We start from the raw sequence: 47069 nt of genomic DNA on the forward strand, positions 1-47069 counted from the left end.
ACTTTCCTGCGGCCTTCGCCGCCGCCTTCATCTCCTGTTTGTGGGCGCGGACCTTGGCGAGGGACTCCGGGCCGGTGATGTCGGCGACCGAGCGGAAGGACTTGGCCTCGCCGTACGGGCCCGCCGCCTCGCGCCAGCCCTTGGGGCGGACGCCGAGCTGCTTGCCCAGGAGGGCGAGGAAGATCTGGGCCTTCTGTGCGCCGAAGCCGGGGAGTTCCTTGAGGCGGCGGAGGAGCTCCTCGCCGGTCGCGGCGTCCTTCCAGACGGCGGCGGCGTCCCCGTCGTAGTGCTCGACGAGGTAATGGCAGAGCTGATGGATGCGCTTGCCCATCGAACCGGGATAGCGGTGCACGGCGGGCTTTTCCGAGAGCAGCGCGGCGAACCTCTCCGGGTCGTACGAGGCGATCTCGTTCGCGTCGAGATCGTCCGCCCCCATGCGCTGGGCGATCGTGTACGGCCCCGCGAAGGCCCATTCCATCGGCACCTGCTGGTCCAGCAGCATGCCGACCAGGGCCGCGAGCGGGCTGCGGCCGAGCAGTTCGTCGGCCTCGGGCTGCTGGGAGAGGTGAAGCGTGACGTCCATGGATCGATGATCTCGCGTGCGGGGGCGGGACGCTCGGTCGTGGCCGCCCGGATTCACCGGGTCCGCACCCTCGTGCGCACGATCCCGGCGAGGTCGAGTTAGGTTAGCCTAACCTTGCAGGCCGGGGATGGATGAGTGGGGGATGGACCGTGACCGCCGAGATCTACCGTGACACCTGGGGCATCCCGCATCTGCGCGCCGGCACCGCACGGGAACTCGCCCACGCCCAGGGCCGGGTGACCGCCCGGGACCGGGCCTGGCAGCTGGAGGTCGAACGGCACCGCTCCCAGGGCACCTCGGCCGCGTTCCTCGGCGCGGAGTCCGTCGGCTGGGACCGGTTCGCGCGGCAGGCCCGGCTCGACGACACCGCGCGACGCTGCTTCGAGGCACTGGAGGAGCGGGACCCCGAGACCGCCGCGTGGGTCGTCGCGTACGTCGACGGGGTCAACGCGGGGCTGGCCGAAGGGGCCCTGCGCGCGCCCGAGTTCGCGGCGAGCGGGCTCGTTCCCGGGCGCTGGGAGCCCTGGAGCCCGCTGGGGGTCTGGCTCGGTACCCACATCCTGTTCGCCGGGTTCCCCGCCAAGCTGTGGCGCGAGGAGGTCGTACGGCGCCTCGGCGCGGACGCGGTCGGCCTGTTCGCCATGGACGGACCGGGCACGGCCGGAAGCAACGGATGGCTGGTGAGCGGCGAACGCACCGCCACCGGGCACGCCGTCATCGCCGGTGACCCGCACCGCTTCATCGAGGAGCCCGGCGTCTACCAGCAGATCCGGCTCTCCTGCCCGGAGTTCGACGTCGTCGGCCTCGCCGTCCCCGGCGTCCCGGGCATCGCCCACTTCGGCCACACCGGAACCGTCGCCTGGGCGATCACCAACGCGATGGCCGACTATCAGGACCTCTACCGGGAGCGGCTGCGGCTCGTGGACGCCGGGGGCGGCGGGGGTGCCGGGGACGGCGGGGACGGCGGGGACAGCGGGGACAGCGAGGACGGCAAGACCGTCCAGGCTCTCGGTCCCGACGGTGTGTGGCGGGCCGCGGCACGGCACCGGGAGACGGTGGAGGTGGCCGGGGGCGAACCCGTGCAGGTCGAGGTGATCGAGACGGCGCGCGGGCCCGTGGTGATCGGGGGCGTCGGCGCCGAGGAGTCCGTCAGCCTCCGCTACCCGCCCCGCGTGATACGGGACCTCGGCTTCGGCGCGCTCCTCCCGCTGCTGCGGGCCCGCCGGGTCGCCGACGTGGACCGGGCGTTCGACGCCTGGGCGGAGCCGGTGAACGTCGTACAGGCCGCCGACACCGAGGGCGGAGTGCTGCACCGCGTCGCAGGCCGGGTCCCGGTGCGCGACGCGGCCGCCCGTATCCGGGTCGTGCCCGCCTGGGAGGCCGGGCACGAGTGGACCGGTTGGCACCGGACGCCGTGCGGCCCGGTCGAGGACGGCCTCGCCGTGATGGCGAACCAGCGCGGCCCCGCGGCCCCGCTCGGCGTCGAGTTCGCGCCGCCGCACCGCGCCGCCCGGATCCGCCACCTGCTCGACGCGGGCGCGAAATGGTCGGCGCGGGACATGCCGGCCATCCACATGGACACCCGTCTCGCCTCCGCCGCGGCCCTGTTGGACCGGCTGCCCGCACGGGAACTCTCCGCCGACGCGGCTGTCCTCAGGGACCAACTCCTGCGCTGGAACCGGCACATGGACGCCGACAGCGGTGCTGCGGCGGTGTACGCGGAGGTGCGCGGCGCGGTCGTACGACGGCTCGCCGCCCATCCGGCCCTCGCCGTACTGGCCGAGCCGCCCGCCGTCCCGGAGATCTTCCTGCCCTGGCTCGCCCTCGTCCCGCGAGTCGCCTTCGCCCTCGAAAACCTCCTGACGGCACGGGAGTTGTACGGCATCGACCGTGACGACGTGGTGCGCGCGGCCGTCGAGGAGGTGGCCGCCAGGACAGCCTCCCGCACCTGGGGCGCCACCCATCGCCTCGCCCCCTGGCGGGCGTTCACCGGCATCGCGTACGACGAACCGGCCCTGTCCGGCGACAACGACTGCGTCCTGTCCACCTCGTCGGTACCCGGACTGACCGACCTGAGCGCCCGCGCATCCGCCGCCCGGTACGTCTGGGACCTCGCCGACCGGGACGACAGCCTCTGGGCGGTCCCGTTCGGAGCCGACGGCGTTCCCGGCGCGCCCCACCACCGCGACCAACTCCCCTTGTGGCTCAGGGGAGATCTCGCCCCGGTGACCACCGACTGGAACAAGCTGACCAAGGAGAGCGATGACGACTGAGACGTACGCCGACACCCGCGAGGCCGTGCACGAGCAACGGGTCGACGGCTTCGGCACGGTCCGGGTGCTGCCCGTCGACCCGCACGCCGACCTCGACGTCCTGCACGCCTGGGTCACCGAGGAGCGGGCCGCGTACTGGGGCATGACCGGGTTCACGAAGCAGCAGGTACTGGAGACCTATCTCCACCTCGACTCGCTCGACACCCACCACGCCTTCCTCACGCTCAAGGACGGCGTACCGGCCGCGCTCTTCCAGACGTACGAGCCCGAGGCCGACCGGGTCTCCGAGTGCTACGAGGTCCTGCCCGGCGACATCGGCATCCACCTGCTGATCGGCCCCCCGGCCCCCGGCGGCGGCGAGCGGCCGGGCTGGTCCTCCACGCTGCTGGCGGCGTTCCTGACGTACGCCCTGACCGGACTCGGCCGGCAGCGGGCCGTGGTCGAACCCGACGCCCGCAACGCCAAGGCCATCGCCCGTCTGACCCGGCAGGGATTCGTCCCCGCCGGTGACATCGTGCTCCCCGGGATCGACCTGCCCGAGGTCCGTCTGCCCGAGAAGCGAGCCCTGCTCGCCTTTCTCACGCGGGAGGCCTTCGAGAAGGGTCCGACGGCGCCGAGGTGAGCCGGACGCGGCCCCCGTCCGTACGTAACCGAGACTCTGCACATGCGGATACGGAGACGGCGTGTGAACGGAAACGGGCAGCGAGACCGGCGACGGCTCGGCGCACGGGCCCTGGCCCTGCTGGGCGGCGTCCTGGTGCTGGTGCTCTTCGGGGGCGTGGGCAGCGCGTCCGCCCACGCGGCGCTCACGGGCACCGACCCGCAGGACGGCAGCGTGCTGAAGTCGGCGCCCCGCGAGGTGACCCTGACGTTCAGCGAGTCGATCGGCCTGCTCGACGACTCCTTCCGCGTGCTCACCCCGGAGAACCGGCGCGTCCACACCGGCGACCCGAGCCACGCGGACGGCCGTTCCGACACCGCCACGGTCACCCTGCCGCGCGGCCTCGGCACCGGCACCTTCACCGTGGCCTGGCGGGTCGTCTCGGCGGACAGCCACCCCGTCTCCGGCGCCTTCACCTTCTCGATCGGCAAGCCCTCCACGACGGTCGCGCCCCTGCCGCCCACCGGCGGGAACCCCGCCTCCGCCGCCCTCTACGACATCGCCCGCGACGCCGCGTACAGCGGACTCGCCCTGCTCATCGGCGCGGCCACGTTCGTCCTGGCCTGCGGCTTCCCGGGCTCCGTACGGCGTCTGCTGGTGACCGGCTGGTGGACGCTGCTCGGCTCCACGTTCGCGCTGCTCCTGCTGCGCGGGCCCTATGAGCGCGGCACCGGCGTGGGCGGCGCCTTCGACCCGGCGATCCTGAGCGAGACCCTGACGAGCAGGCCCGGCATCGTGCTGGTGGCGCGGCTCGCGCTGCTCGCCGCGGCGGCCTTCGTGCCCCTCCGGACGCCGCTACGCGACCGGGAGTCCGGGCGGGGCGTCCTCGTACTCGGCGGACTGTTCTCGCTGGCGCTCGCGGTCACCTGGGCCGCCGCGGAGCATGCCTCCGCCGGGATCCAGGTCCCCGTGGCGATGGTCTCCTCCGTGCTGCATCTGCTCTCCATGGCGGTGTGGCTCGGTGGTCTGGCGGCCCTGCTGACGGCCCTCTACCGCCCCGCCGAGCTGATCCCCCCGGCCGTCGTCACCCGCTTCTCCCGGCTCGCCCTCACCTCGGTCGCCGTCCTCGCCATCACCGGCGTCTACCAGTCCTGGCGCGGCCTCGGCTCCTGGGACGCCCTGACCTCGACGTCGTACGGCAGGCTCCTGGTCGTCAAACTCGTCGGGGTGGCGCTGCTGCTGGCGGCGGCGTCGTTCTCGCGCCGCTGGACCGCCCGGCTCGCGACGAGGGAGCCCGCCGCCACCGTCCCCGCCGAGCGGGTCGCGGTGGCGGTGGCGGTGCCGGCCGGAGCGCCGACGCACCCGGCCGCGGCCACCGCCGAGGTACCGGACTCGCACGGAAGCGAGGACGCACCGACGGAGGAACCGACGGGCGCCGCTTCGCCGGAACTGGGACCGCCGGAAGAGGGACCGCCGGGAGCGGGATCGACCGGAGACGGGCCGGCAGGAGCCGGGCCCACGGGTGCGCGGCCGACGGGGGACGGGCCCGTGGCTGGTCAGGGGGACACCGCGTACCACCGCGGCCTGCGCCGCTCGGTGCTCGCCGAGGTCACCGTCGGGATCCTGGTGCTGGTGATCACGACGATGCTGACCGGGACCCAGCCCGGCCGCGCGGCCGCCGAGACGGCCGCCGTCGCCGCCGCGGCCGACCGGCCGTCCGCGACGACGACACTGGTGCCCTTCGACGTCGGCACCCCGGGCGGCCACGGCAAGGTCCAGATCGAGCTGTCGCCCGGCCGGGTGGGCGAGAACTCCGTGCAGGCCGTGATCATCGGCCCCGACGGCGGCCTCGCGACCGTCCCCGAACTGCGCCTCACCTTCACCCTGGAATCACAGAAGGTCGGCCCGATCGATTCGGGGATCACCGACAAGGGCGGCTACTGGACGTCCGACGGTCTCACCCTCCCCCTCCCCGGCACCTGGACGATGAAGGCCACGGTCCGCACCAGCGACATCGACGAGGTCACCGTCTCGAAGACGGTGAAGATCGGTTGAGGCGGCTCCGGAGAGGGAGGCCGGTGACGGCGTCCCGCCGGCAGTTCCCGGCCTGGGGTCCCGGCTGAGACGGAAACCGGGACGTCCAACGTCGAAGGGCCCCGCTGCAAGCAGCGGGGCCCTTCGACGTTAGTGCCCGGTGAGGCACTGGCGGAGGATACGAGATTCGAACTCGTGAGGGGTTGCCCCCAACACGCTTTCCAAGCGTGCGCCCTAGGCCACTAGGCGAATCCTCCGGGGCAAACAATACAAGACGTTGAGGAGTGCTCGCGAACTCGTTCCCCACCCCCGGCATCCTGTACTCTTTGCGGAGCCCCTCACGTGGCGCTATCTGACTGAACTCCCCCAGGGCCGGAAGGCAGCAAGGGTAGGTTGGCTCTGGCGGGTGCGTGGGGGGCGCTTGCGTTTCCGGAACGGTCGACGGACCGACGCCGGACCCCCACCGGACGGCCGCCGGGACGGATGCCGGGCCGGCCGGGGACCGTACGCCGCCGGGCTCGCGCCAGGGATGCGCTCAGGACGGTCCGTGTTGTCAGTGGGCGCCTATAACCTCGTAGACGTGTCGTCTCTCGCGCTGTACCGCCGTTATCGCCCGGAGTCGTTCGCCGAGGTCATTGGGCAGGAGCATGTCACCGACCCGTTGCAGCAGGCGCTGCGGAACAACCGGGTCAATCACGCGTACCTGTTCAGCGGTCCGCGCGGGTGCGGCAAGACCACGAGCGCGCGCATCCTGGCCCGTTGCCTGAACTGCGAGCAGGGGCCCACACCGACCCCGTGCGGGGAGTGCCAGTCCTGTCAGGACCTCGCCCGCAACGGCCGGGGATCCATCGACGTCATCGAGATCGACGCGGCTTCGCACGGTGGTGTGGACGACGCCCGTGACCTGCGGGAAAAGGCCTTCTTCGGGCCCGCGAGCAGCCGGTACAAGATCTACATCATCGACGAGGCCCACATGGTCACGCCGGCCGGTTTCAACGCGCTGCTGAAGGTCGTCGAGGAACCCCCGGAGCACCTCAAGTTCATCTTCGCCACGACCGAGCCCGAGAAGGTCATCGGGACGATCCGGTCGCGGACCCACCACTACCCGTTCCGGCTGGTGCCCCCGGGGACCCTGCGCGAGTACCTGGGCGAGGTCTGCGGGCAGGAGGGGATTCCTGTCGCGGACGGCGTGCTTCCCCTGGTCGTACGGGCGGGCGCGGGCTCCGTGCGTGACTCCATGTCCGTGATGGACCAGCTGCTCGCGGGTGCCGCCGACGCCGGTGTGACGTACGCCATGGCGACCTCGCTGCTCGGGTACACGGACGGCTCGCTGCTGGACGCCGTCGTCGAGGCGTTCGCGGCGGGGGACGGCGCCGCAGCCTTCGAAGTGGTGGACACCGTCATCGAAGGCGGTAACGACCCGCGGCGATTCGTCGCCGACCTGCTGGAGCGGCTGCGGGACCTGGTCATCCTGGCGGCCGTTCCGGACGCGGCGGAGAAGGGGCTCATCGACGCTCCGGTCAACGTGGTGGAGCGCATGCAGGCGCAGGCCGGGGTCTTCGGCGCCGCCGAGCTGAGCCGGGCCGCCGACCTCGTCAACGACGGGCTGACGGAAATGCGCGGAGCCACCTCGCCGCGCCTCCAGCTCGAACTCATCTGCGCGCGCGTCCTGCTGCCCGCCGCCTACGGGGACGAGCGGTCCCTCATGGCCCGGCTCGACCGGATCGAGCGCGGGGTGAACTTCTCCGGCGGCGGAGCGGCCCCCGCCATGGGCTACGTGCCCGGACCCGAGGCGCACGGCCCGGTGCCGGTCCCGCAGGCCGGACCGGCGGTTCCTCCCGGCGGCGGCCCCGCGGTGGCCCGTGCGGCGGCCCGGGGGGCGGGACAGGGCGCAGGGCAGGTAGCCGGGCCGGTGGGAGCCGGTGAGGGGGCCGGAGCCGTCCCGGGAGCGATGCCCGGGACGTCCGCGCCCGTCGCGCCCGTGGCGCCTGCGGCATCCGTCACCTCCCCGGCTCCGGCGAGTGCGCCCTCGTACGCGCCCGTGGCGCCCGAGCAGCCCGCGGCCCCGCCGGCCGGTGCTCCCGCGGGGGCCGCGCCCGGTGCCTGGCCGACCGCGACCGCCGCCGGTAGCGGCAGGCGCCCCGGCGGCTGGCCCACGGCGACGCCCGCGGGCAGCGGGCAGGCTCCCGCGCCGGCGCCCGCCACCGCCCCCGCTCCTCCCGCCGCCGGACACGGAGCGCCCCAGACGCCCGCTCCGGCCATGGCTCCGGCCGCGGGTGGTCCCGACCCCCGCGTGCTGTGGCCGAACATCCTGGAGGCGGTGAAGAACCGCCGCCGGTTCACCTGGATCCTGCTCAGCCAGAACGCGCAGGTCACGGCCTTCGACGGTACGACGCTGCAGATCGGCTTCGTCAACGCCGGGGCGCGGGACAACTTCGCGAGCAGCGGCAGCGAGGACGTGCTGCGGCAGGCGCTCGCGGAGCAGTTCAACGTGCAGTGGAAGGTCGAGGCCATCGTTGACGCCTCGGGCGGCTCGGCACCGCCGGCCGCTCCGGCGGGCGGCGGTTTCGGCGGCGGAGGCGGTTACGGCGGTGGCGCCGGCGGCTACGGCGGTGGCGGCGGTGGCACCGGCGGTTACGGCGGGGCTCCGGCAGGCCAGCGCCCCGCGCCCCAGCAGCCGTCCGCTCAGGCTTCGGGGCCCCCGGCCCCGCAGTCCGGCCCCTCGGCGGGCCGTGCCCAGGGCCAGGGCATGTCCGCGCCCGCGTCGGCCCCGGCGTACGAGCCGCCGCCGGTCGCCCCCGAGGACGACACCCCCGAGGACGACGACCCCGACCTGGACGAGTCCGCCCTCTCGGGCCACGACCTGATCGTCCGCGAGCTCGGGGCAACGGTGGTCGAGGAGTTCTCGAACGAATGAGGGGCCCGCCCCCGACGCGGCCCCCCACCCCACCGCCTCCGGCGGCACTGTCCGTCCGAGCGCGGCTCCCCGCCGCACAGCTGCGACTTCCCGCCGTACGGCCGCCGCCTCCGGCCGTACCGTCGCTGCCTCTGGCCGCACTGTCCGTACGAGCGCCTCTCCCTGCCGCACCGCTGCGACTTCCCGCCGTACGGCCGCCGCCTCCGGCCGCACCGGCCGTACCGCCGCTGCCTCTGGCCGCACTGTCCGTCCGAGTGCCGCTCCCTGCCGCACCGCTGCGACTTCCCGCCGTACGGCCGTCGCCTCCGGCCGCACTGTCCGTACCGTCGCTGCCCGCCATACCGGCGCGGTTTCACGCTGTTCCGGCACGGCCCTCCGCCGTACCGCCGCTGCCTCCGGCCGCACTGGCCGTACCCGGCGGCACTCCAGCCGTACCCGGCGGTGTTTCCCGCTGTACCGGCCGTGCTTCACGCCATACCGGCGCGGCTTCCCGCCATACCGGCGCCATCTTCCGCCCTGCTGGTGCCACCTCCCGCCGTACGGGCTGTACCGGCGCGACTTCTCCTTGTTCCGGCGCTCCGGCGCCCCCGCATCACCTTCGGCCGACAGGCCCCGGCTGCATCCCGGGGGATGAGCGAACCCTGACCCGCTCAGACCTGCCTGCCCGGACCCGCCCGGTCGGATCCAGGCACGCTCGGACCCCGGCTTCGGGAGCCCGCCGGGCGGTCGGTCTCCGGGGTCGGGGCGGCTCGGGCGGATCTCGGGGGTGCCTCGGAAGCGGTTCCGGGGGGCGGCTCTCGGGGCTCGGGGGACCCGGTTCTCGGAGGATCGCACCAGTGTCGTACCCCGTCCGTTTCGGAAGCCCCCACAAGGGCACCCTCGTGCGGCGGCTAGGCTGACCCCGTGAAGGTCCTTGTCATCGGTGGTGGCGCCCGCGAACACGCCCTGTGCCGCTCCCTGTCCCTCGACCCCGACGTCACCGCCCTGTACTGCGCTCCCGGGAACGCCGGGATCGCGGAGGTGGCGGAGCTGCGCGCGGTCGACGCCCTCGACGGCGCCGCCGTGGCCGCGCTGGCCACGGAGCTCGGCGCCGAGCTGGTGATCGTGGGCCCGGAGGCCCCGCTCGTCGCCGGTGTCGCCGACGCCGTGCGCGCGGCGGGCATCCCCTGCTTCGGTCCCTCCGGGGAGGCCGCGCAGCTTGAGGGCTCCAAGGCGTTCGCGAAAGACGTGATGGCGGGTGCCGGCGTCCCCACGGCACGCTCGTACGTCTGCGCGACGCCCGAGGAGGTCGAGGAGGCGCTCGACGCGTTCGGAGCGCCGTACGTCGTGAAGGACGACGGACTGGCGGCCGGCAAGGGCGTCGTCGTGACCGACGACCTCGAGACGGCGCGGGCGCACGCCAACGCCTGCGACCGCGTCGTCATCGAGGAGTTCCTCGACGGTCCCGAGGTCTCCCTCTTCGCGATCACCGACGGCACGACCGTCGTCCCGCTCCAGCCCGCCCAGGACTTCAAGCGCGCGCTGGACGGCGACCAGGGCCCGAACACCGGCGGCATGGGCGCGTACTCGCCGCTGCCCTGGGCGGACCCGAAGCTCGTCGACGAGGTCATGGAGACCGTCCTCCAGCCGACCGTCGACGAACTGCGCCGCCGCGGCACGCCGTTCTCAGGACTTCTGTACGCCGGTCTGGCGATCACCAGCCGTGGCGTGCGGGTCATCGAGTTCAACGCCCGCTTCGGCGACCCCGAGACCCAGGTGGTCCTCGCCCGTCTGAAGACCCCGCTCGCCGGTGTCCTGCTGGCGTCCGCGAACGGCACCCTCGCCGATCTGGAACCGCTGCGCTGGAGCGACGACGCGGCGGTCACCGTGGTCGTGGCCTCGCACAACTACCCGGACACCCCGCGCACCGGCGACCCGATCACCGGGCTCGACGCGGTGGCCGCGGAGGACGCCCCGCACGCCTACGTCCTGCACGCCGGCACCCGGCACGAGGGCGGGGCGGTGGTGAGCGCGGGCGGCCGTGTGCTGTCCGTCACAGCGATCGGATCCGGCCTCGTCGAGGCCCGCGAGCGGGCCTACGCGGCGGTCGCCCGCATCGGTCTGGAGGGTTCGCAGCACCGCACGGACATCGCGGCGAAGGCGGCGGCCGAGGCATAGACCCCAGGTCCCCATAGCATCACCGGGCCCCGGATTCCGTACGGAATCCGGGGCTTTGTGGTGCCGCGTCCGGGTGCCGCGACCTGCGGGTTTCCGTGGAGAACGGAGGGTCCGGCCAAGGACCGTCGTCATCCACCTTTCCCCAGAGCCATTCCATCGAGTGACCGATGGCCTATCCAGCTGACGAGGGCCGGGGCCCCAACTAGGGTGCGGCGAAAGCATTCCGGCACTTGGCCCACCGGCATTGCGATGTCGGTGGCGGGTGCCACAGTGGGGGAGTGACCAACGCCAGGGAATCCGTCGGCTCCGGCAGTGAGAACGCCGGGGCCCGGCGGACAATAGGGGGTGACGTCCGGTCGTGACCGGTATGGGTGTGGAGGTGGGCGCGCAGACCGCGCGCTCCCGGGCTCTCGCCGTGCTGCGCGTCCGCAGCAGGGCGCTGGCCGTCGCCCTGCTGCCCGCGGCCGTGGCCGTCGTGCTGCTCGTCGGTGGCTCCACCGGCCGCATCACCGGTGGGCCCTGGGGGATCGCGCGGTGGATCGTGACGGTCCTCGCCGTCGTCGTTCTTCTCGCGGCGGCGGGCATCGCGCTCCTGGTGGCCCGTGCCCGGCCCGCGATGAGCCCCACGGTCCCGATCTCCGAGGAGTCGGCCCCCGATCTCTACCGGATGGTCCGTGACCTGGCGGACCGACTCGAGGTTCCGGCTCCCTCGGCGATAGCGCTCACTCCCGACTGCGACAGCTGGCTGGAGGACCGCACCCACCGGGCGCACGGCCGGTTCTCGTCGGGCGGCGCGGACGCACCGGCGGGCACGGACAGCCGGCGCGGGAGCCTGGTCGGCGGCCGCCCGGTACCGGTGCTGGCGAGCCACGCCCGCCGGGTCTCCGCCGCCCCCGTCCTCGTCATCGGTTCCCCCTTCCTGTGGTGGATGCGGGTCGGCGAGCTGCGGGCGGTCCTCGCCCCGGTCGTCGCCGGTACGGGCCCGTCGGCGCACCCGGACATAGCCGCGGCGCGCCGGTTCGTCCGTGGTCTGGACGCGGCCGTGGCCGTGACCTCGGCCCCCGGCCGTGACCCGCTCTCCCGCACGGTCCTGGCCGGTGCGGGCTGGGTGACCCGTCTCCTGCTGCGCGGCTGCCGGGTCCATGCCGCCGAAATGGAGCGGGGTGTGGCGTCCGCGGCGGCCGAGCGCGCCCAGGCCGTGGACTACGGCGTGCGGATCGTCGCCCAGGAACAGGTGGGTCTGGCGTACGCGGGCTGGGACCGCCTGCTGACCCGTGTCGCGCTGCCCGCCTGGCGGATGGGCCGCTGGCCCTCCCGGCTGGACGTGGGCGTCGTCGCCGCCCTGACCGAGCTGTCCCGCCGCGACCGGCTGGCCGAGGGCTTCACCTCCCGGCTCGGTGAACGCCCGGCCTGCGACCTGCTCGAAGAGCCCGGCACGGTGGACGAGGCGGCCTCGCTGCTCGCCGCCCGGCTCTTCCACGGCGGTCCCGCGGAGGCCGGCCCCGACTGGGCGCCGGTCGACTGGCAGGACTACCCGGACGAGGTCGTCGACCGTAAGTGGCGCACCGACGCGGCCCGCCTGCACCGGGTCCTGGACGCGCTCGGCGTCCGGCACCCCGCCGACCCCGCGCTGCCGGAGGCGGACGGACCGACCCTGGCCCGGGTGCTGGACCACCTGTCCGCGCCGCAAGGAGCCACGCCCGCCCCGGAACCGCACCCGCAGGCCGCCCTCGCGGTCCACCGCACGGAGGCCTACGGGGAGATGGGGATCGCCGAGAGCGACGATCCGGAACTCGCCGTGGGGAACGAGCGGTCGGCCGCCCTGGCGGCCGGGATCACCGCCGAGGTCGCCCGCGAGGAGGCGTCCGCCCCGGCGGCGCCCCCGCCCACCGGGGGCGCCGAGCAGCAGGGACCCGACCACGCCCTCTGGGACGACCGGATGCTTCCGCTGTTCCCTCTCCAGCCGCCCAGGACCGGTCGTGAACTGCTGGCCGACCACGTCACGGCGATGGTCTGCTGCGCCGCGATGGACACCGCCGGGGCGGCTCCCGGACTCGACTGGCTGGACGGCCCGTCCCTCCTCGTCGCCGGTGAACGGGCGGCGGACCTCGGCCCGAGGGTCCTCACCCTCATAGAGACCGGGGACCCCACTCCCCTGCGGGACTGGCTCCGCCATCTCGGAGTCCGCCCGGAGAAACCCGTCCGCCTGGTCTGACGACCGTCCGGCGGCCGACTCCCCCCACACTCGCAGCCACTCCGGCCCAGCCGGAGCCACCCGTTCCACTCACGTCAATTCGCGACGAACGGTGACGGACTGCGTGCGTAATGTGATGTGCTGGGACCGATCGCGCACAGCGCAAGGGCTTACCAGTACGACGGGGGAACGAGGGAGGGGAGCGGGCATGGGATCGGAGCAGATCCGCCGCTGGGAGTCGGGAGCACTCGCGCACGCCGTCACGGACCCCTTCGGCCAGGGCCCGGTTCCCTGGCTCCGCGGCAGTGAGACCTATTTCGACGACACCGGCCATGTCGTCCCCTGGTACCTGGACCCCGACACACCCCAGGCGCCCCAGCCGGCGACCGACGCCTCACGGATCCCGGCCCCGCGCTCCACCTCCCGCACCCGCCCGCGCACCGGTCCCGGAGGTCCCCGCTCCGCCGACGACGTCCGCCGCCAGATCAAGGGCTTCACCACCACGGGTGCCGCCGCCCCCGGCGAGTCCATCGACTTCCATGTCACGGTCGACCCGCCGCAGGAGTTCAGCGTCGACATCTACCGCATCGGCCACTACGGCGGCGACGGCGCCAGCAAGATCACCACAAGCCCCCGGCTCTCCGGCATCGTCCAGCCGCCGCCGCTCGCCGCCGACCGCACGGTCTCCTGCCATCACTGGTGGCTGTCCTGGCGCCTGCAGATCCCGTCCTACTGGAACGTCGGCGCCTATGTCGCCGTCCTCACCACCGTCGACGGCTACCGCTCCCACGTTCCCTTCACCGTCCGCAACCACCAGACGGCCGACCTGCTCCTGCTGCTCCCGGACATCACCTGGCAGGCGTACAACCTGTACCCGGAGGACGGCCACACCGGCGCCAGCCTCTACCACGCGTGGGACGAGAACGGCCGACTGCTCGGGGAGGCCGACGCGGCGACGACCGTCTCGTTCGACCGCCCCTACGCGGGCGCGGGCCTCCCCCTCCATGTGGGGCACGCCTACGACTTCATCCGCTGGGCCGAGCGTTACGGATACGACCTCGCGTACGCCGACGCCCGCGATCTGCACGCCGGCCGCGTCGACCCCACCCGCTACCGCGGCCTGGTCTTCCCGGGCCACGACGAGTACTGGTCGCCGCAGATGCGCCGCACCGCGGAACTCGCCCGAGAGCACGGCACCTCGCTCGTCTTCCTCTCCGCCAACACGATGTACTGGCAGGTGGAGCTGGGGCCTTCCCCGTCGGGCGTCGCCGACCGGCTGCTGACCTGCCGAAAACGCCGGGGCCCGGGCAAGCCCGCCCTGTGGCGGGAGATCGACCGCCCGGAGCAGCAGCTCATCGGCATCCAGTACGCGGGACGCGTCCCCGAACCGCACCCCCTGATCGTCCGCAACGCCGACCACTGGCTGTGGGAGGCGACCGGCGCCCACGACGGCGACGAGGTGGAGGGCATGGTCGCGGGCGAGGCGGACCGTTACTTCCCGCGCACCCCGCTGCCGGAGCACCAGGACCGGATCCTGCTCGCGCACTCCCCGTACCCGGACAGCGAGGGCGTCCCCCGCCATCAGGAGACCTCGCTCTACCGGGCCCCGTCCGGCGCCCTGGTCTTCGCGTCCGGAACGTTCGCGTGGTCTCCGGCCCTCGACCGCCCGGGCCACGTGGACGCCCGTATCCAGCGGGCGACCGCCAATCTCCTCGACCGCATCTGCAAACACGACTGAGGAAGCCCCGCCGGGCACCGCGCGGCACACCCGCGCCGAGGGCACCCGGACCCGCTTGGCGCGCCCCTGTCCAAACCCGCTCGCCCCATACGGGAGAATCGAGGCAGTTGGACATAACCACGGGGAGGAACCGTGTCCGGATTCGTCGAAAAGCCCGAGCCCCTTCAGGTGCCGGGTCTGGTACATCTGCACACCGGCAAGGTGCGCGACCTGTACCAGAACGAGGCGGGCGACCTCGTGATGGTCGCCAGCGACCGCATCTCCGCCTACGACTGGGTTCTCCCCACCGAGATCCCCGACAAGGGCCGCACACTCACCCAGCTCTCCCTGTGGTGGTTCGACCAGCTCGCCGAGCTGGCGCCCAACCATGTGGTGAGCACCGACCTCCCGCCGGGCGCCCCGGCCGACTGGGCCGGCCGCACCCTGATCTGCAAGTCCCTGCGGATGGCTCCCGTCGAGTGCGTCGCCCGCGGCTATCTGACCGGCTCGGGACTCGTCGAGTACAACGCGTCCCGCACGGTCTGCGGCCTCGCGCTCCCCGAGGGTCTCGTCGACGGCTCGGAACTCCCCGCGCCGATCTTCACCCCGGCCACCAAGGCCGCGGTCGGCGAGCACGACGAGAACGTGTCGTACGAGGAGGTCGCCCGTCAGGTCGGCGCCGACACCGCCGCCGAGCTGCGCCAGGCGACCCTCGCCCTCTACGGCCGCGCCCGTGACATCGCCCGGGACCGGGGCATCATCCTCGCGGACACCAAGTTCGAGTTCGGCTACGAGGGCGAGACGCTAGTCCTGGCCGACGAGGTGCTGACCCCGGACTCCTCGCGCTTCTGGCCGGCCGACGCCTGGGAGCCGGGCCACGCGCAGTCGTCCTTCGACAAGCAGTACGTCCGCGACTGGCTGACCTCCGCGGAGTCGGGCTGGGACCGCAAGAGCGAGCAGCCGCCGCCCGCCCTGCCCGAGCGCGTCGTGGAGGCCACCCGCGCCAAGTACATCGAGGCGTACGAGCGTCTGACGGGCGTCAGCTGGACCTGACCCCGTCCCGGGCCCGGCCGTCGGCCGGGCCCGGGAGCCGCCCGAGCCGGACGGTGCGAAGGATGTCCCGCCCCGGCAGAGCCCACGAAGAAGCCCCCGACCACAGGTCGGGGGCTTCTTTACTGGAGCGGACGACCAGGTTCGAACTGGCGACCTCAACCTTGGCAAGGTTGCGCTCTACCAACTGAGCTACGTCCGCATGCGCCGTGGCGCGAGAGCTACTATACCCAACCTTGCTCCCGTGCGAGACGCACTGCCGTGTGTCGGTTCTCGGCGCCGAGCTTGGACGCGGCCGACGACAGATAGTTCCGTACGGTCCCCTGGGACAGCGCGGCCCGCTCCGCGATCTCCGCCACGGGCGCCCCGTCGGCGGCGAATTCGAGTACCTCGGCCTCGCGCGCGGTCAGCGGCGAGTCCCCGGCGGAGATCGCGTCGGCGGCCAACTCCGGGTCCACATAACGGTTTCCCGCGTGCACGGTCCGGATGATCTCAGCGAGCCGACGCGCGCTGACGGTCTTCGGGACGAACCCGCGCACACCTGCCGCAAGCGCCCGCTTCAGATGCCCCGGCCGCCCGTGACTCGTCACGATCAGCACCTGGCAGCCCGGCAGTTCGGCCCGCAGGGATGTGGCCACGCTCACACCGTCCGCTCCCGGCATCTGAAGATCGAGGACGGCGACATCGGGCACATGGGCCCGCGCCATCGCCAGCGCCTCCGGCCCGGTCGCCGCCTCGGCCACCACGACGAGGTCGTCCTCCAGCCCGAGCAGCGCGGCCAGGGCTCCCCGGATCAGATGCTCGTCGTCGGCGAGCAGCAGCCGTACGGGGGCGTCGGGTGTCGACGCGCCGGGCGGTACGGACGTCGTCGGTACGGACGTCATGGGGTGGCCTCTCTCACCTGGTGCGGAACGGGCGGGGGCGCCGACCCTCGCCGCCTCTCGCCGTTCCCGGAGCCCGAGCTCCCGTCTCCGTGGCGGTCGCTGTCGCTGTCCGTGGTTCTGTCCCTGTCCCTGTCCCGGCCCCGATCCCCTTCTCCGTCCCGGTCCCGATCCTCTTTTCCGCCCTGGTCCCGATCCCCTTTTCTGCCCTGGTATCTGTCTCCGATCGGGGAGGCGGACAGCGGTACTTCCGCCGTCAGCCGGAACACCCCGCCGTTCGCGCCGGCCCGCAGTACCCCGTCCACCTCCCCCAACCGCTCCCGCAGCCCCACGAGCCCGGTCCCTCTCCGCCGCCCGGAGTCGCCCTCCGGTCCGGGGTCCGGTCCCGTCCGGTCCGGCACCCCGTCGTTCTCGACGGTGAGGGTCACCCGCTCCTCCGTCACGCGCAGGGACAGCGCGCACCTCTTGGCGTCCCCGTGCCGCAGCACGTTCGTGGTCGCCTCCCGCACGACCCAGCCGAGCGCCGACTGCACCTGCGCGGGCAGTTCCGCGGCGGTGGCGGTGATGTCGCAGTCGATGCCCGCCGCGGTCAACACCCCTTGGGCTCCGGCCAGTTCGTTGGTCAGGTCGGCGTCGCGGTAGCCCCGTACGACCTCGCGCACCTCCCGCTGGGACTCCCGGGCGATCCGCTGCACCTCGGTCATCTGGTCCACGGCCTCGGTCCGTCCGCGTCTGGCCAGCTGCACGGCGAGTTCGCTCTTGAGGGCGATCACCGCGAGGTTGCGGCCCATCACGTCGTGCAGATCGCGGCCGAAGCGCAGCCGCTCCTCGGCGACGGCGAGCCGGGCGCGGGTCTCGCGGGCCTCGTCGAGTTCGTAGACGGCGTCGAGCAGCCAGACGGAGAAGGCCGCGGTGAACGTGAGGAAACCGGCGGTGAGCAGGACCAGGACGGCGGTGACCAGCGCGGCGGAGCCAGGGAAGCCGAGGGGGAGGGAGAGCGCGCCGGCACCCGCCGCCGCGCCGAGGACGGCGTAGGTCATCCGGCGTTTGCGGCGAGTCCCGAGCGCGACCGTGCCCGTGCCGAACGCGGTGACACCGACGAGCACCGAGGAGGCGACCAGGTATTGGCCGTCGCTCGCCGGGTGCCACGGGGTGCCCGAGACGACGGCCCCGACGACGGCCACGACGCAGGTGCTCACGGCCAGCGCGAGCAGCGTCCGCCGGGGCTGTTCGCGGGTACCGCGCGTCCAGTCCAGCGCCCGCGAGGCGGTCACCGCGCAGAACACGGAGTGCCCGCACACCAGTAGGAACAGGATCCAGGACCGTCCCGTCGACACGTCCCCGAAGAGGGGCAGTCCGATCGAGGCGGCTTCGAGCACGGTGAAGAAGTGGAACGACCACCGTGTGTACGTCTCGACCTTCGCCGGTGTGCTCTTGCCCCGCCACCAGCCGGACGGCCTGCCCATGCCCACCCCCGCGTCCGTGGTCACCGCCGCGGCTCCCAGCGGAACCACCGTCGTACAGCAAACACCGCGATCACGGTCCAGGCCACCGCCGTGAAGAGGGCGCCCGCGGTGTCGTGTGCGGAGAGGTGCCCGGTCCAGCCGCCGCGGATCAGGGTGATCACCGGGGTGAGCGGCAGCAGTTCGCAGAACCGGGCCATGCCGTCGGGCAGCATCTCCAGGGGGATGAAGGTCCCGGAGCCGACCAGCGACACCAGGGTCAGGGGCGTGGCCGCGAACTGGGCCCCCTCGACGCTCCTGCTGAAGCTCGCGGTGACGGCGGCGAGCGCCGGCCAGGTGATGAGTGCCAGCAGGAGCCCCAGCAGGACGAGTTGGGGTTTCTCGGGGGTTCCGACACCGAGTGTCACCCGGTAGGCGACGGTCAGGATCAGGCACTGGGCGAGACCGATCGCCACCGAGGGCAGCGCGGCGCCCGCGAGGATCTCCAGGTCCCGCAGCTCTCCGGTGCGCAGCCGCTTGAGGACGAGTTCCTCGCGGCGGGCCGCGTACACGCTCACCAGGGAGCTGTAGACGGCGAAGAGGAGCGAGAAGCCGATGGAGGAGGGGAGCAGGATCGACCCGACGGTGAGTCCGGTGCCCTTCAGGTTCATCGTGTCGACGTTCGAGCGGAGCATGAACGGCATGACCAGCGGTACGAACACCGCCGCCGCGAGGGTCGCCTTGGTGCGGCCCAGCAGCGTCAGTTCGGCGCGGGCCAGTGCTCTCGTCCGGCCGGCGGCCGTGGTCCTCGGCGTGCCGGCCCGGGTGGTGACTGCCGTTGCGCTCATGCCGCTGTCCCCCTCTTCCGCGCTTTCGCGGCGGTCCTGTTGTTCCGGGCGTTCCCGGTTGTGCCCTTTCGGGAGAACCCGGGCATCCTGCGGGCGTCCGAGGCCGGTTCCGCCGTCCTCGGCCCGTTCGCGCCCCGCGCCGCCTCCCGCGCGATCCGAAGGAAGGCCTCCTCCAGCGAGGCCGAGCGCACATCGAGCCCCCGCAGCTCGACCCTTGCCCGCTCGGCCCACACGAGCAGGGCGGTGGCCGTCCGTTGCAGCTCGTGGGTGCGCAGCCTGATCACGCGGCCCGCCGTCTCGTGGCCGCTGACGCCGAGCTCCGGCAGCGGGGGCAGGTCGCCGGGGAAGTAGCCTTCGGGCAGCTCGAAGGAGACGTGCGACGGCTGGGAGGCGGTCACTTCGGCCGGAGTGCCGACGGCCGCGATACGTCCTTCGTGGAGGATCGCCAGCCGGTCGGCGAGTACCTCCGCCTCCTCCAGATAGTGGGTGGTCAGCAGGACCGTGGTCCCGCCGTCGCGCAGTTCACGGATCAACTCCCAGGTGTTCCGGCGGCCTTCCACGTCGAGTCCGGTCGTGGGCTCGTCGAGGAAGACGACCTCGGGGTCGCCGAGGAGTGCGAGCGCCAGGTCCAGGCGCCGCTTCTCACCGCCGGACAACTGCTTCACACGGACGCCGGAGCGGTGCGCGAGACCGGCCCTGTCCAGCGCCTGTTCCAGGGGCCGGGCCCCGCTGGTGCACGCGGCCCACATCCGTGCGGTCTCCGTGACCGTCAGCTCGGAAGGGAAGCCGCCTTCCTGGAGCATCATGCCGATACGGGGCCGTAGAGCGGCCCGGTCCGCGTACGGATCGTGCCCGAGAACCCGCACGCGTCCGCCGGCGGGGGACGCCAGACCCTCGATCAGCTCGACGGTGGATGTCTTGCCCGCGCCATTGGTGCCGAGAAGAGCGAAGAGCTCACCGCGGCCCACGGAGAAGGTGACTCCGCGCACCGCCTCGAAATCTCTTCCGTCGCCCCCGTACACGCGTCGCAGATCCGTGACCTCGATCACGTCGACTTGCTCGTTCGTGTTCATGGAATCAGCGTCCCGGCGGACGGGCCCCGGCAGCAGTGCGCGTTGTCATCACTCCGCATGACAAATGTCAGACGGCACCCGGACATGAGCGGCCTGCGCACACGAAGAAGCCCCCGACCTGAGGTCAGGGGCTTCTTTCTGGAGCGGACGACCAGGTTCGAACTGGCGACCTCAACCTTGGCAAGGTTGCGCTCTACCAACTGAGCTACGTCCGCATTGCCGCCGACCGGCTTCCACCGATCGGCGCGAGCACCACCCTACCCGATCGACAACTGTGATCGGTAAGCGATGCAGAGCGGGTGACAGGAATTGCACACTGCGCCTTCCCCCTGGAAGGGGGATGTTCTGCTACTGAACTACACCCGCACGACCTTGGCTTCCGGCTTTTCCGTCCGGGCCCCTCGGCGTGTTCCAGACTCTAGCTGATCAGGCGGGGGTCAGCGCAAGTCGGTTGTTCCAGGGTCCGGCGGAGGGGTCTTGCGGAGCCGGCGGAGGGTCTCGCGGCACCAGGCCCGGGGTGCCCGCCCGGGGTGCCCGCCCGGGGCGCCGGCTCAGTGCGCCTCGGCGAACGCCTCGTAGACCTTCTTGGGGATCCGGCCGCGCGGCGGCACGTCCATCTTGTTGGAGCGGGCCCAGGCGCGGACCGCGGCCGGGTCGGGCGTCAGCGCGGTGTGCGTGTACGCCTTCCCGGACTTCGACTGCTTGCGGCCGGCCTCGACGTACGGCTCGAGCGCCTTACGCAGTTCCTTGGCATTGGCTGGATTCAGGTCGATCTCGTACGACTTGCCGTCGAGTCCGAAGGCGATCGTTTCCGCCGCTTCCGAGCCGTCGATGTCGTCAAAGAGAGTGACCACGACACGCTGCGCCACGAATATCGGTCCCTTCGTGCGGCACCTCCGCGATCAACGGTCATGACGTGCGCGGACGTCACGGAGTTGTCGGGGAGATGTCGACTGTCCGGCTGTTATCGAGCAAAGTATCGGCTATTGCCAATTCATTTGTACAGTGCCCGGCATTGCATTGTGAAGCCCGACTAAATCCCCCCGCGTGTCCGAAGGCAATGGGGTCCTGCCGCTCTTCTGCGGTTTTTCCCAGGATTTTCCGTCGATGCCCCCGCGCCGATGCGGGATCGTGATCGGGGTCACGTAGGATTCTACGAATCTACGCGAGTAGAAATTTTGTACGGGTAGTCTGAAGGGACCTGCTCAGCACCACACACCGGGAGTGCCAGTGGCACGCGTCGTAGTCGACGTCATGCTCAAGCCGGAGATCCTCGACCCCCAGGGCCAGGCGGTGCAGCGTGCACTGCCGCGCCTCGGTTTCGAAGGTGTCTCCGATGTCCGTCAGGGAAAGCGATTCGAACTGGAAGTGGACGGACCGGTGGACGACGCCGCGCTCGCCCGCATCCATGAACTGGCGGAATCCTTCCTCGCCAACACCGTGATCGAGGACTTCACCGTCAAGGTCGAGGAAGTCGCGGAGGCCGGAAAGTGACCGCTCGTATTGGAGTCGTCACCTTTCCCGGCAGCCTCGACGACCGCGACACGCAGCGCGCGATCCGGCTGGCGGGCGCCGAACCCGTAGCTCTCTGGCACAAGGACAAGGACCTCAAGCAGGTCGACGCCGTGGTGCTGCCCGGCGGTTTCTCGTACGGCGACTATCTGCGGGCGGGCGCCATCTCGCGCTTCTCGCCGGTGATGGAGACCGTCATCGGGCAGGCGAAGTCCGGAATGCCGGTTCTCGGCATCTGCAACGGCTTCCAGGTCCTCACCGAGGCGCACCTTCTCCCCGGCGCGATGCTCGGCAACAACCACCTCCACTTCATCTGCCGCGACCAGAAGCTGCGGGTGGAGAACGCGGACACCGCCTGGACCGCCGACTACACGGCCGGCCAGGAGATCCACATCCCGCTGAAGAACATGGACGGGCGGTACGTCGCCGACGAGCACACGCTCGACATGCTGGAGGCCGAGGGCCGGGTCGCGTTCCGTTACGTTGACGTCAACCCGAACGGATCGCTGCGCGACATCGCCGGCATCACGAACGCGGCGGGCAACGTCGTCGGTCTGATGCCGCACCCGGAGCACGCCGTCGAGCCGCTGGTCGGGTCCGGCCGCACCGACGGCCTCCCCTTCTTCACCTCGATCCTCAAGAAGCTGGTCAACGCATGAGCCGCACGCCTCTGGACACGGTCGAGAACGCGGCCGCGACCCCCGACGTCGAGCTGCCCTGGGCCGAACTGGGCCTGAAGAAGGACGAGTACGAGCGCGTCGTCGAGATCCTCGGCCGCCGCCCGACCGGCGCCGAGCTCGCCATGTACTCCGTCATGTGGTCCGAGCACTGCTCCTACAAGTCCTCGAAGGTCCACCTCCGCCAGTTCGGCGAGAAGGCCCCGCAGTCCGACGCCCTGCTCGTCGGCATCGGCGAGAACGCCGGTGTTGTCGACGTCGGCCAGGGCTACGCGGTCACCTTCAAGGTCGAGTCGCACAACCACCCGTCGTACGTCGAGCCCTACCAGGGCGCGGCCACCGGCGTCGGCGGCATCGTGCGCGACATCATCGCGATGGGCGCGCGCCCGGTCGCGGTCGTCGACCCGCTGCGCTTCGGCGCGGCCGACCACCCCGACACCAAGCGCGTCCTGCCGGGCGTCGTCGCGGGCATCGGCGGCTACGGCAACTGCCTGGGCCTGCCCAACATCGGCGGCGAGGTCGTCTTCGACGCCTGCTACCAGGGCAACCCGCTGGTCAACGCCGGCGCCATCGGCGTCATGCGGCACGAGGACATCCACCTCGCGAAGGCGTCCGGCACGGGCAACAAGGTCATCCTGTACGGGGCCCGCACGGGCGGCGACGGCATCGGCGGCGCGTCGATCCTCGCCTCGGAGACCTTCGACGACGCCAAGCCGTCGAAGCGTCCCGCCGTCCAGGTCGGTGACCCCTTCCAGGAGAAGCTCCTCATCGAGTGCACCCTGGAGGCCTTCGCCGAGAAGCTGGTCGTCGGCATCCAGGACCTCGGCGCGGCCGGACTGTCCTGCGCCACCAGCGAGCTGGCGTCCAACGGCTCCGGCGGCATGCGCGTCACCCTGGACGACGTACCGCTGCGCGACTCCACGCTCTCGCCCGAGGAAATCCTCATGAGCGAGTCGCAGGAACGCATGTGCGCGGTCGTCGAGCCGGAGAAGGTCGACCGGTTCCTGGAGATCTGCGACAAGTGGGACGTCATCGCCACCGTCATCGGTGAGGTCACCGACGGCGACCGCCTGGAGATCTTCTGGCACGGCGGCAAGATCGTCGATGTCGACCCGCGCACGGTCGCGCACGACGGCCCGGTCTACGAGCGCCCCTACGCGCGCCCCGAGTGGCAGGACGCGCTCCAGGCCGACGACGCGAACAAGCTGCCCCGCCCGGCGACGGGCGAGGAGCTGAAGGACCAGGTCCTGAAGCTGGTCTCCTCCCCGAACCAGGCCTCCAAGTCCTGGATCACCTCCCAGTACGACCATTTCGTGCAGGGCAACACGGTGCTGGCCCAGCCCGAGGACTCGGGCATGATCCGCATCGACGAGGAGACCGGGCTCGGTGTCGCCATCGCGACCGACGGCAACGGCCGCTACGCCAAGCTCGACCCGTACGCCGGTGCGCAGCTCGCCCTCTCCGAGGCCTACCGCAACGTCGCGACGACCGGTGCCAAGCCGCTCGCCGTCTCCGACTGCCTGAACTTCGGCTCGCCCGAGGACCCGGCCGTCATGTGGCAGTTCGCCGAGGCGATCCGCGGTCTGGCCGACGCCTGCCAGCAGCTCGGCACCCCGGTGACCGGCGGCAACGTCTCGCTGTACAACCAGACCGGCGAGGTGGCCATCCACCCGACTCCGGTCGTGGCCGTGCTGGGCGTCATCGACGACGTCGCCCGGCGCACCCCGGTCGCCTTCCAGGAAGAGGGCCAGCTCCTCTACCTGCTCGGTGACACCCGCGAGGAGTTCGGCGGTTCGGCCTGGTCGCAGGTCGTCCACGACCACCTCGGTGGTCTGCCGCCGAAGGTCGACCTGGAGCGCGAGCGGCTGCTCGCCGAGATCCTCATCTCGGCCTCCCGCGACGGCATGATCGACTCCGCGCACGACCTGTCCGACGGCGGCCTCGTCCAGGCCGTGGTCGAGTCCGCGCTGCAGGGCGGCAAGGGCGCGCGGCTGATCGTCCCCGACGGTCTCGACGCGTTCACGTTCCTCTTCTCGGAGTCGGCGGGCCGCGCGGTCGTCGCCGTCCCGCGCTCGGAGGAGCTCCGCTTCAACGACATGTGCGGTGCCCGGGGTCTGCCCGTCACCCGCATCGGTGTCGTCGACGGCACCGAGTCCGAGGCGACCGCGATGATCGACGTCCAGGGCGAGTTCACGCTCTCCCTGGCCGAGCTGCGCACGGCGCACGAGGGCACGATCCCGGCGCTGCTGGCGTAGCCGGTTCAGCTCGTACCGCTCGTACGGCTTGTACGGCGAAGCCCCCGCCCGGATGGGATCCGGACGGGGGCTTCTCGGTTCATCGGACGTAGCTTCTGAGGATCTCCGTGTCGAGTTCGATGCCGATCGGGTCGCGGACGGACACCTTCTCGCCGAACTTCGCCGTGTGAAGAGTGCGGTAGCCCCCGACCTTCCGGCGGTGCCGGGTGGCTTCCGCCGCCGTTCACGCTCACGGGTGACTGTCCTGGCTCACCTCGTTCGTGCAGGCCAGGCGCGCGTACCCGTTCCGGCCCGGCCAGGTGTCCTGCTCCACGACGCGCTCGAACGACTGGCACGAGAGCCCGGTGCCCGGCCCGCCCAGGCGCCTGAACGGCTGTGCCGTCAGGGCATAGGCTCCCAGCCATGCCTCCGGTAAAGAAGCGCGCACGGACGTACGACCCCGCCAGGATCCGCGCGGCGGTGCTCGCGCAGTTCGGGAACGTACGGGACGGCGTACATGCCCTGGACGAGGAGCAGTTGGCGCGGCCCGCCCAGCTCGGGGACTGGACCGTGCGGGAGTTGGCCGCGCACATCACGATGGCCGTCGAGACGGTGAGCCGGCATCTCGATCTGCCCGCGCCCGCCGCGAAGGAACTCGCCCTGCTCGACTGGCCGTTCGGTACGGCGGCCCGCGCCGGGGACATCGCCGACGGCACCCGCGCACTCGCCGCCGGCCATCCCGACCTCGACGCCCTCTACGCCGGCACCGAACAGCGGATCACCGAGCGCCTGGCCACGGCCCCCGACGGCCGGCTGCTCGCCGTGCGCGCCGGGGCGATGACCCTCGACGACTACCTCGTCACCCGCACCGTCGAACTCGTCGTCCACACCGACGACCTGAACCGCGCGGTGCCGGGTCTCGACGTCCCGTACGACCGCCAAGCCCTCGCCGCCTGCACCCGGCTGCTCGCCGACGCGCTCGCCGTGAAGGCGCCCGGCGCGTCGACCGAGGTCCGGATCCCGCCGTACGCCGTCGTGCAGTGCGTGGAAGGGCCCCGGCACACCCGCGGTACCCCGCCGAACGTCGTCGAGACGGACCCGCTGACCTGGATCCGGCTGGCGACCGGACGCTTGGAGTGGAAGGCGGCGCTGGACGACGCGAAGGTCAGCGCGAGCGGCGAGCGCGCCGACCTCGGCGGCCTGCTCCCCTTGATGAGCTGAGTCCGCCCCGACCGGGCTGAGTCCGCCCCGCCCGGGCTGAGTCCGCCCCGCCTGGGCTGAGCCGCCCGGCCCGAATCCCGTACTCGCGTGCGGGCCCGCGGTCGGTCACCTGCCCCGGCCCCCGGGAGGGGATCCCGGCCTCTGCGGGGAACCGGTCCCCCGTCCCTCCCGTCCCATCGGCATGGACAAGCAGCGCATGACCCTCGGCGTCCTGACCCTGCTTCCCCTCGCCGCCGCGTGCGGCACCCAGACGGCGGGGAGCGGTTCCGCCCGGACGGAGACGGCGCCGGTGACCGGCGTCCACTGGACGGTCGACCGTCTCACCGTGGACGGAAAGGCCGTGCGGGCGCCCTCCGGCGCGTATCTGAAGATCGCGGACGACGGCCGTGTCAGCGGCAACCTCGGCTGCAACGGGTTCGGTTCGAAGGTCACCGTCAAAGGTGACCGGGTCACGTTCGGCGGGATGTGGACGACCGACATGGCCTGCGGGAACGGCCCGATGAGCTTCGAGCGCAGCCTGGGCCGGACCTTCGCGGACAAGGGCGGGTTCACGGCGAGGGCCGACGGCGACCGGCTGACGCTCACTGCCGGCAGCGGCGACCGGATCAGCCTCACCGAGGAGAAGGACGCACCCCTGCGGGGGACGAAGTGGACGGTCACGGCACTGGGCGACAACAACGTCTCCCAGCCGCTCCCGAAGGGGGCGAACGCGTACTTCGTCCTCCGCGCGGACGGCACCTTCGACGGCCGGCTCGGCTGCAACCACGCGTCCGCCCGGGCCACCGTCGGCGACGGACATATCACCCTCGGCCCGGCAAGGACCACCCGGATGATGTGCCAAGACTCACTCATGAGGACCGAGAAGACGCTGCTGGGGCTCTTCGACAGCAAGGTCACCTACACGTTGGATCACCGTGGCATCGCGCTGACCAGCGAGAACGGCACGGTGGTCAGCGCGGTGGCCGCCGAGTGATCCACTGAGGGCCCCCATCCCCAATTCGGACCAGTGGTCGATCTCGCCTACACTCGGTGCCGTGCCACGTGGTGACGGTCGACTCAATCATGATCTGCTCCCCGGTGAGAAAGGCCCCCAGGACGCTTGTGGCGTCTTCGGTGTCTGGGCTCCGGGCGAAGAGGTCGCCAAGCTCACTTACTTCGGGCTCTACGCCCTCCAGCATCGGGGTCAGGAATCCGCGGGAATCGCGGTCAGCAACGGCTCCCAGATCCTCGTCTTCAAGGACATGGGCCTCGTGTCCCAGGTCTTCGACGAGACCTCGCTCGGTTCGCTCCAGGGTCATATCGCGGTCGGTCACGCCCGCTACTCGACCACCGGTGCCTCCGTGTGGGAGAACGCCCAGCCGACGTTCCGCGCCACCGCGCACGGTTCCATCGCGCTCGGCCACAACGGCAACCTGGTCAACACGGCGCAGCTCGCCGAGATGGTCGCGGAACTGCCCAAGCAGGAAGGCCGCACCACCCGTGTGGCGGCCACCAACGACACCGACCTGCTCACCGCGCTCCTCGCGGCCCAGGTCGACGACGACGGCAAGCCGCTGACCATAGAAGAGGCCTCCGCCAAGGTCCTCCCCCAGGTCATGGGCGCCTTCTCGCTCGTCTTCATGAACGAGCACACCCTCTACGCCGCCCGTGACCCGCAGGGCATCCGCCCGCTGGTCCTCGGTCGCCTGGAGCGTGGCTGGGTGGTGGCCTCCGAGTCCGCGGCCCTCGACATCTGCGGCGCCAGCTATGTGCGCGAGATCGAGCCGGGCGAGTTCGTCGCCATCGACGAGAACGGTCTGCGGAGCTCGCGATTCGCGGAAGCGAAGCCCAAGGGCTGCATCTTCGAGTACGTGTATCTGGCCCGCCCCGACACGGACATCGCCGGTCGGAACGTGTACCTCTCGCGCGTCGAGATGGGTCGCAAACTCGCCAAGGAAGCCCCTGTGGAGGCCGACCTGGTGATAGCGACCCCGGAGTCCGGGACACCCGCCGCGATCGGTTACGCGGAGGCCTCCGGCATCCCGTTCGGCGCCGGCCTGGTCAAGAACGCGTATGTCGGCCGGACCTTCATCCAGCCGTCGCAGACGATCCGCCAGCTCGGAATCCGCCTGAAGCTGAATCCGCTCAAGGAAGTCATCAAGGGCAAGCGCCTGGTCGTCGTCGACGACTCGATCGTGCGCGGCAACACCCAGCGCGCCCTGGTCCGGATGCTCCGCGAGGCCGGCGCGGCCGAGGTCCACATCCGGATCTCCTCCCCGCCCGTGAAGTGGCCCTGCTTCTTCGGCATCGACTTCGCGACCCGCGCGGAGCTGATCGCGAACGGCATGACCATCGAGGAGATCGGTACCTCGCTCGGCGCCGACTCCCTCTCGTACATCTCCCTCGACGGGATGATCGAGGCCACCACGATCGACAAGCCGAATCTGTGCCGCGCCTGCTTCGACGGCGAGTACCCGATGGAACTTCCGGACCCCGAACTGCTCGGCAAGCAGCTCCTGGAGACCGAGCTGGCCGCGGGTCCCGCAGCCACGGCCGCGGCTGACGCCATCCGTCGCCCGTAGCGCCGCAGAGCCCCGTTTCACCAACCGAAAGATCCCAGGCAATGGCTTCTGTGTCTGATCAGTCCCCTCTGGCTTCGGGCAGTGCCTCCGGCGCTTCCTACGCGGCTGCCGGAGTCGACATCGAGGCGGGCGACCGCGCCGTAGAGCTGATGAAGGAGTGGGTGAAGAAGACGCAGCGCCCCGAGGTCCTCGGTGGCCTCGGCGGCTTCGCCGGCCTCTTCGACGCCTCCGCCCTCAAGCGTTTCGAGCGTCCGCTGCTCGCCTCCGCCACCGACGGTGTGGGCACCAAGGTCGACATCGCCCGGCAGCTCGGCGTGTACGACACCATCGGCCACGACCTCGTCGCGATGGTCATGGACGACATCGTGGTGTGCGGCGCCGAGCCGCTCTTCATGACCGACTACATCTGTGTGGGCAAGGTTCACCCGGAGCGGGTGGCGGCCATCGTGAAGGGCATCGCCGAGGGCTGTGTCCTGGCGGGATGCGCCCTGGTGGGTGGCGAGACGGCCGAACACCCGGGTCTGCTCGGTCCGGACGACTTCGACGTCGCCGGCGCCGGTACGGGCGTGGTCGAGGCCGACCAGCTCCTCGGCCCGGATCGCATCCGTACGGGTGACGCGGTGATCGCCATGGCGGCCTCCGGTCTTCACTCGAACGGGTACTCGCTCGTCCGGCACGTCCTCTTCGACCGGGCGAACCTGCGCCTGGACCAGCACATCGAGGAGTTCGGCCGCACGCTCGGCGAGGAGCTCCTGGAGCCCACCAAGATCTACTCGCTGGACTGCCTGACGCTGACGAAGAGCACCGAGGTGCACGCCTTCAGCCACATCACCGGCGGCGGCCTGGCGGCCAACCTGGCCCGGGTGATCCCGGACGGCCTGCACGCCGTGGTCGACCGCGAGACCTGGACCCCGGCGCCGGTCTTCGACCTGGTCGGCAGGACCGGTGGCGTCGAGCGCCTGGAGCTGGAGAAGACGCTGAACATGGGCGTCGGCATGATGGCGATCGTGCCCGAGGAGTCGGCCGAGGTCGCCCTCGCCGTCCTCGCGGACCGCGGAGTGGACGCCTGGATCGCCGGTGAGATCACCGAGCGCGGGGACCACACGACGGGCGCGGCGCTCGTCGGCGACTACGCGAACTGAAACAGGCGACGGGGGCTGAAGCCGGCGACCACGCGGGCCGAAGCCCCCGGAGCAGCACGAAACCCGGTCCGGCGCTGAGGCCCCGGACCGGGTGAAGTGCAGTCGCTACGAGAAATCCGCCAGGCGGGATCTACCAGTAACCCACGCCAGAAGATCCGCTACGAGAAGAGATCGCGGAAACTGCGAGGGACGCTGTTGCGTCAAGCGCCGCGACGTTGCGACTGAGGCCCGGACTGGTCGTCCTCGTCCTCGTCGTCGTCGTTGTAGAGATCCGCGTACTGTGCGTACGGGTCGTCTTCCTCGTCGTCGTCTTCGAACGGCTCGCCATTCGGCGGCTGGCTCGAAGTCGAAGCGCCCAGCTCATTGGCCAGACGCGAGAGGTCAGTCCCGCCGCTGCTGTACTTCAGCTGGCGGGCGACCTTCGTCTGCTTGGCCTTTGCCCGGCCGCGCCCCATGGCTCGACCCCCTCGGATACGGGGCTCGACGGCCCCAGAGTCTTGACACGCGTTCATGATCTGGAACGGACTCTCCGTGGAGAGACCGGTCCGTAGGGCTTCCACGGTACCTGAGCCCGCGCCCATACGGTACGTCGCCCGCAGCACGCGCCTTCACCCAGAACCCGCGAGGTGCCCTGTCCTCGCTGGTCAACCGCGATTTTAACCTCTTCTTGGCGTCCGACCCGCCGACAGACGTGAGAGTTCTCTCGCAACCGGCCGCCGACGGGTCCCTGACAAGCGCCTATGGCCCCGTAAGGGGTCAGTGACGTCGTGCCTCAGCCATCCGCTGCTCGGCGATCCGGTCGGCCGCCGCGGCCGGCGGAATCCCGTCCTGCTTCGCACGTGCGAATATGGCCAGCGTGGTGTCGAAGATCTTCGCGGCCTTCGCCTTGCACCGGTCGAAGTCGAAGCCGTGCAGCTCGTCGGCGACCTGGATGACACCGCCCGCGTTCACCACGTAGTCGGGCGCGTACAGGATGCTGCGGTCCGCGAGATCCTTCTCCACACCCGGGTGCGCCAGCTGGTTGTTGGCGGCACCGCACACGATCCGGGCCGTGAGCGCCGGCACGGAGTCGTCGTTGAGCGCCCCGCCCAGCGCGCACGGCGCGTAGATGTCGAGGCCCTCGGTGCGGATGAGCGCCTCGGTGTCCGCGACGGCCGTGACGCCCGAGGGGTGCCGGTCCAGGATCCGGCGTACCGAGTCGGCCCGCACGTCCGTGATCACGACCTCGGCGCCGTCCTCGCGCAGGTGCTCGACCAGGTGGTGGCCCACCTTGCCGACACCGGCGACGCCGACCTTGCGGCCGCGCAGCGTCGGGTCGCCCCACAGGTGCTGGGCGGAGGCCCGCATGCCCTGGAAGACGCCGAAGGCGGTCAGGACCGACGAGTCGCCCGCGCCGCCGTTCTCCGGGGAGCGGCCGGTCGTCCAGCGGCACTCGCGCGCCACGACGTCCATGTCGGCCACATAGGTGCCGACGTCGCACGCGGTGACGTACCGGCCGCCGAGCGAGGCGACGAACCGGCCGTACGCGAGGAGCAGCTCCTCGGACTTGATCTGCTCGGGGTCGCCGATGATGACGGCCTTGCCGCCGCCGTGGTCGAGTCCGGCCATGGCGTTCTTGTACGACATCCCGCGCGCGAGGTTGAGGGCGTCGGTGACGGCCTCCTGCTCGCTCGCGTACGGATAGAAGCGCGTGCCGCCGAGGGCCGGGCCCAGGGCGGTGGAGTGGATGGCGATGACGGCCTTGAGGCCGCTGGCGCGGTCCTGGCAGAGCACGACTTGCTCATGACCCCCCTGATCCGAACGGAAAAGGGTGTGCAGTACATCAGCAGGCGCGCCGGTTACGTCGGTCACTGTGGTGACTCCCAGGTAAAAAACGGCGGTTGGGTGCGAGGCCCGTGCGGATGGCGGGCTCCGTGGGAATGAGACTAGAGCCTGCGCCGACCCGCCCTCGGCGCCGTGTTCAGGATCACCTACGGGCGGGGTACGGCCATGGTTCGATTTGCATAGATTTCTCTTCAGGTTGTGAGCGGTTTTCGCTGGTTTTCCCGGTGGTCGACGGGGGAGGGAGCAGGCGTGCCCAAGGTGTCCGCGGTGATCGTCCCGTACACGTCGTATCTGCGGGTGTACGAGCCACTGGCCGCGTTCCCCGAGTCCGAGCGCGCCCACTGGACGCGCTACGCCCGGCGCCCCGAGCGCCCCTCGTACCAGGACGAACTGCGCCGGTCGCTGGCCGACTTGCTGCCCACCCCGCCGGTCCCCGTGCCGGTGCACGAGAGCGGCGACGCGTTCGTGGCCGAGGTCGACGGGGTGGTGTGCGTCTGCCCCTGGCGCACCCGGCTGCGCGGCTGGCAGGCCCTGGACGAGCTGGGCGAGGAGCTCCCGGCGTCCGTGCTGGACGCGGTGCTGCCGCCGCTGGTGCGCCGTCAGGCCGCGCTGGACTACGAGCGCTGGCTGGTGCGCAACCCCGACGCCCGCCCGTGGATCCGCACCTCGACCTGGCAGGTGCCGCTGAACTGGTTCGTGCTCGTCACCGACGAGGAGCGGGAGTACGAGAAGGGGACGGGCCCCACCGGAGCCGTGCCGCTGCTGCGCTACCGGACACCGATGGTGCAGGCGCGGCGGCGCACGGCGCGGGCGCTGCGGACGCTCAGGGAGGCCCTGGACGAAGGGCCGCTCATCGAGGGTCTGGTGGACGTGGGGCGCTGGCTGGAGGAGTTCCATCCGCGCTCCCTGGTCGAGCTGGACTACGGCGGGCTCGTGCACACGCTGCCGGCCGGGCAGCTCGAGGACGACCACTCCGCCGCGGACGTCGCCGAGGGCATCGAGGCGCTGCGCACCGGGGACGGGGCGACGGCGGGCGAGGCGTACGGCCGGCTGGTGGAGCGCTGGCGGTCGGTCAGGGACCGGCGTTCGTCGAACTGATGCCCATCGCGGGCGGCTCGGACCGGCACGGCCGCCCCGGGCGGCGCCCACGGGTTCAGGTGGGGAGGGAGGGGGGTTCCGGGCCCCCGTGTTCGGTGTGATCTGCTTCTCACAGGTTTCTGTCGAACTCGCGTATGGTCCTCACACGCTGAAGAACCCTCACGTCCAGGACGTAGGTCCCGTTCCGGGCTTATGCGTCAACGGGTGTCAAGCGTGACGGACGGCACTTACCCGGCTCTTGCATCGCTTCCCCCTCCTCGTGTCAAAATAGGACAAGGAGCCCGGGGGAGGGCTCCCTCCGCCCACGTTTGGGGGGGAATCTCGGCATTGCACGCTTTGGGGGGTCTGGTGACTCCTGATCGCCCCTGTGACTGATCGTCACAGTGGCGTGACTGTCCGCTATGGCATGGTCCATCGGCTTCCGTCGCTGATGAACACCTGGGAGGGCAATTCCATCGGTTTGGCCGACGCGGCTGGACGGATGGTGTAGTTGTAGTGCCGAGGACAAGCCGTTCGTCCTATAACCGACTCGACTCGCGTCCGCCATTTCGGGCAACGCGGGTCAAGGTGCAGAATTTAGAGGAAAGAACCGAGAAGGTTCGGTTCTCCCGAGGAGGCCGCTCATGACCGCTCGCACCCCTGATGCCGAGCCGCTGCTGACCCCGGCTGAGGTCGCCACGATGTTCCGCGTCGACCCCAAGACGGTCACGCGGTGGGCGAAGGCCGGCAAGCTCACGTCCATCCGCACGCTCGGCGGACACCGCCGCTACCGCGAGGCTGAGGTCCGCGCACTGCTCGCGGGTATCCCGCAGCAGCGCAGCGAAGCCTGAACCATCGCATAACCGGACAAGTCAACGGATCCCCCAACCCGTCGAGGCGTCCACACCACAGCTCCAAGCGACGCGGGTTCTGCCCCAACAGAGCTCACGCCCAAGTCTTTTCGCCAGTTGAACAGGGTGCGTCGTAGATCGCGCTGGACTCCGCCGGGTCCAGCGCGATCTTTTTTGTGCGGTCCGAGCGCCCCTGTGGTCGGCCTGTGAGCGGCCTTGTCGGACTCTGGGGGTGGCTGTCGGATCGTCTGAGGAAGTCCTCGACGAGTGGTGCAATTGCACATATTAAATTGACTGGTTGTAGGAGGGGGGTAAGTTCCACACTTCTGAAAACATATGCGGTGACTCCCGTCACATGCCACAGTCCTTGTCGCCCGCGATCCTTCTGCGCTAGGGGAGTTGGGGCCGTGCGGGGGCGTGTCGCCTCGGAGTGCGCGCCGCGTGACGGTCGTGGTGGCGGTCCTCGGTCACGCCGTTGAGGGACTTTCGTCCTCCGGAGTGCTCCCGGGGTCCTGTTGGTCACGCGGAACGGGTTCCATGGCCAGCCGCGCGAGCTGGTGGCAGATCGGGCAGTGCCGCGTCAGATGGCGGTAACCGGAAGCGGCCGCCAGATGGGCTCGGAGCAGAGCCCGGGTCTCGTGCCGAGCGGACACCGCCATACGCACCTCCAGAGGACCGGCAGGGCGAGGGCCCTGGATTCCGGGGTACCGGTGGAATGTGACGCCGTCAAGGGACGCGAACGCGGCGCAGGGGCGCCCCTGGAGGCGCCGACGGCCGCGCGAGGGCCGGCGCCGCGCACGCGAACACGACGGGGAGCGGACACGCGAAAAGGCCCGGAGCCGAAGCTCCGGGCCTTTTCGTCACGCGGTCCTGACGGGATTTGAACCCGCGGCCTCCACCTTGACAGGGTGGCGAGCACTCCAAACTGCTCCACAGGACCTGGTTTCGCAGCGACTTGTTCTTGCGCTGTGCTGCGAAATGAGACTGTACAGGAGGGTGGGCCCAGGGTCGAACTCACCGCACGTACAGGTGCCGTTACGGGGCGGCCGCGTCGATCGCCTTCACGATCCGCTTGTCCGAGACGGGGTACGCCGTGCCGAGCGCATGGGCGAAATAGCTGACCCGGAGCTCCTCGATCATCCAGCGGATGTCCAGCACCGACGAGGGCACCGGCCGGCCCTGCGGAAGCTGCTCCAGGAGCCAGGCGTACTCGTCCTGCATCTCGTGGACCTTCTCCATGCGGCTGGTGTCCCGCTGGGCACCGGTCGGCATCTGCTGGAGACGGCGGTCCGCGGCGACCAGATAGCGCATCAGGTCCGGCAGCCGCCGCAGTCCCGTCGCCGTGACGAAACCGGGCTTCACCAGGGCGTCGAGCTGCCCCCGTACGTCCGCCAGGTTCGCGAGCAGCGTCGGGCTCCTGACGCCCTTCAGACGGCGCTCACAGGCCTGCCAGGCGGCGAGGACCTGCTGCACCTGGCCGACCGTGCGCACGGTCGTGTCGACGATCTCGGCGCGCACCTTGTCGTAGAGCTTCCGGTAGGACTCCTCGTCCCACGCCGGGCCGCCGAAGTCCGCGATCAGCTTGTCCGCCGCCGCCATCGCGCAGTCGTCGAAGAGCGCCTGGACCGAGCCGTGCGGGTTCGCGGACAGGGCGAGCTTCTGGGCGTTGGTGAGCTTGTCCGAGGCGAACTTGCCCGGGTTCACCGGGATGTTCCGCAGGATCAGCCGGCGGGTGCCCTTCCACATGGCCTCGGCCTGTTCGGCCTCCGTGTCGAAGAGCCGCACGGAGACGGTGTTCGCCGCGGGGCCGTCGTCGACGAGCGCCGGGTACGCCTTCACCGGCTGGCCGGCCCGGCGCGTCTCGAAGACCCGCCGGAGCGAGCCGATCGTCCAGTCCGTCAGCCCCGAGCGTTCCAGGGACTCGCCGCCCTCGCGCTCCGCCGTCGCCGCGGCGGCCTGCGAGATCGCCTGGCGCGCCTTCGGCTTCAGCCGGAGCTTGAGCGCCTCCAGGTCCTTGTCCTCGGCGAGCTTGCGCCGCCGCTCGTCGACGATCCGGAAAGTGATCTTCAGATGCTCGGGCAGCCGTGACCAGTCGAAGTCGTCGGCCGTCAGCGGCACTCCGACCATGCGCTTGAGCTCGCGCGCCATCGTCAGGGTCAGCGGCTCCTGGAGGGGCACGGCCCGCTCCAGGAACTTCTGCGCGAAGTTCGGGGCGGGAACGTAGTTCCGCCGGATCGGCTTCGGGAGCGAACGGATCAGCTCCGTCACCACGTCCTCCCGCAGCCCCGGGATCTGCCAGTCGAAGCCTTCGTCCGTGACCTGGTTCAGGACCTGGAGCGGGACGTGGACGGTCACGCCGTCCGCGTCCGCGCCCGGCTCGAACTGATAGGTCACCCGGAACTTCAGCCGCCCCTGCAGCCAGGAGTCGGGGTAGTCGTCCTTCGAGACCGCGCCGGCCCGGTCGTTGATGAGCATCGAGCGCTCGAAGTCGAGGAGCTCGGGCTCCTCGTGCCGCTTGTGCTTCCACCAGGAGTCGAAGTGCGCCCCGGACACGACGTGTTCGGGCACCCGCTGGTCGTAGAAGTCGTACAGGGTCTCGTCGTCGACCAGGATGTCCCGGCGACGGGCCCGGTGCTCCAGCTCCTCGACCTCGGTCAGCAGCTTGCGGTTGTCGGCGAAGAACTTGTGGTGCGTGCGCCAGTCGCCCTCGACGAGCGCGTTGCGGATGAACAGCTCGCGGCTGGCCTCCGGGTCGATCCGCCCGTAGTTCACCTTCCGCTGCGCGACGATCGGCACGCCGTACAGCGTGACCTTCTCGTACGCCATCACGGCGGCCTGGTCCTTCTCCCAGTGCGGTTCGCTGTACGTCCGCTTGAGGAGATGGCCGGCCAGCGGTTCGACCCACTCCGGCTCGATGCGGGCGTTGACGCGCGCCCAGAGCCGCGAGGTCTCGACGAGCTCGGCCGACATCACGAAGCGCGGGGGCTTCTTGAAGAGCGCCGAGCCCGGGAAGATCGCGAACTTGGCGCTGCGCGCGCCCAGGTACTCGTTCTTGCCCGTGCTCTTCCCGCTCTCCCCGCCGGTCTCCTTCACGTCCTTCATGCCGACGTGCGAGAGCAGACCGGCGAGCAGGGACACATGGACGCTCTGCTCGGGCGCGTCCTCCTCGTTCAGATGGATGCCCATCTGCTTGGCGACCGTCCGCAGCTGGCTGTAGATGTCCTGCCACTCGCGGATGCGCAGGAAGTTCAGGTACTCCTGCTTGCACATCCGGCGGAACGCGGACGAGCCGCGCTCCGTCTGCTGCTCGCGGAGGTAGCGCCACAGGTTGAGGAAGGCGAGGAAGTCGGACGTCTCGTCCTTGAAGCGGGCGTGCTGCTGGTCGGCCTGCGCCTGCTTCTCGGACGGCCGCTCGCGCGGGTCCTGGATGGAGAGCGCGGCCGCGATCACCATGACCTCGCGGGCGCAGCCGTTCTTGTCGGCCTCCAGGACCATCCGGGCGAGCCGGGGGTCGACGGGAAGCTGGGCGAGCTTGCGGCCGGTCGGCGTGAGCCGCTTGCGGGCGTCCTTCTCCGCCGGGTCCAGCGCGTTCAGTTCCTGGAGGAGCTGGACGCCGTCGCGGATGTTGCGGTGGTCCGGCGGGTCGATGAAGGGGAACTTCTCGATGTCGCCGAGGCCGGCCGCGGTCATCTGGAGGATGACGGAGGCGAGGTTCGTGCGGAGGATCTCGGCGTCGGTGAACTCCGGCCGGGCGAGGAAGTCGTCCTCGGAGTACAGCCGGACGCAGATGCCGTCGGACGTACGGCCGCAGCGGCCCTTGCGCTGGTTGGCGCTGGCCTGCGAGACCGGCTCGATGGGCAGCCGCTGCACCTTCGTGCGGTGGCTGTACCGGGAGATGCGCGCGGTGCCCGGATCGATGACGTACTTGATGCCCGGGACGGTCAGGGAGGTCTCGGCGACGTTGGTCGCCAGAACGATCCGGCGGCCGGTGTGCTGCTGGAAGACGCGGTGCTGCTCGGCGTGCGAGAGCCGGGCGTACAAGGGCAGGACTTCCGTGAAGCGGTAGTTCTTCTTCGTCAGCGCGTCGGCCGTGTCGCGGATCTCGCGCTCGCCCGACAGGAAGACGAGGATGTCGCCCTTGCCCTCGGCCTGGAGTTCCTCGACGGCATCGCAGATCGCGGTGATCTGGTCGCGGTCCGCGTCCTCGGAGTCCTCTTCGAGGAGGGGGCGGTAGCGCACCTCCACGGGATACGTCCGCCCGCTGACCTCGACGATCGGGGCCTCGCCGAAGTGCCGGGAGAAGCGCTCCGGGTCGATGGTCGCGGAGGTGATCACGACCTTGAGGTCGGGCCGCTTGGGCAGCAGCTGGGCGAGGTAGCCGAGCAGGAAGTCGATGTTGAGGGACCGCTCGTGCGCCTCGTCGATGATGATCGTGTCGTACGCGCGCAGCTCGCGGTCCGTCTGGATCTCGGCGAGCAGGATGCCGTCCGTCATGAGCTTGACGAAGGTGGCGTCCGGGTTCACCTGGTCGGTGAAGCGGACCTTCCAGCCGACGGCCTCGCCGAGCGGCGTGTCCAGCTCGTCGGCGACCCGCTCGGCGACGGTACGGGCGGCGATACGACGGGGCTGGGTGTGCCCGATCATGCCGCGGACGCCACGTCCCAGCTCCATGCAGATCTTCGGGATCTGGGTGGTCTTGCCGGACCCGGTCTCACCGGCGACGATCACCACCTGGTGATCACGGATGGCCTCCGCGATCACGTCCTTCTTCTGGCTGACCGGGAGCTGCTCGGGATAGGTGATGGCGGGCACGCGGGCGCGTCGCTCGGCCATCCGGACCTCGCCCTTCGCGACCTCCGCCTCGATCTCGGCGAACACGGCGGAGCGGGCCTCGGGCTTGTGGATCTTGCGCGCGCCTTCGAGCCTGCGCCCGAGCCGGTGCGCGTCGCGCAGGGACAGCTGGGCCAGACGGGCGGCGAGATCGCCGAGGGCGGGGGCAGGGTGCGTAGACATACGCGGTCCAGGATCTCATCCCGGGGAAATCCCTGGCGAACGCTTTTGCGCGCCCAGGTCCTCGGGCCCCGCCCGCGCCGCTTTCCGGACCTGTGGCGGGACGGGCGGGAGCCGGTTCCGCCACGGGGGACGGCACCGTGTTCCGGTGCTCGCCGCTGTGCGGCCGGCGCAGTCCCGGGGGCGCCGCCGGTCCCTGGCTACTCCTGGGGTCGCGGCTGGTCGCGGGCCGGTTCCGGGGAGGCCGCCGGCGCCGGGACCGCCGCTGACGGCGTGGCCGCTCCCGGGGTCGACGCCGGTCCCGGGACCGGTTCCCGGGCGTGGACCTGCGGCTGTGCCATGGCCCTGGCCGTGTTCGAGACCGCCTTGATGCCCAGGTAGGCCGTGGTCGTGCCGCTCACCGCGGTGAAGGCGGCGGTCAGCACGCCGACGCTCACCGCCTCGTCGCCGTGGAGCTGCCAGACCCCGAAGACCGCGACGCCGACGATCGCGAGATTGCTGATGACGACCGCGAGCAGCCCGTACCGGGCCCGGTCCTTCTCCAGCTCGGTGTCCTGAACAACTCTGGCCTCGTCCCGGCTCATGTCTTCCCCACCCCGAAGGAACCTGATCGATCAGCCAGAAGGTAGCGCCGCCCGGTCGCGGTGCCAAGCCACACGCCCCTCACCGGTCGCACCCGTCCCCGGGCACGGACAAGGGGCGAACCCCTTCGGGTCCGCCCCTCCTCAAGCTGTCCGCGTGGGTGTCATCCCCTCCGCGCGGGTGTCATCGCACGTCGACGTAGTCCTCCGTGCCCTCGCCCACGAAGTGCTTGCTGTCGGGATACAGGAACACGGGCACCCAGGTGCCGTCCTGCTGGGCCTTGAATCCCTTGCTGAAGGATCCGTTCGACTTCGTGGTGACGGTGGACATGAGGTACCAGGTCGTCTTGCCCTTGGGCCGGAAGAGGATCTGCACCTTCTTGGCGCCGTACGCCTTCCAGGCGGTGCTGCCGGCCGCGCGCTCCTGGAGCACGCCCTTCACGGTGATCGTCCGGCCCTTGTAGACGGGCTCGGGGGACGCGTTGGCGTCCTTGATCCGGGTGAGGGCGCGGTACCTGCGCAGGCTCGTGCTGACACCGCCCTTGATGTCCTTGGCGGTGGAGCCGCCGTAGTGCAGCCGCCAGTAGCCGTCCGTGAAGCCCGGCAGCCTCTCGACGATGAACTGCGAGCCGTTGGTGGTCTGCACCGTCTTCCTGGTGCTCCAGCCGGTCCTGCCGTCGGGCGAGTACTGGATGTCGACGGCGATCCGGTCGTTGGTGTCCCGCCCGACCAGGTCGACGCTGCCGGTGATCTCCAGTTGCGCGTACTCGTCCAGTCGCGCCGTGAACTCGGTGAACCTCGGCGTGGCGGTGGCCGCGACGGTGACGTCGGCGGTCGCGGTGCGCTGGATGAAGGCGTTGTACGGGTACGGCGGGAAGCCGACCTCGTAGACCTCCTTGCTGCCGTACGCGTACCTGGTGAAGGAGAAGCGGCCGTTCGCGTCGGTGGTCGACTGCACGGGGCTGCACGTGGTGCAGTCCTTGTAGTCCATCTCCAGCGGGATACCGGACAGCGGCTTCCAGACCCCGTCGAGCTGGTACTGGAGCGTGCCGGCGACGGTGAACTTGTCGTTCGCGGTGACGTGGAAGCTGCTCTTGTCGAGGACGAACCGGGTCGGCGCGGCCTTCGGGCTGACCGTGATCCAGGGACTGTCGGCGTAGCCCAGGTCGCCCCGGTACTCGGCGAAGGTCCAGCCGCCCGCCGTGGTCTCGTGGGAGGCCGAGAAGTGGCCTTCGGCGTCCGTGACGGCGGTCGCGTCGACGTTCTGGTCGAACGTGAGGTTCACGGTGGCGCCGGGCAGCGGCACCGTCTCGCGGGTGCTGGGATCGCGGACGACCATGTCACCGTCGGCCGTGACGGTCCTGTGCTCGATGTCGGGCTGCGTCGGGGTGACCGAGTAACCGGTGAACACGGGCTGCTTCACGTAGTGCAGCGTGCCCGCGTCCTGCCGGACGGTGGTCCCGCCCGAGGAGTCCGTGGCCTCGATGTCGACCGTGTAGTCGCCCAGGGTGTCCAGATGGATGGGCTGGGAGGCCCAGGTGCCGTCCCACGAGCTGGTGAAGTACTTGTACGTGAAGTCGGTGAGCGTGGCCACGGGCGCGGCCGACGCGTCGCTTCCGGCCGGGCGGAGCCTGGCCGTGATCTTGTCGATCGAGCCGCTGTAGTTCAGGCGGACGTCGAGCACCGACCAGTCGGCCTGGTCGCTGTAGGCGTCCGTGACGTTCGGTCCCGCGGCATGGGCCGTGCCGGGTATCGCGAAGGTGGCGACCAGGACGGCGCCGGCCGTCACCAGTCCTCTGGCGATGTGTCTCAAGAACCCCCCTCAGGTTCCACGAAAGACGAGAACCCCCTCCGGTCAACCCGGAGGGGGTTCTCGTTCTTGTGGCTGGGGCCGGGGTCGAACCGGCGACCTATCGCTTTTCAGGCGATCGCTCGTACCAACTGAGCTACCCAGCCACGAGGCTTCCGGAGAAACCTCAGCGGTCCTGACGGGATTTGAACCCGCGGCCTCCACCTTGACAGGGTGGCGAGCACTCCAAACTGCTCCACAGGACCAAGCTGTTGCGTGCGACGCGTGAACAGTGTCGCACACGGTGTTGCGTGCCCCCAACGGGATTCGAACCCGTGCTACCGCCTTGAAAGGGCGGCGTCCTAGGCCGCTAGACGATGAGGGCTATCGGCCCGCCTGGGCGCTTCTCAGCGCGTCGGGGACGTCATGAGCATATGGGATGGCGGGGGGTATCGCCAAAACGGTTTACCGGGAGGTCCCGGAGGGCTTCGGGGAGGGGCTCGGCGACGGCGTGGCGCCGGGCTGGTTCTCCTTCGGGAGATGGCGGCTGACCTCGGCCGTCGTCTGGCCGAGACCGCCCAGCCTGATCTCGTCCCAGGCCTGCAGCAGACGGGTGTCGCGGTCGAGGTAGAGGACCGAGGCCTCGATCGGGTCCGGGTACTGGCCCTCGACCGCGCGCAGTCCGCTGCCGCCCGTCGAACCCTCGACGCGCAGCCGGGTGCCGTGCTCCATGACCTCCATCCCCTCGTGGTGGAGGTGACCGGCCAGCACCATCGGCACCTGGCCGTCCGTCCCGCGCGCGGCCGACGGTTCGTGGGCGATGGCGATGTCCACCGGGGTGCCCGCGGCGCGCTGGTCGCGCAGGGCCGAGGCCAACCGGGCGCCCGCGAGTTGCTCCGCCGCGTCGCCGCCCGGCGCGGCCGAGCGGTCCGGGGTGAACTGGGGGTCGCCGATGCCGGCGAAGCGCAGACCCGCGATCGTGACCGCCCGGCCGTCGTCGAGGACGTGGACGTTCCTCGTGTGCTCCAGGTAGCGCTGTGTCTCGCGCGAGTCGTGGTTGCCGCGGACCCAGACGTAGGGGGCGCCCAGGTCCCGGATCGGGTCGAGGAAGCCGTTCTCGGCCGCCGAGCCGTGGTCCATGGTGTCGCCGGAGTCGACGATCACATTGATGTCGTACTGCTTCACCAGCGAGGCGATGATCTTCCAGCTCGCCGGGTTCAGATGGATGTCGGAGACGTGCAGGACCCGGATCGTGGTCGGGTCGGGCTCGTAGCCGGGGAGGGTGGAGGTGACGTCGTACAGCTTCGTCACGTTCGTCACCAGGCGGGCCAACTCCTTCTGGTAGACGTCGAATTCGCTGACGATGCTGCGGGCGTTGCCGACCAGCGAGGGTGCGGAGGCGAGGAGCCCGGAGTACTTCGGCTCCAGGACCGACTCGGGGTTCCAGGTGGCGAGGGCGGTCGCTCCCGAGGCGGCCAGCAGGGCGAGGGCGAGGCCGCCCGCGGTGAGGGCCTGGCGCGGCCGGCGGTAGACCGCCAGGCCGAGGGCGGAGGCGCCGGCGACCACCGCTATGCAGGAGCGGACGGCCAGGTCGAGCGTGCCCTGCTCGACGTCCCGCACGACCTCGTCCTGGAGCCCGGCGAGCCGCTCCGGGTGGTCGACGAGGGCCTGGGAGCGCTCCGGGTCGAGCCGGTCCACGTCCACGTCGAGGCGCAGCGGGGCCTCGTGGCTGCGCAGCTCCAGTGCGCCGAGCGGAGAGATGTTGATCTTCGTGCCGCCGGTGAGGGAGGGGCGCAGGGTCATGGTGGTGTTCATGGGGCCGACCGGGACGCGGACGTCGCCCACGACCAGCAGTCCCAGCCAGGCGCCGAGCAGCACCACGCAGAGCAGTCCGAACGCGCGGGCGTACGGGTTCGGCCGGGCGCCGAGTTCGAGCGCCGGGCCTGTGCGGCGGCCGTGGCGGCGGCGGGTGAGCGCGTGCGGCGCCGGGCGGGCGCGGTGGATCGTGCGGCGGACGGTGGCGGTTGCGGCAACGAGGACGCGGACCATTGGTCCCGTATGCCCAAGGGCTGGGGCGGGTATGCGGGAGTTCCGCCGCCCTCGCGGGCCGTGGGCTCGCGCTCGGCCGCGGGCCCGCTCGTGCTCCGGTCAGCCCCAGCCCAGTTCGTGCAGTCGCTCGTCGTCGATGCCGAAGTGGTGGGCGATCTCGTGGATCACGGTCACCGCGACCTCGTGGACCACGGCGTCCGTGGTCTCGCACATGCGCAGCGTGGGGCCCATGTAGATCGAGATGCGGTCGGGGAGCACCCCGGCGTACCACTCGCCGCGGTCGGTGAGCGGGGTGCCCTCGTAGAGGCCCAGCAGTTCGGGGTCGTCCGCCGGAGGCTCGTCCTCGACGAAGACGGCGACGTTGTCCATGACCCGGGTCAGTTCGGGCGGGATCCGGTCGAGCGCCTGGCTCACGAGCTCTTCGAAGGTTTCGCGCGTCATCTCCAGCACAAGGCCATTGTCGGGGACGGCGCGCCCCGTGCGGCGTACGACGGAGGCCCGGGAGGGCCGGATCCGGTGGAGGGGAAACCGGTCGCCTGCCCCACATGGGGTGTCTCATACCAGTTCCGGAGTGTGCTGTCGAATTGGCATGGATTATCCGGTGATAGTGCGGGCATGACACGCACCCCATCCCCGACGCGTCCGAGGGCGCGTGCGCGCGCCCGGGGGGCCCTCCTCTGTGCCGCGCTCCTCGCCGTCACGGTCCAGACCACCGCCGCCGCGCCGGCGTTCGCCCGGGGCCCCGGACGCCATGACAGAAGCGACTGTGTGAGGACGGCGAGACCGCTCGACGGCGAGGCCCGTGAGGTTCTCGGCATCACCCGCAAGGCCAAGGCCGAACTCCATCTGAAATCGGTGGAGCTGAAGGTAACCAGCCATGGGCGCGAGGTTCTCACCGACGCGCTCGGCGAGTCCATGACCGGTGTCCCGGCCCAGCCCGACATGCACTTCCGTGCCGGTTCCGTGGCCTTCTCCTACGTCGGCACCGCCCTCCTCCAGCTCGTCGAGGAGGGGAAGGTCCGCCTCGACGACACCGTGGAGCGCTGGCTGCCCACGCTGCCCAAGGCGAACCGGATCACCCTGCGGATGCTGGCCACCAACACCACCGGGCTGCACGACTACGTCACCGACCCGGCCTTCCTGGCCGAGCTGGAGGCCCACCCGTTCCGCCAGTGGACCCCGAACCAGCTGCTCGCCTACCCGTACAGCCATCCGTTCTGGTACGAGCCGGGCACCAACTGGAGCTATTCGCACGCCAATTACGTGCTGTTGATCCAGGCGCTGGAGAAGATCACCGGCACCCGGATCGACAGGTTCCTGAAGGAGCGGGTCACCGGTCCGCTGGGGCTCGACAACACCCGGAACAACTTCACCCCCGACATCCCGCCTCCGGTCCTGCACGCCTTCACGTCCGAGCGCGGCCTGTACGAGGAGTCCACCTTCTGGAACCCGTCGTGGACCACCGCGCCCGGCGCGGTCATCACCACGCACGTCTGCGACCTGGCCCGTTCGGCGGCGGCCATCGGCAGCGGCGAGCTCCTCTCGCACCGCTCCTACCGCACCCTGATCAACCCCGGGACGGTCGGCCTCGGCCACGCGACCGCCACCTGTCCGGCCACGGTCTGCCTGGAGCAGACCGAGGCCAAGCACTTCGGGCTCGGGGTCATCGTGATCAACGGATGGGTTCTGCAGAACCCGTCGTTCTCGGGCTACGCGGCGATCCAGGCGTATCTCCCGTCCGACCGTCTCGCCATCGCGGTCAACGCCACCAAGACCAAGGACACGCCCGACGGCAACATGGCCGAAGTGGTCGCCCAGCGCATCGCGGCCGCGCTCGCCCCGGAGACCCCGCTGGCGATCGGCTGACCCGCGGCACCTCCCGGACCACCTCTCGCCGCGCGGGAAGAACACGGCTCTTCGTACGCCCCCCGGGCCCGGTTGGGACCGGGGGGCGCGTGTCTTCTTGCGGGCGGCGGGAGTTGGACAGGGAGAACTCCCGTTTCTCCCCACGCTCCCGGCTTCTCCAGAGCGGGGGACACCCCGTTCGGAGGTGGCCGCCCGTGCGCGCCTTGTACGTACCCGTCCGTCTGGTCGCCACGGTCATGGCCGTGGCCGCCGCCGCCGGTTGCATGAGCGTCGGCGACGACGCGGGGCGCCCGGGGCCCTCGCACTCGGCCGGGCGACGGGCCGGCGTGGCGCCCGGCGGCGGCACCGCGGTGGGCGGCGGCGGAGTCGGGTCGTACGGCGGGAAGAGCGGAAAGGGCGGCAAGGGCGGCAAGGTCTCGGCGAAGCCGGGGGAGTCCGCGTCCGACGGCGCCTCGGCGTCGGCGTCCCCGGGCGCGAAGCCGTCCGCGAAGGCGACGGAGAAGGGCGGGGGGCCGTCCACGGACTCCGTGCCGCCGGGAGGCCAGCCGAGTCCCACCCGCGACACGGCGGAGCCGACCCCCGAGCCCCCGCCCGTCTCGTCGCCGCCGGCGCCCGACCCCGGTTCGGCGGAGCCGTCGTCGTCGGCGCACGAGCAGCCGGTGACGCAGCTGGTCCAGCGGGAACCGGCCCCTGAGGCGGGCTCTCCCGTGTAGCGGGCGTCGGGGCCGTCGCTGCCGGACCTAGTGGAGAGGGCGGATGTGGCGGGGTTCACGGGGATCGGGGCCCTGGATGTGGCCGGTTCAACAGCGCGGTCGGCGCGGCCGAGGTAGCTTTGTTGATGCGAGCAGGTGGCTAAGAACGCACCCCCACCTGGTCGTAGGAGGCTCAGTTTGCCTTCATGGGGGAAGGGTGCGTATGGTAGTAGATCGTTTGATCCCATTTGCCCGGCGCCGCCGCAGAGAGCGCCGCGTGGCGCGTACTCTCCCTTGCCGTGGCCGGACCGCATAGAGGCGGTCGTTTGCGACTTCACGGAGTTTGGGCGCGTGCCGAAGAACTCCGGAAGGTTCGCATTTCGCATGTCTGTTTCCAGTACTGATCACGTCGTCGTGCCCGAGAACAACGAGAACAACGACGCGGTCGAGGTCATCGAGACCCTTGAGGCCGTCGAGGTCATCGAGTCCGTCGAGGCCGTCGAGACCGCCCCCGAGATGACGTTCGAGGACCTCGGTCTCCCCGAGGGCATCGTCCGCAAGCTCGCGCAGAACGGTGTGACCAGCCCCTTCCCGATCCAGGCCGCGACCATCCCGGACGCCCTGGCCGGCAAGGACATCCTCGGCCGTGGCCGCACCGGCTCCGGCAAGACCCTCTCCTTCGGTCTGCCGACCCTGGCGCAGCTCGCCGGCGGCCACACCGAGAAGAAGAAGCCGCGCGCCGTCATCCTCACCCCGACCCGTGAGCTGGCCATGCAGGTCGCCGACGCGCTGCAGCCCTACGGCGACGTCCTCGGCCTGAAGATGAAGGTCGTCTGCGGCGGTACGTCGATGGGCAACCAGATCTACGCCCTGGAGCGCGGCGTCGACGTCCTCGTCGCCACCCCGGGCCGTCTGCGCGACATCATCAACCGCGGCGCCTGCTCGCTGGAGAACACCCAGATCGCCGTCCTCGACGAGGCCGACCAGATGTCGGACCTGGGCTTCCTGCCCGAGGTCACCGAGCTGCTCGACCAGATCCCGGCCGGCGGCCAGCGCATGCTGTTCTCGGCCACGATGGAGAACGAGATCTCCACGCTGGTCAAGCGCTACCTGACCAACCCGGTCACGCACGAGGTCGACAGCGCCCAGGGCAACGTCACGACCATGTCGCACCACATCCTCATCGTGAAGCCCAAGGACAAGGCGCCGGTCACCGCCGCGATCGCCTCCCGCAAGGGCCGCACGATCATCTTCGTCCGCACCCAGCTGGGCGCCGACCGCATCGCCGAGCAGCTCCGCGACGCCGGTGTGAAGGCCGACGCGCTGCACGGCGGCATGACGCAGGGCGCCCGTACGCGGACGCTGGCCGACTTCAAGGACGGTTACGTCAACGCGCTCGTCGCGACCGACGTCGCCGCCCGCGGTATCCACGTCGACGGCATCGACCTGGTCCTGAACGTGGACCCGGCCGGCGACCACAAGGACTACCTGCACCGTTCCGGCCGTACCGCTCGCGCGGGCCGCTCCGGCACCGTCGTGTCGCTGTCGCTGCCGCACCAGCGCCGCCAGATCTTCCGGCTGATGGAGGACGCGGGCGTCGACGCCGCGCGTCACATCATCAACTCGGGTACGGCCTTCGAGCCCGAGGTCGCCGAGATCACCGGCGCCCGCTCGATGACCGAGGTCCAGGCCCAGTCCGCGGGCGACGCCGCCCAGCAGGCCGAGCGTGAGGTCACCCAGCTCACCAAGGAGCTGGAGCGCGCGCAGCGTCGCGCCGCCGAGCTGCGCGGTGAGGCCGACCGTCTGGTCGCCCGCGCCGCCCGTGAGCGCGGCGAGGACCCGGAGGTGGCCGTCGCGGCCGCCGCCGAGGCCGCCGAGCAGGCTGTCGTCGAGGCCCCGGCCGACGAGGCCGCCGTCGTCGCCGAGCCGGCCGAGCGTCCCGCGTACGAGCCGCGTCAGCGCCGCGACGAGCGGGGCAACTACGAGCGTCGCGACAACGACCGTGGCGGCTTCCGCCGTGACGACAACCGCAGTGGTGGCGGCTTCAACCGCGATGACCGTGGTGGCCGTTCTTTCGAGCGTCGTGACGACAACCGCAGTGGCGGTGGCTTCAACCGCGACAACCGCAGTGGTGGCGGCTTCAACCGCGATGACCGTGGTGGCCGTTCTTTCGAGCGTCGTGACGACAACCGCAGTGGCGGTGGCTTCAACCG

The 47069-nt window shown here is 71.0% G+C and carries 34 protein-coding genes, 8 tRNA genes and 1 other RNA gene (1 of these 43 cut by a window edge); 21 read left to right on the forward strand and 22 right to left on the reverse strand.

What is annotated here, in order from left to right; translation table 11 throughout:
* On the reverse strand, positions 1–583 hold the 5' portion of the coding sequence (locus ACIQRL_RS09815) for an HhH-GPD-type base excision DNA repair protein (protein ID WP_401329367.1). 2 nt of this gene lie to the left of the window's left edge; only the first 583 of its 585 coding nucleotides appear in the window; the start codon lies at positions 581–583; its stop codon straddles the left edge of the window (only 1 of its three bases is visible, at position 1).
* 149 nt (positions 584–732) lie between these two features.
* Here ACIQRL_RS09815 and ACIQRL_RS09820 point away from each other — a divergent pair, with 149 nt between their 5' ends.
* The 3 genes from ACIQRL_RS09820 to ACIQRL_RS09830 are packed head-to-tail and all read left to right on the forward strand — an operon-like array spanning position 733 to position 5512.
* Entirely contained in the window at positions 733–2856 is a 2124-nt protein-coding gene (locus ACIQRL_RS09820) for a penicillin acylase family protein (protein ID WP_401329369.1), read from the forward strand.
* A complete protein-coding gene (locus tag ACIQRL_RS09825; RefSeq protein ID WP_401329372.1) occupies positions 2846–3478 on the forward strand; it encodes a GNAT family N-acetyltransferase in 633 nt (210 codons plus the stop codon). The genes ACIQRL_RS09820 and ACIQRL_RS09825 overlap by 11 nt, the downstream gene beginning before the upstream one ends.
* 42 nt (positions 3479–3520) lie before the next feature.
* Positions 3521–5512, forward strand: a complete 1992-nt coding sequence (locus ACIQRL_RS09830) for a copper resistance protein CopC (RefSeq protein ID WP_401329375.1) — start codon at positions 3521–3523, stop codon at positions 5510–5512.
* A 148-nt stretch (positions 5513–5660) separates the two neighbouring features.
* Here the strand turns inward: ACIQRL_RS09830 and ACIQRL_RS09835 are convergent.
* Positions 5661–5748: transfer RNA gene (locus ACIQRL_RS09835), tRNA-Ser, on the reverse strand.
* 72 nt (positions 5749–5820) lie between these two features.
* Here ACIQRL_RS09835 and ffs point away from each other — a divergent pair.
* From ffs to ACIQRL_RS09865, 6 genes are all read left to right on the forward strand, one after another.
* Positions 5821–5919, forward strand: an RNA gene (ffs, locus tag ACIQRL_RS09840) — signal recognition particle sRNA small type.
* Positions 5920–6071: 152 nt separating this feature from the next.
* Entirely contained in the window at positions 6072–8408 is a 2337-nt protein-coding gene (locus ACIQRL_RS09845; protein WP_401329378.1) for a DNA polymerase III subunit gamma and tau, read from the forward strand.
* A gap of 903 nt (positions 8409–9311) precedes the next feature.
* Complete coding sequence (gene purD / locus ACIQRL_RS09850; RefSeq protein WP_401329381.1) at positions 9312–10565, forward strand: phosphoribosylamine--glycine ligase; 1254 nt, start codon at positions 9312–9314, stop codon at positions 10563–10565.
* Between the two features lie 367 nt (positions 10566–10932).
* On the forward strand, positions 10933–12780 hold the full coding sequence (locus ACIQRL_RS09855) for a hypothetical protein (protein ID WP_401329592.1): 1848 nt from the start codon (positions 10933–10935) through the stop codon (positions 12778–12780).
* A 187-nt stretch (positions 12781–12967) separates the two neighbouring features.
* Positions 12968–14497: a N,N-dimethylformamidase beta subunit family domain-containing protein gene (locus tag ACIQRL_RS09860; RefSeq protein ID WP_401329383.1), complete on the forward strand. Its 1530-nt coding sequence runs from the start codon at positions 12968–12970 to the stop codon at positions 14495–14497.
* A gap of 132 nt (positions 14498–14629) precedes the next feature.
* Positions 14630–15529, forward strand: a complete 900-nt coding sequence (locus tag ACIQRL_RS09865) for a phosphoribosylaminoimidazolesuccinocarboxamide synthase (protein ID WP_401329386.1) — start codon at positions 14630–14632, stop codon at positions 15527–15529.
* A 123-nt stretch (positions 15530–15652) separates the two neighbouring features.
* Here ACIQRL_RS09865 and ACIQRL_RS09870 read toward each other — a convergent pair.
* The 8 genes from ACIQRL_RS09870 to ACIQRL_RS09905 form a co-directional block, all read right to left on the reverse strand.
* A tRNA-Gly gene (locus ACIQRL_RS09870) sits at positions 15653–15728 on the reverse strand.
* A 22-nt stretch (positions 15729–15750) separates the two neighbouring features.
* Positions 15751–16410 (reverse strand): response regulator, encoded by a 660-nt coding sequence (locus ACIQRL_RS09875; protein WP_401329389.1) that lies wholly within the window; start codon positions 16408–16410, stop codon positions 15751–15753.
* The gene (locus ACIQRL_RS09880) at positions 16407–17873 is read right to left on the reverse strand and encodes a sensor histidine kinase (protein ID WP_401329594.1); all 1467 of its coding nucleotides are present in this window, start codon (positions 17871–17873) and stop codon (positions 16407–16409) included. The genes ACIQRL_RS09875 and ACIQRL_RS09880 overlap by 4 nt, the downstream gene beginning before the upstream one ends.
* A gap of 20 nt (positions 17874–17893) precedes the next feature.
* Positions 17894–18697, reverse strand: coding sequence for an ABC transporter permease (locus ACIQRL_RS09885; RefSeq protein ID WP_401329392.1), 804 nt, complete (start codon positions 18695–18697; stop codon positions 17894–17896).
* Positions 18694–19770, reverse strand: coding sequence for an ABC transporter ATP-binding protein (locus ACIQRL_RS09890; protein WP_401329395.1), 1077 nt, complete (start codon positions 19768–19770; stop codon positions 18694–18696). Before ACIQRL_RS09890 ends, ACIQRL_RS09885 begins: the two co-directional genes overlap by 4 nt.
* Before the next feature lie 139 nt (positions 19771–19909).
* Positions 19910–19985, reverse strand: a tRNA-Gly gene (locus ACIQRL_RS09895).
* Between the two features lie 79 nt (positions 19986–20064).
* A tRNA-Gly gene (locus ACIQRL_RS09900) sits at positions 20065–20136 on the reverse strand.
* 185 nt (positions 20137–20321) lie between these two features.
* Complete coding sequence (locus tag ACIQRL_RS09905; protein WP_401329398.1) at positions 20322–20639, reverse strand: Lsr2 family protein; 318 nt, start codon at positions 20637–20639, stop codon at positions 20322–20324.
* A 361-nt stretch (positions 20640–21000) separates the two neighbouring features.
* Here ACIQRL_RS09905 and purS point away from each other — a divergent pair, with 361 nt between their 5' ends.
* The 7 genes from purS to purM all read left to right on the forward strand — a co-directional run bounded on the left by purS (position 21001) and on the right by purM (position 29117).
* A complete protein-coding gene (gene purS / locus ACIQRL_RS09910) occupies positions 21001–21264 on the forward strand; it encodes a phosphoribosylformylglycinamidine synthase subunit PurS (protein WP_005482678.1) in 264 nt (87 codons plus the stop codon).
* On the forward strand, positions 21261–21941 hold the full coding sequence (purQ, locus tag ACIQRL_RS09915) for a phosphoribosylformylglycinamidine synthase subunit PurQ (protein WP_401329402.1): 681 nt from the start codon (positions 21261–21263) through the stop codon (positions 21939–21941). The genes purS and purQ overlap by 4 nt, the downstream gene beginning before the upstream one ends.
* A complete protein-coding gene (purL, locus tag ACIQRL_RS09920) occupies positions 21938–24214 on the forward strand; it encodes a phosphoribosylformylglycinamidine synthase subunit PurL (RefSeq protein ID WP_401329405.1) in 2277 nt (758 codons plus the stop codon). The genes purQ and purL overlap by 4 nt, the downstream gene beginning before the upstream one ends.
* Before the next feature lie 402 nt (positions 24215–24616).
* Complete coding sequence (locus ACIQRL_RS09925) at positions 24617–25414, forward strand: sterol carrier family protein (RefSeq protein WP_401329408.1); 798 nt, start codon at positions 24617–24619, stop codon at positions 25412–25414.
* Between the two features lie 181 nt (positions 25415–25595).
* Positions 25596–26387 carry an META domain-containing protein gene (locus ACIQRL_RS09930; RefSeq protein ID WP_401329411.1) on the forward strand — a complete coding sequence of 264 codons (792 nt, stop codon included), beginning with the start codon at positions 25596–25598 and terminating at the stop codon, positions 26385–26387.
* 61 nt (positions 26388–26448) lie between these two features.
* Entirely contained in the window at positions 26449–27975 is a 1527-nt protein-coding gene (gene purF, locus ACIQRL_RS09935; RefSeq protein WP_401329414.1) for an amidophosphoribosyltransferase, read from the forward strand.
* Between the two features lie 41 nt (positions 27976–28016).
* Positions 28017–29117, forward strand: a complete 1101-nt coding sequence (gene purM, locus ACIQRL_RS09940; RefSeq protein ID WP_401329417.1) for a phosphoribosylformylglycinamidine cyclo-ligase — start codon at positions 28017–28019, stop codon at positions 29115–29117.
* 200 nt (positions 29118–29317) lie between these two features.
* Here purM and ACIQRL_RS09945 read toward each other — a convergent pair whose 3' ends face one another.
* Together ACIQRL_RS09945 and ACIQRL_RS09950 are read right to left on the reverse strand one after the other, a co-directional pair.
* Positions 29318–29572 carry a DUF3073 domain-containing protein gene (locus ACIQRL_RS09945; protein ID WP_037615441.1) on the reverse strand — a complete coding sequence of 85 codons (255 nt, stop codon included), beginning with the start codon at positions 29570–29572 and terminating at the stop codon, positions 29318–29320.
* Between the two features lie 301 nt (positions 29573–29873).
* Entirely contained in the window at positions 29874–30968 is a 1095-nt protein-coding gene (locus ACIQRL_RS09950) for a Leu/Phe/Val dehydrogenase (protein WP_401329420.1), read from the reverse strand.
* Between the two features lie 222 nt (positions 30969–31190).
* On the opposite strand from ACIQRL_RS09950, the gene ACIQRL_RS09955 reads away from it, so the two are divergent.
* Together ACIQRL_RS09955 and bldC are read left to right on the forward strand one after the other, a co-directional pair.
* Positions 31191–32039, forward strand: coding sequence for a hypothetical protein (locus ACIQRL_RS09955; RefSeq protein ID WP_401329423.1), 849 nt, complete (start codon positions 31191–31193; stop codon positions 32037–32039).
* A 623-nt stretch (positions 32040–32662) separates the two neighbouring features.
* Positions 32663–32869, forward strand: coding sequence for a developmental transcriptional regulator BldC (gene bldC, locus ACIQRL_RS09960; protein ID WP_003949541.1), 207 nt, complete (start codon positions 32663–32665; stop codon positions 32867–32869).
* A gap of 467 nt (positions 32870–33336) precedes the next feature.
* Here bldC and ACIQRL_RS09965 read toward each other — a convergent pair whose 3' ends face one another.
* From ACIQRL_RS09965 to ACIQRL_RS10010, 10 genes are all read right to left on the reverse strand, one after another.
* Entirely contained in the window at positions 33337–33528 is a 192-nt protein-coding gene (locus tag ACIQRL_RS09965) for a DUF6274 family protein (RefSeq protein WP_401329426.1), read from the reverse strand.
* 206 nt (positions 33529–33734) lie between these two features.
* Positions 33735–33809 (reverse strand) — tRNA-Asp (locus ACIQRL_RS09970).
* A gap of 95 nt (positions 33810–33904) precedes the next feature.
* Positions 33905–37882, reverse strand: coding sequence for an ATP-dependent RNA helicase HrpA (gene hrpA, locus ACIQRL_RS09975; protein WP_401329429.1), 3978 nt, complete (start codon positions 37880–37882; stop codon positions 33905–33907).
* Positions 37883–38079: 197 nt separating this feature from the next.
* Positions 38080–38463, reverse strand: coding sequence for a hypothetical protein (locus tag ACIQRL_RS09980; RefSeq protein WP_401329432.1), 384 nt, complete (start codon positions 38461–38463; stop codon positions 38080–38082).
* Between the two features lie 181 nt (positions 38464–38644).
* Complete coding sequence (locus tag ACIQRL_RS09985; protein WP_401329435.1) at positions 38645–40273, reverse strand: hypothetical protein; 1629 nt, start codon at positions 40271–40273, stop codon at positions 38645–38647.
* Between the two features lie 69 nt (positions 40274–40342).
* A tRNA-Phe gene (locus ACIQRL_RS09990) sits at positions 40343–40416 on the reverse strand.
* Positions 40417–40440: 24 nt separating this feature from the next.
* A tRNA-Asp gene (locus ACIQRL_RS09995) sits at positions 40441–40515 on the reverse strand.
* Positions 40516–40561: 46 nt separating this feature from the next.
* Positions 40562–40634: transfer RNA gene (locus tag ACIQRL_RS10000), tRNA-Glu, on the reverse strand.
* A gap of 80 nt (positions 40635–40714) precedes the next feature.
* Complete coding sequence (locus tag ACIQRL_RS10005) at positions 40715–42298, reverse strand: metallophosphoesterase (protein ID WP_401329438.1); 1584 nt, start codon at positions 42296–42298, stop codon at positions 40715–40717.
* A 99-nt stretch (positions 42299–42397) separates the two neighbouring features.
* Positions 42398–42748 carry a metallopeptidase family protein gene (locus ACIQRL_RS10010; protein WP_401329441.1) on the reverse strand — a complete coding sequence of 117 codons (351 nt, stop codon included), beginning with the start codon at positions 42746–42748 and terminating at the stop codon, positions 42398–42400.
* A 318-nt stretch (positions 42749–43066) separates the two neighbouring features.
* Here ACIQRL_RS10010 and ACIQRL_RS10015 point away from each other — a divergent pair, with 318 nt between their 5' ends.
* The 3 genes from ACIQRL_RS10015 to ACIQRL_RS10025 all read left to right on the forward strand — a co-directional run.
* Positions 43067–44164 (forward strand): serine hydrolase domain-containing protein, encoded by a 1098-nt coding sequence (locus tag ACIQRL_RS10015; protein ID WP_401329444.1) that lies wholly within the window; start codon positions 43067–43069, stop codon positions 44162–44164.
* Positions 44165–44358: 194 nt separating this feature from the next.
* On the forward strand, positions 44359–44877 hold the full coding sequence (locus ACIQRL_RS10020; protein ID WP_401329447.1) for a hypothetical protein: 519 nt from the start codon (positions 44359–44361) through the stop codon (positions 44875–44877).
* Positions 44878–45240: 363 nt separating this feature from the next.
* Positions 45241–47069 (forward strand): DEAD/DEAH box helicase (locus ACIQRL_RS10025; RefSeq protein WP_401329450.1); only part of this gene is annotated, 1829 nt, incomplete at its 3' end.

The sequence above is a fragment of the Streptomyces sp. NPDC091209 genome, assembly GCF_044757755.1.
Classification (GTDB): domain Bacteria; phylum Actinomycetota; class Actinomycetes; order Streptomycetales; family Streptomycetaceae; genus Streptomyces.

Coding starts and splice junctions, on each gene's coding strand:
- ACIQRL_RS09825 (WP_401329372.1), top strand. CDS start 2,846: ATGACGACTGAGACGTACGCCGACACCCGCGAGGCCGTGCACGAGCAA.
- purL (WP_401329405.1), top strand. CDS start 21,938: ATGAGCCGCACGCCTCTGGACACGGTCGAGAACGCGGCCGCGACCCCC.
- ACIQRL_RS09965 (WP_401329426.1), bottom strand. CDS start 33,528: ATGGCGGTGTCCGCTCGGCACGAGACCCGGGCTCTGCTCCGAGCCCAT.
- ACIQRL_RS09925 (WP_401329408.1), top strand. CDS start 24,617: ATGCCTCCGGTAAAGAAGCGCGCACGGACGTACGACCCCGCCAGGATC.
- ACIQRL_RS09860 (WP_401329383.1), top strand. CDS start 12,968: ATGGGATCGGAGCAGATCCGCCGCTGGGAGTCGGGAGCACTCGCGCAC.
- ACIQRL_RS09930 (WP_401329411.1), top strand. CDS start 25,596: ATGGACAAGCAGCGCATGACCCTCGGCGTCCTGACCCTGCTTCCCCTC.
- ACIQRL_RS09945 (WP_037615441.1), bottom strand. CDS start 29,572: ATGGGGCGCGGCCGGGCAAAGGCCAAGCAGACGAAGGTCGCCCGCCAG.
- ACIQRL_RS10005 (WP_401329438.1), bottom strand. CDS start 42,298: ATGGTCCGCGTCCTCGTTGCCGCAACCGCCACCGTCCGCCGCACGATC.
- ACIQRL_RS09830 (WP_401329375.1), top strand. CDS start 3,521: ATGCGGATACGGAGACGGCGTGTGAACGGAAACGGGCAGCGAGACCGG.
- ACIQRL_RS09875 (WP_401329389.1), bottom strand. CDS start 16,410: ATGACGTCCGTACCGACGACGTCCGTACCGCCCGGCGCGTCGACACCC.
- ACIQRL_RS09885 (WP_401329392.1), bottom strand. CDS start 18,697: ATGAGCGCAACGGCAGTCACCACCCGGGCCGGCACGCCGAGGACCACG.
- hrpA (WP_401329429.1), bottom strand. CDS start 37,882: ATGTCTACGCACCCTGCCCCCGCCCTCGGCGATCTCGCCGCCCGTCTG.
- ACIQRL_RS09880 (WP_401329594.1), bottom strand. CDS start 17,873: ATGGGCAGGCCGTCCGGCTGGTGGCGGGGCAAGAGCACACCGGCGAAG.
- ACIQRL_RS09890 (WP_401329395.1), bottom strand. CDS start 19,770: ATGAACACGAACGAGCAAGTCGACGTGATCGAGGTCACGGATCTGCGA.
- ACIQRL_RS09855 (WP_401329592.1), top strand. CDS start 10,933: ATGGGTGTGGAGGTGGGCGCGCAGACCGCGCGCTCCCGGGCTCTCGCC.
- ACIQRL_RS09980 (WP_401329432.1), bottom strand. CDS start 38,463: ATGAGCCGGGACGAGGCCAGAGTTGTTCAGGACACCGAGCTGGAGAAG.
- purM (WP_401329417.1), top strand. CDS start 28,017: ATGGCTTCTGTGTCTGATCAGTCCCCTCTGGCTTCGGGCAGTGCCTCC.
- bldC (WP_003949541.1), top strand. CDS start 32,663: ATGACCGCTCGCACCCCTGATGCCGAGCCGCTGCTGACCCCGGCTGAG.